47 protein-coding genes, 1 tRNA gene and 2 pseudogenes (2 of these 50 running past the window's edge) are annotated in these 57671 nt (G+C 54.2%); 14 read left to right on the plus strand and 36 right to left on the minus strand.

All coding sequences use genetic code 11. The annotated features are described in order from the left end of the window. The 15 genes from HV213_RS18035 to hpxU all read right to left on the minus strand — a co-directional run. Nucleotides 1–27: the 5' end (the start) of a hypothetical protein gene (locus tag HV213_RS18035; protein ID WP_181482752.1), read on the minus strand. It extends 297 nt beyond the left edge of the window; the window shows 27 of its 324 coding nt (coding positions 1–27); its start codon is at nt 25–27; its stop codon lies beyond the left edge, outside the window. Between the two features lie 180 nt (nt 28–207). Next, entirely contained in the window at nt 208–462 is a 255-nt protein-coding gene (locus HV213_RS18040; RefSeq protein ID WP_228288553.1) for a barstar family protein, read from the minus strand. Nucleotide 463: 1 nt separating this feature from the next. Continuing rightward, the gene (locus tag HV213_RS18045) at nt 464–757 is read right to left on the minus strand and encodes a hypothetical protein (protein WP_181482753.1); all 294 of its coding nucleotides are present in this window, start codon (nt 755–757) and stop codon (nt 464–466) included. Between the two features lie 132 nt (nt 758–889). Then, a complete protein-coding gene (locus tag HV213_RS18050; protein ID WP_181482754.1) occupies nt 890–1210 on the minus strand; it encodes a hypothetical protein in 321 nt (106 codons plus the stop codon). 1235 nt (nt 1211–2445) lie between these two features. After that, nucleotides 2446–2754: a hypothetical protein gene (locus HV213_RS18055; protein WP_181482755.1), complete on the minus strand. Its 309-nt coding sequence runs from the start codon at nt 2752–2754 to the stop codon at nt 2446–2448. A gap of 287 nt (nt 2755–3041) precedes the next feature. Then, complete coding sequence (locus tag HV213_RS18060) at nt 3042–3437, minus strand: hypothetical protein (RefSeq protein ID WP_181482756.1); 396 nt, start codon at nt 3435–3437, stop codon at nt 3042–3044. Further along, nucleotides 3434–8905, minus strand: coding sequence for a two-partner secretion domain-containing protein (locus tag HV213_RS18065; protein WP_181482757.1), 5472 nt, complete (start codon nt 8903–8905; stop codon nt 3434–3436). Before HV213_RS18065 ends, HV213_RS18060 begins: the two co-directional genes overlap by 4 nt. A 181-nt stretch (nt 8906–9086) precedes the next feature. Further along, the gene (locus HV213_RS18070) at nt 9087–10772 is read right to left on the minus strand and encodes a ShlB/FhaC/HecB family hemolysin secretion/activation protein (RefSeq protein WP_181482758.1); all 1686 of its coding nucleotides are present in this window, start codon (nt 10770–10772) and stop codon (nt 9087–9089) included. Between the two features lie 515 nt (nt 10773–11287). After that, a complete protein-coding gene (gene hpxK, locus HV213_RS18075; RefSeq protein WP_181482759.1) occupies nt 11288–12523 on the minus strand; it encodes an allantoate amidohydrolase in 1236 nt (411 codons plus the stop codon). After that, nucleotides 12520–13761 carry a pyridoxal-phosphate-dependent aminotransferase family protein gene (locus tag HV213_RS18080; protein WP_181482760.1) on the minus strand — a complete coding sequence of 414 codons (1242 nt, stop codon included), beginning with the start codon at nt 13759–13761 and terminating at the stop codon, nt 12520–12522. The genes hpxK and HV213_RS18080 overlap by 4 nt, the downstream gene beginning before the upstream one ends. Before the next feature lie 10 nt (nt 13762–13771). Further along, on the minus strand, nt 13772–14512 hold the full coding sequence (locus tag HV213_RS18085) for an amino acid ABC transporter ATP-binding protein (protein WP_004100907.1): 741 nt from the start codon (nt 14510–14512) through the stop codon (nt 13772–13774). After that, entirely contained in the window at nt 14493–15149 is a 657-nt protein-coding gene (locus HV213_RS18090; protein ID WP_167492880.1) for an amino acid ABC transporter permease, read from the minus strand. The genes HV213_RS18085 and HV213_RS18090 overlap by 20 nt, the downstream gene beginning before the upstream one ends. Beyond that, on the minus strand, nt 15149–15814 hold the full coding sequence (locus HV213_RS18095; RefSeq protein WP_181482761.1) for an amino acid ABC transporter permease: 666 nt from the start codon (nt 15812–15814) through the stop codon (nt 15149–15151). The genes HV213_RS18090 and HV213_RS18095 overlap by 1 nt, the downstream gene beginning before the upstream one ends. Nucleotides 15815–15823: 9 nt before the next feature. Continuing rightward, nucleotides 15824–16609, minus strand: a complete 786-nt coding sequence (locus HV213_RS18100) for a transporter substrate-binding domain-containing protein (RefSeq protein ID WP_181482762.1) — start codon at nt 16607–16609, stop codon at nt 15824–15826. A 214-nt stretch (nt 16610–16823) separates the two neighbouring features. Next, complete coding sequence (gene hpxU / locus HV213_RS18105) at nt 16824–17663, minus strand: MurR/RpiR family transcriptional regulator HpxU (protein ID WP_181482763.1); 840 nt, start codon at nt 17661–17663, stop codon at nt 16824–16826. 168 nt (nt 17664–17831) lie between these two features. Between hpxU and hpxW the strand changes: the two genes are divergently transcribed. From hpxW to hpxZ, 4 genes are read left to right on the plus strand one after another with little or no spacing between them, the layout of a single operon-like run. Next, a complete protein-coding gene (gene hpxW / locus HV213_RS18110; protein ID WP_181482764.1) occupies nt 17832–19415 on the plus strand; it encodes an oxamate amidohydrolase in 1584 nt (527 codons plus the stop codon). A 9-nt stretch (nt 19416–19424) separates the two neighbouring features. Further along, entirely contained in the window at nt 19425–19613 is a 189-nt protein-coding gene (hpxX, locus tag HV213_RS18115; protein ID WP_181486449.1) for an oxalurate catabolism protein HpxX, read from the plus strand. Further along, nucleotides 19610–21007 carry an AtzE family amidohydrolase gene (locus HV213_RS18120; protein WP_181482765.1) on the plus strand — a complete coding sequence of 466 codons (1398 nt, stop codon included), beginning with the start codon at nt 19610–19612 and terminating at the stop codon, nt 21005–21007. The genes hpxX and HV213_RS18120 overlap by 4 nt, the downstream gene beginning before the upstream one ends. After that, entirely contained in the window at nt 21004–21390 is a 387-nt protein-coding gene (hpxZ, locus tag HV213_RS18125) for an oxalurate catabolism protein HpxZ (protein ID WP_167492792.1), read from the plus strand. Before HV213_RS18120 ends, hpxZ begins: the two co-directional genes overlap by 4 nt. A gap of 165 nt (nt 21391–21555) precedes the next feature. Here hpxZ and puuE read toward each other — a convergent pair whose 3' ends face one another. From puuE to HV213_RS18140, 3 genes and pseudogenes are all read right to left on the minus strand, one after another. Next, nucleotides 21556–22455, minus strand: a complete 900-nt coding sequence (gene puuE / locus HV213_RS18130; RefSeq protein ID WP_228288632.1) for an allantoinase PuuE — start codon at nt 22453–22455, stop codon at nt 21556–21558. After that, nucleotides 22340–23248 (minus strand): annotated as a pseudogene (hpxA, locus tag HV213_RS18135) (allantoin racemase). The gene puuE and the pseudogene hpxA overlap by 116 nt, the downstream one beginning before the upstream one ends. Continuing rightward, complete coding sequence (locus HV213_RS18140; protein ID WP_181482768.1) at nt 23248–23964, minus strand: GntR family transcriptional regulator; 717 nt, start codon at nt 23962–23964, stop codon at nt 23248–23250. The pseudogene hpxA and the gene HV213_RS18140 overlap by 1 nt, the downstream one beginning before the upstream one ends. Nucleotides 23965–24108: 144 nt before the next feature. Between HV213_RS18140 and HV213_RS18145 the strand changes: the two genes are divergently transcribed. The 3 genes from HV213_RS18145 (at nt 24109) to HV213_RS18155 (ending at nt 28204) form a co-directional block, all read left to right on the plus strand. Then, nucleotides 24109–25596, plus strand: a complete 1488-nt coding sequence (locus HV213_RS18145) for an NCS1 family nucleobase:cation symporter-1 (RefSeq protein WP_181482769.1) — start codon at nt 24109–24111, stop codon at nt 25594–25596. Between the two features lie 110 nt (nt 25597–25706). Continuing rightward, nucleotides 25707–27026: a guanine deaminase gene (gene guaD, locus HV213_RS18150; protein WP_181482770.1), complete on the plus strand. Its 1320-nt coding sequence runs from the start codon at nt 25707–25709 to the stop codon at nt 27024–27026. Nucleotides 27027–27181: 155 nt separating this feature from the next. Beyond that, the gene (locus HV213_RS18155; protein WP_181482771.1) at nt 27182–28204 is read left to right on the plus strand and encodes an IS110 family RNA-guided transposase; all 1023 of its coding nucleotides are present in this window, start codon (nt 27182–27184) and stop codon (nt 28202–28204) included. A 309-nt stretch (nt 28205–28513) separates the two neighbouring features. Here the strand turns inward: HV213_RS18155 and uraH are convergent, their stop codons facing one another. Next, nucleotides 28514–28840 carry a hydroxyisourate hydrolase gene (gene uraH, locus HV213_RS18160; protein WP_181482772.1) on the minus strand — a complete coding sequence of 109 codons (327 nt, stop codon included), beginning with the start codon at nt 28838–28840 and terminating at the stop codon, nt 28514–28516. Beyond that, nucleotides 28837–29337 carry a 2-oxo-4-hydroxy-4-carboxy-5-ureidoimidazoline decarboxylase gene (gene uraD / locus HV213_RS18165; protein ID WP_181482773.1) on the minus strand — a complete coding sequence of 167 codons (501 nt, stop codon included), beginning with the start codon at nt 29335–29337 and terminating at the stop codon, nt 28837–28839. The genes uraH and uraD overlap by 4 nt, the downstream gene beginning before the upstream one ends. A gap of 242 nt (nt 29338–29579) precedes the next feature. Between uraD and hpxO the strand changes: the two genes are divergently transcribed. Next, nucleotides 29580–30734: an FAD-dependent urate hydroxylase HpxO gene (gene hpxO, locus HV213_RS18170; RefSeq protein ID WP_181482774.1), complete on the plus strand. Its 1155-nt coding sequence runs from the start codon at nt 29580–29582 to the stop codon at nt 30732–30734. A gap of 111 nt (nt 30735–30845) precedes the next feature. Here the strand turns inward: hpxO and hpxR are convergent, their stop codons facing one another. Further along, the gene (gene hpxR, locus HV213_RS18175; protein ID WP_181482775.1) at nt 30846–31769 is read right to left on the minus strand and encodes a LysR family hpxDE operon transcriptional regulator HpxR; all 924 of its coding nucleotides are present in this window, start codon (nt 31767–31769) and stop codon (nt 30846–30848) included. Between the two features lie 125 nt (nt 31770–31894). Between hpxR and hpxD the strand changes: the two genes are divergently transcribed. Then, on the plus strand, nt 31895–32932 hold the full coding sequence (gene hpxD, locus HV213_RS18180) for a molybdenum cofactor-independent xanthine hydroxylase subunit HpxD (protein WP_181482776.1): 1038 nt from the start codon (nt 31895–31897) through the stop codon (nt 32930–32932). A gap of 28 nt (nt 32933–32960) precedes the next feature. Here the strand turns inward: hpxD and HV213_RS18185 are convergent. The 3 genes from HV213_RS18185 to HV213_RS18195 all read right to left on the minus strand — a co-directional run bounded on the left by HV213_RS18185 (nt 32961) and on the right by HV213_RS18195 (nt 36202). After that, nucleotides 32961–34072, minus strand: a protein-coding gene (locus tag HV213_RS18185; protein WP_411195475.1) for an IS3 family transposase whose coding sequence is annotated in 2 segments (ribosomal slippage) — nt 32961–33811 and nt 33811–34072 — 1113 coding nt in all. Because the reading frame shifts where the segments join, the coding sequence is not laid out codon by codon here. Between the two features lie 272 nt (nt 34073–34344). Next, nucleotides 34345–34432, minus strand: a tRNA-Ser gene (locus HV213_RS18190). Between the two features lie 141 nt (nt 34433–34573). After that, a complete protein-coding gene (locus HV213_RS18195) occupies nt 34574–36202 on the minus strand; it encodes an ABC transporter substrate-binding protein (RefSeq protein ID WP_181482778.1) in 1629 nt (542 codons plus the stop codon). Nucleotides 36203–36469: 267 nt separating this feature from the next. On the opposite strand from HV213_RS18195, the gene yccA reads away from it, so the two are divergent. Continuing rightward, nucleotides 36470–37129, plus strand: a complete 660-nt coding sequence (gene yccA, locus HV213_RS18200; RefSeq protein WP_112215297.1) for an FtsH protease modulator YccA — start codon at nt 36470–36472, stop codon at nt 37127–37129. 88 nt (nt 37130–37217) lie between these two features. Further along, nucleotides 37218–37547 (plus strand): sulfurtransferase TusE, encoded by a 330-nt coding sequence (tusE, locus tag HV213_RS18205; protein ID WP_181482779.1) that lies wholly within the window; start codon nt 37218–37220, stop codon nt 37545–37547. On the opposite strand, the gene yccX is transcribed toward tusE, so the two are convergent. Next, on the minus strand, nt 37544–37825 hold the full coding sequence (gene yccX / locus HV213_RS18210) for an acylphosphatase (RefSeq protein WP_181482780.1): 282 nt from the start codon (nt 37823–37825) through the stop codon (nt 37544–37546). The two genes, tusE and yccX, sit on opposite strands and share 4 nt — an antisense overlap. Before the next feature lie 135 nt (nt 37826–37960). Continuing rightward, nucleotides 37961–38513: pseudogene (locus tag HV213_RS18215) on the minus strand (YbhB/YbcL family Raf kinase inhibitor-like protein). A 190-nt stretch (nt 38514–38703) separates the two neighbouring features. Here HV213_RS18215 and rlmI point away from each other — a divergent pair. After that, nucleotides 38704–39906 carry a 23S rRNA (cytosine(1962)-C(5))-methyltransferase RlmI gene (gene rlmI / locus HV213_RS18220; protein ID WP_181482781.1) on the plus strand — a complete coding sequence of 401 codons (1203 nt, stop codon included), beginning with the start codon at nt 38704–38706 and terminating at the stop codon, nt 39904–39906. Nucleotides 39907–39966: 60 nt separating this feature from the next. Then, on the plus strand, nt 39967–40284 hold the full coding sequence (gene hspQ / locus HV213_RS18225; protein WP_181482782.1) for a heat shock protein HspQ: 318 nt from the start codon (nt 39967–39969) through the stop codon (nt 40282–40284). Between the two features lie 73 nt (nt 40285–40357). Here the strand turns inward: hspQ and HV213_RS18230 are convergent, their stop codons facing one another. The 4 genes from HV213_RS18230 to HV213_RS18245 are packed head-to-tail and all read right to left on the minus strand — an operon-like array spanning nt 40358 to nt 44963. Then, complete coding sequence (locus tag HV213_RS18230) at nt 40358–41323, minus strand: fimbrial protein (protein ID WP_181482783.1); 966 nt, start codon at nt 41321–41323, stop codon at nt 40358–40360. Continuing rightward, the gene (locus HV213_RS18235; RefSeq protein WP_181482784.1) at nt 41323–43734 is read right to left on the minus strand and encodes a fimbria/pilus outer membrane usher protein; all 2412 of its coding nucleotides are present in this window, start codon (nt 43732–43734) and stop codon (nt 41323–41325) included. The genes HV213_RS18230 and HV213_RS18235 overlap by 1 nt, the downstream gene beginning before the upstream one ends. Nucleotides 43735–43744: 10 nt before the next feature. Then, nucleotides 43745–44410 carry a fimbrial biogenesis chaperone gene (locus HV213_RS18240; protein WP_181482785.1) on the minus strand — a complete coding sequence of 222 codons (666 nt, stop codon included), beginning with the start codon at nt 44408–44410 and terminating at the stop codon, nt 43745–43747. 28 nt (nt 44411–44438) lie between these two features. Continuing rightward, nucleotides 44439–44963 (minus strand): fimbrial protein, encoded by a 525-nt coding sequence (locus HV213_RS18245; protein WP_181482786.1) that lies wholly within the window; start codon nt 44961–44963, stop codon nt 44439–44441. Between the two features lie 298 nt (nt 44964–45261). Here HV213_RS18245 and HV213_RS18250 point away from each other — a divergent pair, with 298 nt between their 5' ends. Next, nucleotides 45262–45963, plus strand: a complete 702-nt coding sequence (locus HV213_RS18250; RefSeq protein ID WP_181482787.1) for a helix-turn-helix domain-containing protein — start codon at nt 45262–45264, stop codon at nt 45961–45963. A gap of 14 nt (nt 45964–45977) precedes the next feature. Here the strand turns inward: HV213_RS18250 and HV213_RS18255 are convergent, their stop codons facing one another. From HV213_RS18255 to HV213_RS18280, 6 genes are all read right to left on the minus strand, one after another. Further along, the gene (locus HV213_RS18255) at nt 45978–46916 is read right to left on the minus strand and encodes a peptidase (RefSeq protein WP_181482788.1); all 939 of its coding nucleotides are present in this window, start codon (nt 46914–46916) and stop codon (nt 45978–45980) included. Between the two features lie 30 nt (nt 46917–46946). Continuing rightward, on the minus strand, nt 46947–50078 hold the full coding sequence (locus HV213_RS18260) for a glycosyltransferase (protein ID WP_181482789.1): 3132 nt from the start codon (nt 50076–50078) through the stop codon (nt 46947–46949). Nucleotides 50079–50257: 179 nt separating this feature from the next. Continuing rightward, complete coding sequence (locus tag HV213_RS18265; protein ID WP_181482790.1) at nt 50258–51478, minus strand: HlyD family efflux transporter periplasmic adaptor subunit; 1221 nt, start codon at nt 51476–51478, stop codon at nt 50258–50260. Beyond that, nucleotides 51475–53595, minus strand: a complete 2121-nt coding sequence (locus tag HV213_RS18270; RefSeq protein ID WP_181482791.1) for a type I secretion system permease/ATPase — start codon at nt 53593–53595, stop codon at nt 51475–51477. Before HV213_RS18270 ends, HV213_RS18265 begins: the two co-directional genes overlap by 4 nt. A 23-nt stretch (nt 53596–53618) precedes the next feature. After that, nucleotides 53619–55055 (minus strand): TolC family outer membrane protein, encoded by a 1437-nt coding sequence (locus tag HV213_RS18275; protein WP_181482792.1) that lies wholly within the window; start codon nt 55053–55055, stop codon nt 53619–53621. Nucleotides 55056–55226: 171 nt separating this feature from the next. Then, nucleotides 55227–57671, minus strand: the 3' portion of a protein-coding gene (locus HV213_RS18280) for a BapA/Bap/LapF family large adhesin (RefSeq protein WP_228288554.1). The gene runs 459 nt beyond the window's last position; 2445 of the gene's 2904 nt are visible here — the last part of the coding sequence; its start codon lies off the right edge, out of view; its stop codon occupies nt 55227–55229.

Genomic DNA, 57671 nt, shown 5'->3' on the forward strand with positions numbered 1-57671 from the left:
ATTTTCTAATTTTAAGTTATGCCACATATGTCCTCCTATTGTTTACCAAATGAGTTAGTTCCACCATCACTAAAAATAACTATTGCATACAGAGTTTGACATACATTACCGGGTTTGAATCCAAGCAAAAACTTCTGACACGATAACGTAAAATTTTTACTTTAAAATATAGTCAAACATTTCGTTCCAGTCGAACTGGATATCTCATTATTTAATCTTCTCGAGAATCATTACAATTTTATCAAAAGAGCCTCTGAAAACTAACCTTGATAATTCAGAGTGTAACCAAATAATTTTTACTGGTCTTTTTACATCTGTACTTAGTCTGCCCCATAAAGCATCGAGATTACAGCCATAATAATCGCCAAAATTTAACAATGCAGAAAATTCGCGATAAAAGTCAGCTTCGGAATATATTTCCCAGCCATCTAAAACAAACTCATCAATATTTAATACCATCATTCTAATTGTTATTAATTTCTATATCATTTAGAATTTTCATCAGCCTTTCTATAGCTTCCGATGGTTCTTCCTCAGGGCTAATCAATATATTAAATATTTGTTCATCAAGTTGAATATCATAAATGTCAATACCAATATAACCTTTTGACCAAAATTCCACCGCGCCTATTTTCTGATGACCTTTAAACTCGGCACGATCCAGATCTCCAAAATCACCATCAGAAAAGAAACTGTACTCAAACAAATACTCAGGGAGAGCAGGTTCTATCTTATTTTTAAAATCATTAACATTCATAGTTCTATTACCCTCCTTTCACTTCATCTATAAAATAAACCACATAAATATTTATCAGCTCAGCTCAGCTCAGCTCAGCTCAGCTCAGCTCATCATAATTCACCCTTAATATTCCCTATCTTTTCTTAAGATCTATTTAATATTAAAATAGGTTTCCACTGAAGTCAATCGATTAACTTTTGAGGAAAAGATATATTTCCCCAATTGATATAATTCAATATTAAACCACCTAAAATTGAATATATTTTTTGGCTGTAAACGCATTAATGACATTAGAAATTCATCAAAATCAATTTCAAAAGCAATATGCTTTATCTCATTCCCACAAAAAGCTTTTGCCCGGAAAAGTCCATTAACACCATCACCACTCAACTGATATTTTATTAATCCCGTATGCATATCATAATCTATCGATGACAATTCCAGACTGCACCACTCAGATAATAATTCCATTTTACCCTCAGATAAGCATGTATATTTTCACAAACAATACTTTCATGTCAATCCTCGTTCAAGGCTGATATTTTTCACCGCACTAATTGAATGAAATCATGATACCCCTCAAAATAGATAGCATATCCGTGAAAAATAAACTATATTCTTAGTGTATTATTCAATTTCTTGAATATAAGAATTGTATAAGTCATCATTTTTTCTAGCCAGAACCTGCCACACTCCGGGCAGCGCAAAGCGTTCCTTCTACCCACATCAATTTTTCCATAAAATAATCTACATCCATATGGTTATTACCAGCCACCAGAATACCTATAATTTATTTAAATTACTTTCCATAAAAAATAACACTTACAATTATTTCAAATATCGGGTAAATACATTACATAATCACAACAGCATGCAAATTTTGACATGAAAACCTCTTACAGATTAATACCCTTCCTGTAACAGTGATGGATTTTTCTGTTACTCAACTTCTTTAACATATGAGTCGAATTTATTTGGATCTAATTCACTTTCTATCAAGAGTCGCCCACAGCAAGGGCATATATACGCATCTTTTGCCGACCGATCATATAGTTTAGTCAGTAAATCCGGGTATTTGTTTTCCCTGACATCCTCCCATAGCCCGACGATATCCATTATATTTTTTTGAGGAACGATATCATATAAAAACCCCTCATCCATTGTGTGCACTGCCATAACATGGCCACATTTACATCTCAACTTTGACATTACTTACCTCTAATAGAAGACTGGTCAAATCCATGAAAACTTATGTCGAATTTACACCCTATAAACATTCATTATGAATAGTATTCAGATTCATTTATTAATCATTTAAGTTGATATAAAATCATACTATAATTAGTCAATTTTGACGAGTTATTTTTCAATTACCTCTCGTTACTCAACGATGTAATTGAAGATATTTTTCGCAAGCAATACAAGTATACTTGAAGCAAACACCTTCATTCCAGAGGTAATAATTCACCGTAGTTATGCATATAATATGCAAATCACCTGTCCAAGCCCATGCATCATCAGTTTGGATGGTAAGAGTCCCTATACATTATTGAAAAACCCTTCCGTATGGTGATCGTTCTCTGGCAGGTCAATAAGTTCTGGATTTATAAGATTGTTGTCGCATTACTTGAACCAAGGATATAAACATCAATCCTTTATATTTATCTGATAACATCTGACCTCCTCAATAGTGACACAGTTACAATTCAAAGTTGACAATCATCCCGATTAGATAACTCTAGTAATTCTTTTAAATATTCTTGAAAATTCCTCTTCTTCGTTTCCTTCATATATTCCAAAACAGATTTAACATTATCAATGGTAATACCTCCATCAACTCTGGATATTTCTATCTTGATGATTTCTTCACCGTCAATAAGATAAGTATAAATATCTTCGTACTGTTCTATCATATGATATATAAGGCATGCTGAAGAGGCATACTCAAACCTTTGACGTATAAATGGAAAAACAACCGCTCTCTCCCACCGATCAAATTCCTCTGTTTTTTTCATATTATGTCACCTGATTTGAAGCAAATCCGCCAGCGAACTCTCTTCAAGAATTTTTTGAATGCTTAATCGTAAAGTTATATCAATTATGACTGATTAATTTTCAATCAGCGTAGTTAATGTGAATTCGTCGATTATCAGCATTCCTATAGGTCAGTCATAGGCACTCTATCACTGGTAATGGGCATAACAAACATCCGATTTGAAATTTTCATTGTAATGAGCCCCTTTAAAAATAAAAGGGGCATTTAACAATCGACCGTTCACCACTGTTCAGGCGATTAATGTATTCAATCTAGCTTAGATCCGGGAACGTAGTCAGGATCCTCGTCATCAGAATCCCAAAAATTAACTGGAGAGGCATATACGCCATTATGTATTACAGGACACCATCCAAAATCATTATAAAATAAAGACAGTTCAACAATCTCATATATATCATCACTTTCTTGGTTTAAAGTTATTAGTGCAGGTTCGTAATGGGTATACAAGCCTCCTGCTCCTGCCATGGCTCGTTCCTCAAAGAGTTCTCGGTCCCAATCATAGACAACACCTAGTGTATCTGGAATAACTGTAAAAAACATGATCTCAAATTTATCAGAAACCTGAACTCTACATGGTATATTTTTTTGCTTTGAGAGCATTCCGGTAATTAAGTTATCTGGAAATTTAATCTTCAACATCATTTTTGCCAACCTTTAGGAACAATAACGTCCCCAGTAAAATTTTTCGCAAATGTGCTCACTGGACTAAAATATTGTATACCCCAAGGGTCTCTTATAGCTACAACCGATACGCCATTTCGCGTAGTAACTCCATCGACAACAACAAAATGAGAAAAACTACTCCCTCCAATTTTATCTTCGATACGGGTGATAACTGGCGTACCATTTGCGGTGTAACGAGACAAGTCATTCACATTTCGATTCCCCCAGGCAATCGAGTCGACTCCTTCTAATTTTAGTATATTAGAAACTTGTGATGGTGTTATACCGCGAGATGTTGGCGGCGTATTAGATATTAATTTAACAATATCTACTGGTTTACCCATCGTATCCAAAACCATACCACACGAGTTGTGACCACATGTTGGCAACATCCCTTGATTAACAATTGCTCGATCTCCGTTGCGAGGGATAGCATTGTCTAATAAAGGGTGCCTTCTACCTGCCATCCCTGCAGTCTGGCCCTTATTACCAATACCAAAGTTACTGTTATTTAGATAGTCGACCGTCTTTTTCGGCAATCCACTACCTGCCGATATCTCCTTTTTAACAATATCAGCAACAGGCTGAACGTTAAACACCTTCCCCCTTAAGGTCTCATCTGCATTTTTAACTACCTCTGATGCCAGCTTTTTCACAGCTTCCGAAGATTTGGCTACAACCAGAGTACTACCCGCCCCCAGAGCTCCCGTAGTTATCACAGATTCAGGTGCAACAATATCAGCAGCGTATATTCCAGCCTGATTCAGGCATAACACCGGATTCGTTTTACAACCAGCAATAACCAGTCGAGCAGCCAACACCATTTCTGGTGCTACGCCTAAGAGCGTCATGCCACCAACGGTTAATACCTGTCCTCCAGCCCCAGCCAGCGCCGCCATAACAGCCGCTTCACGACGTGCTGTTACACGTTTTGCTGCATTTTTGTCTCCTTTTGACGCCGCAAGAATGTCCCGCTGATTATCCAGTGCATATTGCTGAAGCATATGCTCCGTCATGTTGTAACGGTAAACCGACTGGGCGCTGTCGGCACCGCTGTATGTTCCTTCCGGCGTATGAGTGACCAGCGCACCGGCTAATGCGCCAAAGAAACGGGCGGTTTGCTCTTTCCCTTCGCTCCCGTTTATCGCTTCCTTAAGCAGCGCAAACTGTCTTTCTTTCTCATTAAGATACGCAGGTTCAAATAGCGAACTCTGCATCACAATGCCCGCCAGTTCCGCCGCCAGCGCCCCTGCCGCAGCCCCCTTACCATCGCCGCCGGCAATTTCGGCGCTGATGCCCGACAGCACCGCGTGGCTGAGCATTTTACCTTGCGGGCCAAGCACCTGACCGTTGTCGCCAATCAGCCCCGCCCCTTCGGCATTAATCTGACCAGCGACGTTAGCCAGCAGGGCCGTGGTCAGATTGTCTTTATAGCTTCCGCCGTTGATGGCAGTGTTCAGGCTGGAGCTGATAACCGACTGCCCGGCAACCCGCTGGGCGATTTTGGTCCAGCCCTCATCTTTGATAAGCACAGGTAAACGGGCTTTATCTGCCGGAACGTCCAGCGCCATCATCTTGTCGAACCCGGCCAGCGCGCCGCCAATCGCCATCGACGTTGCCAGCGATTTCACCGAACTGCTGCTGCCCATCGTTTTCAGGGTTTTCGACAGGTTGCCCTTGTGTTCAACCAGCGCCACCGCCGCCTGAGACATCAGCGATGACATCCCGGCATAGGCAGAACCATAAACCATCGTCGCGGTCGCGCCTGCCGCACCAGTGGCCGATACCGCACTTGTCGCCGCCGCTGCGGCCAGTCCGGCACCTGCCGTCACAGCAGCAACGGCAACGGCAATCACCGCCGCCACCACCGGATTCAGGCTCTGGCTCTGGTGGTTCCAGCCATCGTAAGCGTTCTTAACCGCATTCCACTGCACATCGCTGCGGGTATTCAACCCCTTCAGCCACGCGGTACCTGGCAAAGCCCCCAGTGCCGTAACGGCCCCCTGCAGCGTCTGGGCGTTTTGGGTACGCACATCGGCGCTAATGCCTTTGGCTGCATCGATGGTCAGCTTGCCGCCCGCATGAATTGACGGCAGAACCCATTTACCTTCGTTATATCCCCGGTTGCTCTGCTTGATGTAAAAACCTTTCGAGTTAGTCACCGTCTGCTCGAAAGTGGTGTTTTTCACTGCCCGGAAGTTGACCTTCCCGTTGGTACTGGTGAGGCGCGCGTTTTTCCCTGCCGCGATTTTACTCGCCTCGTAGGTGCTGTCGTCGCGGCTCAGCAGGTTGATATCGCCACCAGCGGTAAACTCGGTGACCCTTTTGATCGTCTCGTGCTTCGTCTTTTTGATGGTGGTTTTCTTACCCCACCACTTGCGTTTGACAGTTTTCTTCTCGTAGTGGCTCGACTCCTCCATCGCCTGGGCATACAGCCAGCCGCCTTTTGCCGCCACGTCCATTGAGCCTTTTGCGATAAGCCGGGTCGCCTGGAACAGAATGCTGCCGCCGGAAATCACCGTCAGCGCCGCACCTGAATTCAGCGTGACGCCTGTCTGGGTGACCGCTTCGCTCCAACTGCTGCCCTTTTCCCTATATTGGGTCCCCTTCACCGCTTCAAAGCGCATATTGCCGCCGGAGGTCAGGAAGATATTGCCGTTGGAGGTCAGACTGCTTCCCGCCGCCTGGATAGTGCCGTTAGCGGCCAGCGTCAGCTGTTTTACCCCACGAATGCTGCTGAGTACGTTGAGTTCATCGCGGTTATTGTCATTCTTGCTGTCGGTGACGCTGTAGCCTTTAGCTGGCAGCAGGATATTCCTTCCGGCCTGCAGAGTGGCTTTATCTCCGGCGACCACGCTGGCGCCGGGCAGCGAGATATCCGCCGCTGCGTTGATCAGCAGGTTTTTGCCTGCCTTCAGTACGCTACGCAGTTCCGGCGTACGGCTGGTGGGGAAATACGGGCTGAAACGTTCGCTGAGGGTACGCATACTGAAATCAGCCTGCGCCCTTGAGGTCATGCTGATGTTCCCGCCAGCCTCCGCGCGAATGCCTTTTAAGGTCAGGTTTTTACCGCTGCTGAGGGTAATATCGCCCGATGCTCGCAGCGGGTCGCCCGGCAGCATGCGGTTAAACAGTTCCTGTTTCCGCTCTGTAGAAAGCTGAACGCCGGGGCGCTGATGGTCCAGCATCGCTTCATTTTTATCGACGGTGATATCACCGCCCGCCGTCATGGCGATGTTTTTGCTCTGCACCGGCAGGCGGGTGTTTTTGAGCAGAATATTGCCGCCCGCGTTAATGAACAGATCGCCAGTGGCTTCGAGGCTTCCCTGCCAGCGGGTGCCGTCGGCATGGAAGTAATGCGGCGCTTCGCTGGTGTGCGAGGTGACGTTGCCGCTGCGGCTGACGAGGGTAATATTGCGCCCTTTCAGTTCGCTCTGCCTGGCTTCAAGCCCGCCGCCGGAGAGTACGGAGATATCCTTCCCCGCCGTCAGTAGCGCCTGCATCATGCGGGTGGTTTTATCCGCCAGCAGCGTGATGTCGCCGGTCGCCTTCATCACATCGCTGGTAATAATCGTGCCGGAGCGCAGGAGGATATTATTGGCAGTGATGGTGTCGGGGCGTGCAATGACGCTGGCGTATTTAGCGCCGCCGGGATGTGGTTCGCTGCTTTCGATGCGGTCGGAGAAGTCAGCAACCAGGTTGCCGCCTGCTTTTAGACGGGAAACATGTAATTTACTCTGCACCCAGTCGGTTGTTTCGCTTGAATGGCGGAATTTATGCTCCTGTTGAAAACCATATATTCTAGAAACCCCTTTTTCTTTCTCCGGGGCAAGGGCTCGGGGAACAGGATTACTTCCGAAGAAGAAATACTTTTTCAAAACCCCTTCATAACGGTTCTCATTAATCAGTGAACGTCCGGTCAGTATTGCATCACGAGCAGCGCTAATATCTCCCAGCCGGTTAACCAGACTACTGGAATGGATATAGAGATTTTGCCCCGCGCTGATAACCGGTCTGGCCCCCTGAATTTGCACGGTATAGCGCGTTTTTTCAGTATTCAGCCAGGTCAGGTTTGCAAAATCTACCGATCCGAACCAACGCACAGGCTCACCGGTATCCATCACCCCAATTACCCCTGCTGGAACCATGACAGCAGTTCCGTGCGGCCCTAAATGTGTCCAGTACCAACCCAGCCGGTTATTCGACACCAGCGCACTTCCCGGCTTCTCCGTCCGCACCACCGCCTCGACTTTATTAATCACATTCTCAAGCCGGTCCGTGCGTATCACCAAATCGCCGCTGTTGGTCTGAATACGCGCCGAGCGGTTCTCCACCAGCCTGGCCTTATTCCCCTTCGCGTCCTTCTGGATCCACATATTCTTGTTGCTGTGCAGCGCTGCGCCGTTGGTATTGCGCACCGTGTCAGCGAAAATACGCATATCGCCGTGGGCGGTGGTGGAGCTACGGTTTTCCAGCGTGGTGGCAGCCAGGGTCATATCGCGGTCGGCCCTGACGCTAGCACCCGCCGTGGTGGAGAGGCTACGGGCGCTGACGTTCAGGTCGGTCTGCGCTTTCACGTTGCCGAGGGTGATTTTCCCCGCCGTAGTCAGCGAGATGTCCCGCTGGGTCGAGGTGATGTCATTAAGATTGACGCCAACGCCTGCTTCCGTTGCGACCAGACGTATTTTATTGGCATACATGCCGCCAAGGGCTTTGGTGTCTACCGCCAGTTGGGGCTTTGTTCCCTCTCCGGCAATGGGTTTAATGCTGCCGTCCTGAAAATTAACCCTGTTCGCCCCCTGGGTCAGGCTCACCGTGCGACCGCGAATTTTACCGTTCAGCTCCGTCGCCCGGCTGATCACATCAACATATTCCGCCGAACCGCCGTCAAGGCCCTTGCTGCCGATAATCACGCTGCCTTTTTTCACCTCCAGCGCGCTCAGCGCCCCCTGCTTATCCAGCTGCGGTTTACCGGTGGTCAGCGTCACGCCAGGGGTATTGATAAAGCTGCACCCGTCGCAGGTAATACCGTTCGGGTTGGCAATCATCACGTTAGCCTTCTTCCCGGCCACCTCCAGCTTGCCGTTCAGCGTCGAGCGGGTGCCGCTCGTCACTTCATTGATAATCAGCTCCGCCGCCTTGCCTTTGAGATTCGGGTTTGCTCCGAGCTGTCCGGCCAGCTGCGATTTCGCCGCAGCGGTGGCGTTATTCAGCACCGCGCCGGGCGCATTAATGCTGAAATCGGTGTAGCGGTTATGCGAGATCCCCGCAGAATTGGGCGTGGCGATATTGACCACCGGGACGTTGCCCGGCTTCATCACTACTTTGCTGTTGCCGTTCGCCGCCGTGATACCGGCGGCAATGGCGGGGTGCATGGGCTGCACGGCGGTCAGATAAATCAACAGCCAGCCTGCCGCCCGCGCTAACGGGTGGAGTGGTTTTTCCATTGTGATAAACATCCTTATTTGTTGTGCCAGCAGTTAAGAACCTATCCCATTAGGGCTATCTTATTTGCCAGTTTGGCCCTGGGCAGTGCTCAGAACCCTCACGTACTACGTGTACGCTCCGGTTCTTGCGCGCTGTCCGTGTCCAAACTGCCTGCAACGATTACGCCTACTGGGATAGGCTCTAAAGCGTGAGGGTGGCCTGCCAGTAAACCACCGGTTTATCCGGGCTCAGCGAATCGGGCCAGGCGAGCGGGAAGCCCACGGAGAGCGACTGCGTAAACCAGCGCCCGCTCAGCTCCAGTCCCAGAGAAGATCCGACTACGTTGCCGCCGGCAATTTTTCCGTTCTCGCTCATCACATGACCCGCATCCAGCGCGCCAGTCAGCGACAGCGTCCCCAATCGCGGCAGGGTCAGCCACTGCCAGGTCAGCTCATTACGCAAATAGCCGCCGCGGTTGCCGGTCAGATACTGCTCCTTAAATCCTCTGACCGAATACTGGCCGCCAACGGAAATGCGCTCGCTGGCATAGAGGGTGTCAGGGGTGGTCTGGCCGTATGCGGAGGTCAGCCAGTACAGAGAAGGTGTCACGGGATAAAACCAGCTGCCGTTGAGGCTGAAACGACGATATTCACTGCGCGGGAGCGACGGATGCGCCGGGTCATCTTCCGTTGAACCGGCAAGATCCAGACCATGAGCGAAAGCGGGACCAAGCGTCAGCCAGCCGCCTGCCAGCGAGCGACTGTAGTTAAGGCCGGTAGTCAGGCTAGTGAGCGTTGGACTGCTGACGTTCAGACGCACGCCGCCGAGGCTGTTTTCGGTTTTACGCCGGGTGAAATCGACATCCAGCGCCAGCCGCTGTTTGCCATCTCGCCACAGGGTACGGTTCACCGTCGCTCGCTGAGTCTGCACGCTGCCGTCATAACGCCAACTGGCGGATGATTGCCCTGTCGAAACAGGCTGATAAAAGTCTGACCAGCCGTACTGCACACTGAAAAGCCAGTAGCCATAAGGCAGGGTAACGCCCGCCTGCAGGCTGCGGCTGCGTCGATCGTGGTGAAACTCGCTGTCGCGGGCGGCGGAGAGCGACCACTGGTCCGCCAGCCGCAGCAGGTTGTCTGCCACCAGCCCGGCGTTCATCTGCCCGCGTCCGGTGCTTTTTTGCCCGCTATTGTCCGCCCCAAGCGTCAGGCTGACGGGAAAGCGGGTGCTGGTCGGGATCAGTTGAACCCGCGAGTATCCGGCAGTGTTTCCCGGCAGGATATCGATGGTTAACTGGCGGGAAGCAAGCCGGTTGAGGCGCTCAAGCCCCTGCTCCAGATCGCGCAGATTAAGCACTTGCCCTTCCACGCCGGGAAAAGCCATCCGCAGCGCCGCTTCTTTTTCGCCGTCGACGCGGACCGATTCCACTCGCCCTTCGGTCACGGCAATGTTCAGCCTTCCTGTGGAGATATCCTGTTCCGGCAGCCAGGCGCTGGAGGTGATATAGCCTTTTTCGAGATAGGCCTGGGTGATGTCCCGAACGCGCTGGCGAATATCCTGAAAGGTCATACAGCCACGAGCCGGAACAGCGGCAAAGCGCGTCTGCGCCTTACGGGAGAGCACCGTCACGCCGGAGACCTCCACGCGCTGAAGCGCATAACAACGGCTGTCTTCGGTCAGAGCTGGCGCATCGGGCAGACGCGGGGGCGGCGAAGTACCCTGCAGCGAGTCACGCTGCTGCTGGGCCTGTTCCAGCAGCGCTTTTTGCTGCTGCTCAATAGTATTGTGGTCAGCCGGGCTTAGCGGTGCAGCCGCCAGAGAAATGGGGAAAACCAGCAGAATAGCGGCGCTGAAAAGCGCGCAGGGGAAAGCAGATTGCACAGGCATCGAAACTCCATTTTCGTGACTTGGTGCAAATAATTATCATTAACAACGCCATTTAATCCATAATTCCTCCACAATTGCGGCTGAAAAATGACCATTTTAGGAATAGTGATCGGTCGAATGGCTGATGGTGTCTTAATTACAAGAGACACAGGATGGAGACGCAGCGCTGAAGCCATTCCCGGCTCGCGCTGCGCTTAGCCGAGCTACAGATTCGTGCGGTCTGAGGGTTGGGTAGCCCGGGTAAGGCGTCAGCCGCGACCCGGGGGATGTTGATGCTGATGCTGGTCTGCTTTTCCCGGGGGCGGCGCAGAGCGCCTTGCCCGGGCTACAGGTTCGTGCGGTCTGAAGGTTGGGTAGCCCGGGTAAGGCGTCAGCCGCAACCCGGGGGATGTTGATGCTGATGCTGGTCTGCCTTTCCCGGGGGCGGCGCAGAGCGCCTTGCCCGGGCTACAGGTTCACTGCGGCCTACGGACAAGTAGCCCGGACAGGCGCACCGCGCCGCCTCCGGGATCCGTTTACAGCTTCAACACCGCGCGCGAGTACGCGTCAATTGCCAGCGCCACATCATCGGCGGTGACCGACTCGGCGGGGTGATGGCTGATGCCGCCTTTGCAACGCACAAATAGCATCGCTGACGGCCAACGCTCGGCGATAGCGATGGCATCATGCCCGGCGCCGCTCGGCAGTCTAATTGAACACCCCTGCACCTCCTGCACCGCCTCGCTTAATACCTGCTGCAATTTGCTATCGCAGGCGGTGGCAGCAATGCGGTAAAACTCTTCGGCGCTGAATTGCAGATGGCGACGAGCGGCAATTTCCTGCGCCCGCGCCAGCAATCTGTTCAGCAACGCCTCGAGCGGCTGATCGTTTGGCCCGCGAATATCCAGGGTCAGCGTCACTTCGCCGGGGATAACGTTAACCGCGCCGGGGGCGCAGCGCAGCGTCCCTACCGTAGCAACCAGATTTCCACCCTGCTCGCGGGTCAGGTTCTCAACCAGCACCATCCACTCGGCGGCGGCGGCCAGCGCATCTTTGCGATGACTCATCGGCACCGTCCCGGCGTGCCCTGCCTCGCCGGTAAAGCAGCAGTTCAGGCGGCGTGCGCCGTTGATAGCCTCCACCACGCCCAGCACCAGCCCTTCTTGCTCCAGACACGGCCCCTGCTCGATATGCAATTCCAGATAAGCGGCAATCTCCTCCTGGCTGCGGGCAGCAAGGTGAATACGCGCCGGATCCAGCCCGACCAGCACCATCGCCTGCGCCACGCTAACGCCATCGGCATCGGTCTGCGCCAGCCAGCTCTCAGGCCAGGTACCGGTCAGCCCACGGCTGCCGAGCAGCGTAATGCCAAACCGCGTCCCCTCTTCATCACCAAAACCGACAATCTCGATAGCCTTTTTCAGCCGCCGCCCCTGTCGGTGCAAACTGTGCACTACCTCAATCGCTGTCAGTACGCCGAGCATGCCATCGTAGCGCCCGGCGTTGCGCACGGTATCGAGATGCGATCCCAGCAGAATAGCCGGTGCGCCTTCCTGTTCCCCTTCGTAGCGCCCGCAAATATTACCGACGCTGTCCTGCCAGACGGTCATTCCGGCCTGGGTCATCCACAGCGCCGCCTGCTGGTTGGCCTGCAGATGCTGGGGTGACAAATAGACCCGGGTCAATCCCTCGGGTGATTCACTGATCGTAGCCAACTCATCGGCGCGAGCCATAACTCGCGCTGCCGCCTGCTGGCGTGTTGTTTGACTCATTGCGCGCTCTCGCTGCGATAGTGATCCCACGCGGCCTGCATCGCTGCGCCCTGAGTGGTCGAGAATTTGAGATAGTTGAGCACCGACTCCAGCGCGCTGAGGGTGGTCATCACGCAATCTTTACGCGCGTTGTAGCCCATGGTGCCGATACGCCACACTTTGCCGTGCAGCGGGCCGAACGAGGTACCGATTTCAATGCCGAAATCTTCCAGCATCAGCTTGCGCGCCTGGTCGCCGTTGACGCCCTGCGGGATCACTACGCCCAGCACGTTGTTCATCTTATGTTTCAGATCGCCGAAGGTCTCCAGCCCCATCGCCTGGATGCCTTTTACCAGCGCGTCACCGTGCAGTTTATGGCGGGCGATACCGTTATCCAGACCTTCCTGCAGGATCAGACGCGCGCATTCGCGGGCAGCAAATAGCGCCGAAGTGGCTTCGGTATGGTGGTTCAGGCGCTCCGGCCCCCAGTAATCCATAACCATGCCGAGGTCGAAGTAGTTGGAGTAGATCATCTCTTCGTCGCCGTCGCGATGGGCATCGGTACGGATCCCCTCTTCCACGCATTTACGGCGGCGAATGGCCTCTTCCATGCGCGCGCTGAGGGTAATCGGCGAGGTGCCGGACGGGCCACCGAGGCATTTTTGCATCCCCGCCGACACCGCATCCAGCTGCCAGGCATCGGTTTCCAGCGGGTTACCGCCCAGCGAGGCGGTGGCGTCGGTATAGAACAGCACGTCATAGCGGCGGCAGATTTCCCCCAGCTCCGCCAGCGGTTGCAGCATAGTGGTGGAGGTATCGCCCTGTACCGTCAGTAGCAGGCGCGGGCGCACACGTTTGATGGCATCTTCAACCTGATCCGGGGTAAACACTTCGCCCCACGGCACTTCGATGGTGTGCACTTCCGCCCGGCAGCGGCGGGCGATTTCACACAGCAGATGACCAAAGCGGCCAAATACTGGCACCAGCACCTTATCGCCGGGACGAATAGCCGAAATCAGAATCGCTTCAATCCCCGCCCGCGAGGTCCCGTCCACCAGCATCGTCCAGCGGTTTTCGGTGCGAAATACCCCACGGTACAGCGCCATCACCTCATTCATATAGTGGGTCATCGCCGGGTCATACTGGCCGATAAGCTGGCTCGACATGGCGCGCAGCACGCGCGGGTCGGCGTTAATCGGACCAGGCCCCATCAGCAGGCGCGACGGCGGGTTGATTTGCGAAAACTGAGTGATATCCATCTTTAAGTCCTTATTGATTGAGGCCGCGCACGGATGAAATAAACTGCTTCAGCTCGCTGGTCTGCGGGTTGGCAAACAGCGTTTTGCTGTCGCCCTGCTCCCAGACGCGTCCCTGATGCATAAACACTACGCGGTCGCCCACTTCGCGGGCAAAATTCATTTCATGAGTCACGAGAATCAGCGTCATTCCCTCCGCCGCCAGCTGCTCCAGCACTTTGAGCACTTCGCCAACCAGCTCCGGGTCCAGCGCCGAGGTTATCTCGTCACAGAGTAAAACTTTTGGCGACATTGCCAGCGCCCGGGCAATCGCCACGCGCTGCTGCTGGCCGCCGGAAAGACTGGACGGGTAGTAATCAAGCCGGTCGCCAAGTCCCACCTTTTCCAGCATCCGCTGAGCCAGTTCGCGGCACTCGGCGGCGCTCTTTTTCAGTACCCGGCGCGGCGCCAGCATGACGTTTTCCAGCGCCGTCATATGCGGGAACAGGTTAAAGTTCTGGAACACCATGCCGATAGAACGGCTGATTTCCCGCGCCTGGGAATCGCGGTCGGTAATGGTCATCCCGCCGAGCTTAATGCTGCCATCCTGATAGCCTTCAAGACCATTAATGCAACGCAGCAGCGTGCTTTTGCCGGACCCGCTGCGGCCGATAATCGAGATAACTTCGCCCATATCGATATCCAGATCGACACCCTTGAGCACGTGGTTATCTCCGTAATACTTCTGCATCTGATTAATGGTGATGAGAGGCATTGAATTTGTTCTCCAGATAACGGCTGTAGCGGGACAGCGGGTAACACAGAATGAAGTAGCCCAGCGCCACCAGCGCAAAGACTTTAAACGGCTGATACGTCACGTTGGTCAGCATCGTTCCGGCTTTCGTCAGCTCGACGAAGCCGATAATCGACGCCAGCGCCGTGCCCTTAATCACCTGGACGGCAAAACCCACCGTCGGGGCGATAGCGATCCGCAGCGCCTGCGGGGCTACCACCCGACATAGAGTCTGACCAAAGCTCAACCCCAGACAGCGCGAAGCTTCCCACTGCCCTTTTGGTAGAGCGCGAATACTTCCAAACCAGATATCGAGCAAAAAGGCGCTGGTATAAAACGTTAGCGCCAGCGACGCCGCGGTCCATGCCGAGACGTCGATGCCGAACAGCGCCACGCCGAAAAAAGCCAGAAACAGCTGCATCAGCAGCGGCGTTCCCTGAAACAGTTCGATATAGCCGCGGATCAGGCGTTTTACCTGGCGTCCACCGGTCATACGCAGAAGCAATAACGGCAGAGTGACCAACGCACCGCCAATAAACGCCACCAGCGACAGCAGCACCGTCCAGCGCCCGGCGAGCAGCAGATTGCGGACAATGTCCCAATCGGTAAAGGTGGTCATCATGCCTGCACCCCCAGCCATTTGCGCCCTGCCGCCATCAGCAGCTGGCGCATCGTTATCGACAGCACTAAATAAATTCCCGTCGTCACCAGATAGACCTCAAAGCTGAGGAAGGTGCGCGACTGAATCAGGTTGGCGGCGAAGGTCAGCTCTTCATAAGAGACCTGCGATACCACCGATGAACCGAGCATCACAATAATGCACTGGCTTACCAGCGCCGGATAAATACGCTGTAGCGCGGGCGGCAAAATCACCTGAATAAAGGTCTGCGTTCGGGTCAATCCCAGCACGCGCCCTGCCTCCCACTGCCCTTTCGGCGTCACCTGAATTCCGGCGCGCACGATCTCGGTACTGTAGGCCCCGAGGTTCACCACCATCGCCAGCAGCGCGGCCTCGCCTGCCGTCATCTTTAGCCCCAGATTCGGTAAGCCGAAGACGATAAAAAATAGCTGGACCACAAACGGCGTGTTGCGAATCAGTTCGACATACCCGCCCCAAATTCGGCTGAACCACGTGGTGCGCCCGCTGCGGATAGCCGCGCCAAAAATGCCTATCGTCAGGCCGCCGATGGTCGCCAGCACCGTCAGCTGAATGGTCACCCACAGCCCCGCCAGCAGCTCCGGCCAGTGCGGCCAGAGCTCAGAAAAATGAAGTTGCTCCGTCATGCCCGGGCCTTACGCGCCAAGGCTGGCAGGCAGCGGCGCTTTCAGCCACTTTTCAGACAGAGCGTTCAGCGTGCCGTCTTTGACGCCTTGCTCAATCAGCGCATCCACTTTCGCTTTCAGCGCCGGTTCATTCTTTTTCAGCCCGATAAAGCACGGCGAATCCTTCAGCATAAAGCTCGGTACTGGGGCTTTGTCGGCGTTCTGCCGGGAGATAGCCGCCACCACCAGGTTGCCGGTGGCCACATACTGCACCTGGCCGGACAGATACGCCGACAGCGTGGTGTTGTTATCTTCGTAGCGCTTAATCTGCGCCTCTTTCGGTGCGACGCCAGTCAGCACCATGTCTTCCACCGCGCCACGGGTCACGCCAATGCTTTTACCACTCAGCGCCGCCGGATCTTTCAGCTCCGCGCCTTTCGGGCCAAACACGCCGAGGAAGAACGGCGCGTAGGCGCGGCTGAAATCAATCACTTTCTCGCGCTCGGCGTTTTTACCGAGGCTGGAAATCACCAGGTCCACCTTATCGGTTTGCAGATAAGGTACGCGGTTGGCGCTGGTGACCGGCACCAGTTGCAGCTTGAGCTTCATCTCTTTGGCGAGATAGCGCGCCATATCGATGTCGTAGCCCTGCGGCTGAAGGTCGGTGCCCACCGAGCCAAACGGCGGGAAATCCTGCGGCACCGCAATGCGGATAACGCCGCGTTTTTCAATATCCTGGAGCTGGTCAGCCTTCGCCGCCGACAGGTTGGTTAACAGACAAGCGGCCCCGGCCAGTGCGATCAACAGTTTCTTCATGATGTTTACCCGTTACGTTAGCATGAAACAAAAGATTCTTTAAAGTCACTTTTGCAACTAATGTGCCAAATAAAATTGACGCTAACGTAATCGGCAATAGCGCGGTTAAATGCGGGAAAAACAAGGAACAGAGAAAGGAAAAGAGGAAACGCAGCACCGTTTCCTCTTCATTTTATCGCACCGAAATAATGCAAAGCACCACGCTGACGCCCCATTATCGTTGTTCAAGTTCTTCCAGTTGTTGGTAAAGGGTCGCTATGTCGTGAATGCGCGGACGCCCTTTATCGAGGATTTCATGCAGGAAAGCGTTCGCCAGCAGATTGATCAGGCTATTGACCGAGGCGTAGCTGTCGTAGGCCGATACGCTATCCAGCGGCGCGCAGAGCTGCCAGCGCGCGAGCGGAAACAGGCCATGAGCCTGCGGCTCGCACATCAGCAGAACCGGGATCCCGCTGCTCTGTAGCTGCTGCAACAGCGGGCGAATAATTCGCGGGCGGCGGCGAAACGCCATCACCACCACCAGATCCTCGGCGGTTAAATCCACCAGCTCTTCGCTTAAGCTTTGCCCCGGCTGCGGCAATATTTGCACCTGCCCACGCGCCTGTAATAGCTGCTGGCGCAGGTGCAGCGCCGCAGGATAAGCATTGCGCATGCCGACAATAACAATACGCCGGGCGGCAACCAGCGCCTGAATCGCCTCGGCGAACTGCTGCACATCCAGCGCGTTGACCCACTGGGTCAGGTTCGCCATCTCCTGTTTATAGTGGCGCGCCAGCAGCGTATTGCCCTGCACCGCATCGCGGTTGTCGGTCAGCGGCATGCCGCTCTGGCGCAGAGTGCGCAGCTCATCGCGCATATCTTTATATTTCTCATAGCCCAGACGCTTGAACAGACGGCTGACCGTGGCCTTCGATACGCCGCTAAGCTGTGCCAGCTCTGCGCTGTTGTAACTAATCAGGTCATCAAAATGATCGAAAATAAAATCCGCCACCCGCTGCTCCTGGGGCGATAAAGACGCGTACTGCTCTTTTAGTCGTTCATCAAGCTGTTGCATAAGACCTCTGTAACTTTCGTTTCACCGCATCATAACCGTATCCGCTTTCATAATGCATGCCAGTTCCGCAAAAAATGCGCGGTGTCGGCAGCGGTTGAAACTTTACGTTCAGACATGGAACAGCTTTTGCAACCCTCAGCAAACGATTCTGTTAATTGAGGACACTCCATGCAAAGTCATGTTGCCGCCCACGGGATGGCGGTCGCCCCCCATCATCTGGCCAGCCAAAGCGCGCTGGCGGTTCTGCGCGAAGGAGGAAGCGCGATCGAAGCCATGGTCGCCGCCGCCGCGACGATTGCCGTGGTTTACCCGCATATGAACGGACTCGGTGGCGATGGTTTCTGGCTTATCGTCCCGCCCGAGGGCGACCCCATTGCCATCGACGCCAGCGGCGCGGCGGGTTCGCGGGCGACAATGCAGGCTTATGCCGGGCTGGCGCACATTCCCCATCGTGGCCCGCAGGCAGCGCTGACCGTGGCGGGTACCGTTAGCGGCTGGGATGAAGCGCTGAAGATTTCGCGCGATTTAACCGCAAGTGAGCTGCCGCTGACGCGCCTGCTGGAGGACGCCATCGGCTACGCAGCAAACGGCATCCCGGTCACCGCCTCGCAGGCCAGCGCAACCGCCGGTAAATTCAGCGAGCTGCGCGACCAGCCCGGCTTTGCCGAAACGTATCTGGTCGACGGCCAGCCGCCGAAAGCCGGCAGCCGCTTTTTACAGCCGGCGCTGGCGAACACCTTGCGTCGTTTAACAGAGGAAGGATTAGACAGCTTCTATCGCGGGCCGCTGGCGGAGCATCTGGCTCGCGGCATGGAAAAGTACGGGCTGCCGGTGACCCTCAGCGACCTGCAGCAGCATCGCGCCCGCCGTCCGCTGCCGCTCCGGCTCGATCATCAGCACGGCGAACTGTGGAACCTCGCGCCGCCGACTCAGGGGCTGGTTTCGCTGGCCATTCTCGGCATTACCGACCGGCTGGCGATGGCCGAGGCTGACGAAGCGATGACCGTCCACCGCATTGTTGAGGCCACCAAGCTGGCCTTCAGTCTGCGCGACGCGCATATCACCGACCCACGCCACCTGGATGTCGATATTCAAAGCCTGCTGGAACCCACCGCGCTACAGCCGCTGGCGGATAAAATCAACGACCAGCAGGCCGCTCCGTGGGGCACAGGCAAAGGTCCGGGCGATACGGTGTGGATGGGCGTGATCGATAAAAACGGCCTTGCGGTTTCCTTTATCCAGAGCCTCTACCACGAGTTCGGCAGCGGCGTGGTGCTGCCGGATAGCGGGATCGTCTGGCAGAACCGTGGAGCGTCGTTCAGCCTTGACCCGAGCCACCTGCTGGCGCTGGCCCCCGGTAAACAACCGTTCCATACCCTGAACCCCGCCGCCGCACGGCTAAACGATGGCCGGGTGATGGTTTACGGCTCGATGGGCGGCGACGGCCAGCCGCAAACCCAGGCCGCCATCTTCACCCGCTACGTAATGCAAAATGCGCCACTGCAGGAGAGCATCACCCGGCCGCGCTGGCTGCTGGGGCGCACCTGGGGGCAGACTTCGGACTCACTCAAGCTGGAGGGCCGCTTCAGCGCTGAAAGCATCGCCCAACTGCGCGAGCTGGGGCACGACGTTGAAGTTCTGGCCGATTTTAGCGAAGTCATGGGCCACGCCGGGGCGATTGTTCGCCACCCCAATGGCCTGTTTGAGGGGGCCAGCGATCCGCGCAGCAACGGCTCCGCCGCCGGATATTAGGAGCCGATGATGAACACACCACAACCCGAATGGGATGCTTATCTCACACAAATGGAACAGCTGCTGGCGCTGGAGCTGGACGATGAACGCCGCGCAGAGCTCAGGGTGCAGTTCAGCCGCATTGCCGCGATGGCCGGGCCGCTGCTGGTCTTCCCCCTCGACGAGCGGGTCGAAATTGCCGGAGTGTATAAAGCATGAAGCTCAATGAAATGACGATTCACGAAATACAGCGCGCGCTGACCAGCGGTGAACTCAGCGCCAAAGAGATTGCCCGCCATACGCTGGAGAACATCGCCCGCGTTAACCCGCAAATCAACGCCTGGACCCATGTCAGCGAAAAGCGAATGCTGGCTGAGGCGGAGAATATCGACACCCTGCGGCGGGAAAAAAAGCCTCTGCCCGCGCTGGCTGGCGTTCCCTATGCGGTGAAAAATCTGTTTGATGTCGCCGGGCACACGACCCTTGCCGGAGCACAGCTGCTGAGCGACCGTCCTGCGGCGACTGCCGATAGCTGGGCGGTACGCCAGCTGCATAGCGCGGGCGCGCTGCTATCCGGCATGCTGAATATGGATGCCTACGCCTACGGTTTTACCACCGAAAACAGCCACTACGGGGCGACGCATAACCCGCACGATCTTTCACGGATCGCCGGAGGTTCTTCAGGCGGTTCGGCGGCAGCGGTGGCCGCCGGGCTGGTGCATTTTTCGCTGGGGAGTGATACCAACGGCTCTATTCGCGTCCCGGCCTCGCTGTGCGGGATATTTGGCCTGAAGCCGACCTTTGGCCGCTTGTCGCGATCCGGTAGCCATCCGTTCGTCGCCAGTCTCGACCATATCGGCCCGTTTGCCCGCAGCGTTTGCGACCTTTCAGCTGTTTATGATGCGCTACAGGGCCGCGATCCCGCCGATGGTTTTCAGGCCGACAAGGCCAGCGAACGCACGGCTAATCTGCTGCTGCGGGGCCTGGAAGGCCTGCGCTGCGCCACCCTCGGCGGCTATTTTTCAACCTGGTGCGATAACGATGCGCGTACCGCTGTCGCCCGCGTAGCCCAGGCGCTTGGGGCGCATGAAGAGCTGATCTTCCCGGAGGCCGAACTGGCCCGGTCGGCAGCGTTTATTATCAGCGCTTCCGAGGGGGGAAATCAGTACCTGCCAGCCCTGCGCCGCGAACCTGAACGTTTTGAGCCAAATTCCCGCGAGCGCCTGCTGGCAGGGGCGATGATTCCAGCGTCCTGGTATCTTCAGGCCCAGCGCTTCCGCCGCCACGCGCAGCTGGCGTTCAAAGCCCTGTTCGCCCACGCCGATGTGCTGATCGCCCCAGCGACGCCTTGCAGCGCCACGCTCATCGGCGCGCAGACGATGGAGATCAACGGCCAGCCGCTGCCCATTCGCGCCAGTATGGGAATGCTGACCCAGCCTATCTCTTTCCTTGGGTTACCGGTGACCACGGTACCGCTGCGCACGGCGAGCGGGCAGCCGATTGGCCTGCAATTAATTGCCGCGCCGTTTAATGAACAAGCCTGCCTGCGCGTGGCGCGGGCGCTGGAAGAAATGGGCATGACCGATGCCCGACCTGCGGAGATAGCAGCATGATGACGCAAGAGCATATTAACCGCCCGCTCGTCCTCGCCGAGGTAACGGCGGCGTTTTACCGCTATGAGGAGGCGCTGGTGAGCAATGATATTGCGGTGCTGGATGAGCTGTTCTGGCACGATAAGCGCACGGTACGGCTGGGAGCCGGGGAAAACTTATACGGTATCGACGAAATACGCGCCTTCCGCGCCGCCCGTCCTGCGGCCGGTTTGCAGCGCGAACTGCGGCACACCACCATCACCACTTTCGGTGAAGATTACGCGGTGTGCAGCACGGAATTCACCCGAGCAGGCAGCGAGCGCATTGGCCGTCAGCAGCAAACCTGGGTGCGTTTCCCCTTTGGCTGGCGCATCGTCGCCGCCCAGGTCAGTTTGATGAGTTAAGTCCTTGTGCATTTCCCGGTGGCGCTTCGCCTCCGGGAAATCCTGCAACACTCTGCGGCCTTACCCCGGGGGCGGCGCGGTGCGCCTTGCCCGGGCTACGGTTCAGCGTCGCCTGCAGGCCGGTAGCCCGGGTAAGCCGCTTGCGGCGCGACCCGGGGAACAACGTTACCCACCAAACGGATGAAATTCGCGCCAGTGGTCGGCAATCTGCTGACGGGTACAGACCCAAACCTGGTCGTGCTGCTGAACATAATCAAGAAAACGCTGCAGGGCACGGAAGCGGCCCGGACGCCCAAGCAGGCGGCAGTGCATGCCGATAGACATCATCTTCGGCGCGCTGGCCCCCTCTTCATACAGCACATCGAAGCTGTCTTTCAGATAGGTGTAAAACTGCTCGGCGGTATTGAACCCTTGGGCAGTGGCGAAGCGCATATCGTTGGCATCGAGGGTATAAGGCACGATCAGATGCGGCTTACGCGTACCGTCGCTGCACGCCACTTCGCTCCAGAACGGCAAATCGTCGCCGTAATAATCGCTGTCATAATCAAAACCGCCGTGTTCAACCACCAATTGGCGGGTATTGGGGCTATCGCGCCCGGTGTACCAGCCGGTGGGTGGTTTGCCAAAAAGATCGGTTAATACCTGCACCGCTTTATTCAGATGCTCCCGCTCATGCTCAATGGGCATATTCTGGTAATGGATCCAGCGCCAGCCGTGGCTGACCACGTCATAGTTCGCCGCTTTAATCGCCTCGACCACCTCGGGATGACGCGCCAGCGCCATGGCGACGCCGAACACGGTCAGCGGCAGCCCACGCTTGCTGAACTCATTATGGATGCGCCAGAAACCCGCGCGGCTGCCGTACTCATATAATGAGTCCATCGACATATGACGGTCGGGATAGCTGGCGGCACCGATGATGTCGGACAGAAACTGTTCGGAACCGGCATCACCATGCAGCACATGGTTTTCCGAACCCTCCTCGTAGTTCAAAACAAACTGCACGGCAACCCGCGCGTTGTTCGGCCACTGCGCGTGCGGCGGCTGCCCGCCGTAGCCGCGCAGGTCGCGCGGATAATCGTCTGCCCAAAATGCCATCTACCACCTCTTCAATTTAAAATGGATTTAATGCCTGAAATTTGCCGCTCAACGCCTTAGCTTCGGGAAAGGCTAGATCGCCGTACTTGCTGGTCGACAGACCTAACGCCACCAGCGACTCAACCATTTTGACCGCCGCGCTGACGCCATCAATTACCGGCACGCGCAGCTCGCGAGTCAGCTCCTGAGCGATCGTCGCCATTCCGCCGCAGCCCAGCACGATAGCCCCGCAGCCATCCTCCTTTAGCGCCTGAATACAACGCGCGCGCACCTTCTCCTGCGCCAGACCGCTGCCGTCTTCCAGCGCCAGCACCGGTAAATCAATCGCGTGCAGCGCGGCGCAGTGGTCGTGAAAACCATACTGATGCAGGAGATGACGAGCGATAATTAAGGTGCGCGGTAGCGTGGTCACGATGGAGAAACGGGTGGCGACCAGCGTCGCCATATGCATCGCCGCTTCCGCAATCCCCACCACCGGCCCTTGCGCTAGTTCACGCGCTGCCAGCAGACCCGGGTCGCCGAAACAGGCAATCACGTGACCATCCACCCCCTGTTGACGAGCGGCGTTGATCTGCTCGAGCACGCCGACGGCGGCAATGGCTTCATCAAAATGGCCCTCTATTGACGGCACGCCCTCGCTGGGGCAGACCGCCAGAATTTCGGTTCCCGGCGCGGCAACCGCCCGCGCGGCGGCACCGATGGTTTCCGTCATCCCGGGGCTGGTATTGGGATTTATCACTTGTATACAAATAGCGGCCATTACGGCTCCTTATAACCGGCAAACAGCCGGGCAAAATCAGGTAAGGTCACGCCAGAACGCTCAAAGCAGAGGCTGGCGACAATATGTTCAAAATGGTGCGTTAGCGCATCGCTCAGAGGCTGCAGCGCTTTGTCGCGTAATAGCTGAATAAGCTGTTCATGATCGTCACAGCGGCAGCCCTGACGCCACGGCGATCCCCATGCCGCAATAACTAATGAAGAGCGCTGGCTCAGGCGGGTCACCATCTCGGTGAGCACTTGATTGCCGGAAATCGCCTGTAGCTGTATATGAAACTCGGCGGAGTAGCGGATCGCCGCCGGGCCGTTATAGCTTTCGTGCGCCAGCTGCTCCTGACGGGTAATGGTTTCCAGCGCCGCCAGATGCGGCGGCTGGCAGCGCGCCAGCACATCCGGCAAATTCGCCACCTCCAGCAACGCGCGGGTGCGAAAGATCTCCTGCGCTTCTTCTACCGTCGGGCTGGCGACCTGTGCACCACGTTTGGGCGTCAAAGTGACCATTTGCACAGTGGCGAGTCGCTGCAGCACTTTTCTGATCCCCGTACGGCTCACGCCAAACACCTCTGCCAGGGCCTCTTCCGGCAGTTTGCTTCCCGGCGGCAGCTGATGCTCAACGATAGCGGTCATCAGCGCCTGATAGATTGATTCGTCTTTGTCATGCAGCTCTGGCGCGGCCTGCAGGCGATGTTGGTTGTTCATTAACCACTCCAATTTTTACTTTTCGATGCCAAATCGTATACATAAAAATAAATTATTGCATACAAAATTAACTGTTTTGGCCTGAATCCTGCAACAACCCCTGCAATCCATTTAAACGGGTTTTCATTTACAGGAGCAGGTTTCATGCCAAATACACAAAATACGCACCAGGTTAAGGCCGCTGATCCCCACGCTGGATACAGCCCAAGACTTTGCAATGAGGATCTGGCGCCGACGCGCGACCAGAACTGGAGCTGGTACAACATCTTTTCTTTCTGGATGTCGGATGTGCACAGCATGGGGGGTTATGTGGTTGCCGCGAGCTTCTTTACTCTTGGCCTGGCAAGCTGGCAGGTGCTGCTGTGCCTGCTGGTGGGGATTTGTATCGTTCAGCTGTGCGCGAATCTGGTGGCGAAGCCCAGCCAGATGGCGGGCGTCCCCTACGCGGTGATTTGTCGTCAGGCGTTTGGCGTCTTCGGGGCCAATATTCCGGCGGTGATCCGCGGACTTATCGCCTTCGCGTGGTACGGAATTCAAACCTATCTGGCGGCCAACGCGCTGATGCTGGTGCTGCTGAAATTCTTTCCTTCGCTGTCGACGTTCACCGAAGCCAGCTTCCTTGGCTTGTCGCATCTGGGCTGGCTGTGCTTCGCCACCATGTGGCTACTGCAGGCAATGGTGTTCTGGCACGGGATGAGCGCCATTAAGCGCTTTATCGATATTGCCGGTCCGGCGGTCTACGTAGTGATGCTGGCGTTAGCGGGATGGATTGTATACAAAACCGGTTTTGACGGGATCTCCTTTACCCTCGCCAGCAAATCGCTGAGCGCCGGGGAGCAAACCTGGCAGATGATCACCGCCACCGCGCTGGTGGTCTCCTACTTCTCCGGTCCGCTGCTCAACTTTGGCGATTTCTCGCGCTACGGTAGAAGCATGGGCGAGATCCGCCGCGGCAACCGCTGGGGCCTGCCGTTCAACTTCCTGCTGTTCTCTATCGTGACCGTAGTGATTGTTTCCGGCACCCAGTCGCTGTTTGGCCGCATGATAACCGACCCGATTGAAACCGTCAGCCGCGTGGGCAACGACCTGGCGGTCGCCATTGGCCTGCTGACCATGATCACCGCCACCATCGGGATTAATATTGTGGCTAACTTTGTCTCTCCGGCGTTCGATTTCTCGAACTGCTCGCCGCAGAAAATCAGCTTCCGTACCGGAGGGATGATTGCCGCCGTCGGGTCAATCCTGCTGACGCCGTGGAACCTGTTTAACTCACCGGAGCTTATCCACTACACCCTCGACGTCCTGGGGGCGTTTATCGGCCCGCTGTTCGGTATCCTGATCGTCGATTTTTACATCATTAAGCGCGGGCAGGTTTCGGTCAACGACCTGTTCGATGACACGCCAAAAGGCCAGTACTGGTACCGCAACGGCTTTAATCCGAAAGCTATCGCCGCGCTGGTGCCCTCCGTCGCTATTGGTCTGATCATCAGCTTTATTCCAGCCCTGCACGAAGTGGCTAACTTTAGCTGGTTTATCGGCGTGTTCCTGAGCGGCGCGGCCTATCGCTGGATTGCCCGCGACGAACGGGTCGGCGCCACTGCCGGTTTTAGCGCTCTCGCCCAGAAAGAGTGATTCTGCTCCCCCCGCCGCGGCATCCTGTCGCGGCGGTTCTCCTCCTGCGCAAACTGGCATCAATCTTGCTCAATTAACCTATCCTTTCGCTAATCCACAAGGCAGCCAAGATGATGGACTACCATGCCGCAGTTCGCGGCGCATTTTTCGATATCGCCGCTGTTGCCGATAGCGCTGACGATATCGCCCGCCACGCGCGCTATCTGGAGGATGGTATTTTGTTTCTCCGGGACGGGTGCATTCAGGCGCTGCTGCCCTGGCAGGAGGGCGAACAATATTTGCATCCGCTGAAGGGCTATCGCGACCTGCGCGGTAAGCTGCTGCTCCCCGGCTTTGCCGATGCCCACGTGCATTATCCGCAGACCGAAATGATTGGCGCATTCGGCGAGCAGCTACTGGAGTGGCTCACTACCTATACGTTTCCGGTGGAGAGCCAGTTTGCCGACGCCGACTACGCCGCGGAGATCGCGCAATTTTTCGTTAACCAGTTGCTGAGCCACGGCACCACCACCGCGCTGGTATTTTGCACTTTGCATCCGCAATCGGTCGATGCGTTGTTTAGCGAAGCGCTACGGCTGAATATGCGCTTGCTCGCCGGGAAAGTGATGATGGACCGCCACGCGCCGGATTATCTGAGCGAAAGCGCAGAGCAAAGCTACCGACAAACCCGCGAGCTGATCCAGCGCTGGCACCAGCGCGGCCGCCTTGGCTACGCCATTACACCACGCTTCGCGCCAACCTCGACGCCGGAGCTGCTGGCAGCGGTGCAGCAGCTGCGGGAAGAGTTTCCCGATACCTGGCTGCATACCCACCTGAGCGAAAACCTCAACGAAGTCGCTTGGGTGAAAAGCCTGTGGCCGGAACATGAGCACTATCTTGATGTTTACCATCACTATCGGTTGACCGGCGAGCGCAGCGTATTCGCCCACGGTATTCATCTGGCGGATGCAGAGTGGCAGTGCCTGCACGAGACCGGTTCAGCGCTGGCCTTTTGCCCGACCTCAAACCTGTTTCTCGGCAGCGGACTGTTTCGTTTACCGACCTGCTGGCAAAAAAAGGTGCGGATGGGTATCGGTAGCGATGTTGGCGCAGGCACCACCTTCAGTATGCTGCGAACCCTCGGTGAGGCGTATAAAGTGAGCCAGCTGCAAAGCTACCGCCTGCGCGCCAGCGAAGCGTTCTACCATGCCACTCTCGGCGGCGCGCGCGCCCTGCGTCTCGATGAGAAGATTGGTAATTTCCAGCCTGGAAAAGAAGCCGATTTTGTGGTTATCGATCCGGCGGTCACGCCTCTTCAGCGCTTACGCAACGGGCGTTGCAAAGATATCTATGAGCAGCTGTTCGTCCTGATGACCCTGGGCGATGAGCGTAATATCAGCGAGACGTGGGTGAACGGCGAGCGCGTATGGGGTGATGCAATAGCGGAGTAGCTTTTTCCCGGGTCGCGGCGCAAGCGCCTTACCCGGGCTACCTGACCACAAGCGGCTGCGGACGCGTAGCCCGATGTGATGGACACCTCCTACCTTACGGCATCAAAGTGCCAGACTGAGGTGTTAACTTCAGAGTCCCGGAGGAGGTGCCCATCATGAATATTAAACGCATTGGTCTCGACCTGGCTAAAAATATCTTTCAGATACACGCGGTAGATCACCATGAACAGGTCGTCTTACGTCAGGCTTTACGTCGTGACGCCATGACGGCATTTTTTACCCGCCTTTCTCCCTGCCTTATCGGCATTGAAGCCTGTGGCTCTTCCCATTACTGGGCTCGCGAACTGACTCGCATGGGTCATTCCGTGCGTATCATTCCCCCTCAATTCGTTAAACCTTATCTCAAAGGCAACAAAAATGATGCCAATGATGCTGGAGCTATCTGCGAGGCTATCAGCCGCCCCGGCATGCGCTTTGTTGCCATGAAAAACGAAAGGCAACAGACACTGCAGGCTGAGCATCGGGTCCGGGCGCGTCTCATTCGTGAACGAACGGCGCTGAGTAACGAGATTCGGGGCTTCCTGGGTGAGTTCGGTCTGGTGCTGCCGGTGGGGATAAACCGGTTGCGCAAAGCGTTGCCTGAGATACTGTCGGAGCAGGATAAATGGGATGACCGCTTTATGCGGCTGCTGTGTGAACTGGCAGAAGAGTTAAAGGGGCTGGATGAACGGGTAGCGCACCATGACAGCTGGCTTCAGCAGACGGCCCGTGAAGATATCCGGGTAAAACGGCTGCTGGCGATAGAAGGCATGGGACCGGTGGTGGCCAGTGCGCTGGTGGCGGCAGTGGGTGATGCCCGGCAGTTCAGAAATGGCCGTGAAATGGCGGCGTATCTGGGTCTGGTTCCGCGTCAGCACTCAAGCGGAGGGAAAGAGCGACTGGGGCACATCAGCAAGCGGGGAGACAGCTATGTGCGGACGCTGCTGATACACGGAGCTCGTTCGGTGTTAAAAGCCTGTAAAGAGAAAACGGACAGACGAAGCGAGTGGCTGAAAGCGCTGGCAGAAAGGCGTAACCGAAACATTGCGACAGTGGCGCTGGCGAACAAGAATGCACGAATAGCGTGGTCCATCCTGAGTCGGGAAGAAGATTACCATGGGTTACAGGCAGCCGGTTAACCGGCAGTGTGTAACCCATGGAGTAAAAAAGCAGTAACCTGTCGTGAGATTGCGAAGACATTGAAGCAGATGAGTAACAGGTAAGACCGGCACCTTAAAATCCGCGCTGGCCGCAGGCTCCCTGAAAAACAAAGCCGCTAGCCCGACAGGAAGAAGGTGCGCAGATAACATCATGGCCGGATACGACGGTATCGAAAGAGAGGCCGGATATACGCACGCAACTTACCGCGTTAAACAGATGAAAAGATGTCTTGCATAACGGGAGGTGTCCATATACGGACAGGCGCGCAGCGCCACCTCCGGGGGAATTTAGCTGCCGCGATAGGTCGACCAGCCGCCGGGAGCAATTAAAAATGGTAGATGAAAATGGTCGTCCGCCGCCTCGCGGATGGCAAAATCAATCTGCGCGTTCAGATACAGCGTCTCGCGCCCGCTGGCGGCAAACCATTCGCCAATCTCCGCCGTCAGTTGGTAACGCCCTACAGTCATTGGCCCCGAGCCGAACGCGCCGATACGGCCATTATTATCGGTAACGCCGCTAGCAATACGCACGCCCTCCCGCGCCAGCACAACCCTGATGCCCTGTGCCGGTTGACCGGTAGAAATATCCAGAATATGGGTGCTTAAGGTGCTCATTCGCCAATAACTCCTTCCAGTCTTAATAAGGTGATTTCGCGCAGTTGCGCTAACGCGTCCTGTACTTCTTCGCTATCGCCGTTGTGCAACCGACGCGATAACGCCGCTAAGATCTCATCCCCGCTGCGCCCTTTGGCGCGAATCAAAAAGACCCGGCTAAACCGTGCTTCGTAGCGGGCATTGCCCTCTTTCAGCGCCTGGGTCAGCCGGACATCGCGATCGTTAACGTTCCCTTGTTCCTGACGTGAGAGCGCCGCATGCGCCTCTTGCCCTGCGGGCTTCTCGCCGATACGCGGATGGGCGCTCAGCGCCTCATTCAGCTCCGCTTCCCCCCACTCCTGCATCAGCTGCTGCGCGGTGCTGAGCAGCACGGCAAAATTAGCAAATGGTCGTGCCTGTATCAGCGACGCTGACCAGATTGGAAGCGCTACGCAAGGCTGAAGCACAGCGCGAGCATCGTCTTGACTGAGCTGATTAAAGCGTTCCAGAGAAATCATAGTGGCTCCTTTAGCCTTACTCACAACCTGAACCTTGCATAAACCACGCCAAACCGCCCCCACGTGAAACAATAGATTCCCCATAACTCAATTAGCAATTTTTGATTCATAAAAAGGCACTCGCGGTGGCAAAACGCACTACTTTGGCGCATTTACGCCGCCCTTTGCCGTAAATATCGCCGTTCAACAGGGTGGTACGCAAATTGCTCAAGCCAATAACGACCCAGGCAAAGGAGAAGTAAATGAAAGCATTAGTTATCGGCGGCGGAATTGGCGGCCTGAGCGCGGCGGTGGCGCTGAAAAATGCAGGCGTAGACTGCGAAGTGTTTGAAGCAGTTAAAGAAATTAAGCCGGTGGGCGCGGCTATCTCTATCTGGCCCAACGGCGTGAAGTGTATGCAGCATTTGGGCATGGGCGAGATTATCGAGAACTACGGCGGCCCGATGCATTTTCTGGCTTACAAGGATTACCTGCGGGGAGAGAACCTTACCCAGTTCAGCCTTGCTCCGCTGGTGGAGCGCACCGGAGGTCGTCCCTGCCCGGTGTCCCGCACCGAGTTGCAGCGAGAAATGCTCGACTTCTGGGGGCGCGATGACGTGCAGTTTGGTAAACGGGTCACCCGCTGCGAAGAACACGCTGACGGCGTTCGCGTCTGGTTTACCGACGGGTCGATGGCTGAGGGGGATTTTTTAATTGCCGCCGACGGTAGCCATTCAGCGCTGCGCCCTTACGTTCTCGGCTTTAGCCCGGAGCGGCGCTACGCGGGCTACGTTAACTGGAATGGTCTGGTAGAAATCGATGAGGCGATTGCGCCGGGTAATCAGTGGACGACCTTTGTCGGCGAGGGCAAACGCGTGTCGCTGATGCCGATTTCTGATGGGCGGTTTTACTTTTTCTTTGATGTTCCGCTTCCGGCAGGGCTTGCTGAGGATCGCAACACGTTGCGGGCGGATCTCAGCCGTTATTTCAGCGGTTGGGCGCCGCAGGTGCAGAAGCTGATTGCTGCTCTCGATCCGCAGACCACCAACCGGATTGAAATCCATGATATTGAGCCGTTTGATAAGCTGATCCGCGGTAGGGTCGCTCTGCTGGGCGACGCCGGGCACAGCACCACCCCGGATATCGGCCAGGGCGGCTGCGCGGCGATGGAAGATGCGGTGGTGCTGGGAGATCTGTTCCGCCAGAGCCACGATATTGCCGGGGGATTGCAGCAGTATGAAGCGCTGCGCCGCGACCGGGTTCGCGACCTGGTGCTGAAAGCGCGTAAACGTTGTGATGTGACCCATGGCAAAGATATGGCGCAGACGCAAGCCTGGTACCAGGAGCTGAAAACCGAGACCGGTGAGCGGATTATCAACGGTCTGTGCGAAACCATTCAGGGCGGCCCGTTGGGGTAAAGATGTTGGCATCTGCGCCCTTCCCGGCTCGCGGCGTAAACGCCTTGCCCGGGGGAAGACCGGAGGGTGTTGTAGAATCTTCCCGGAGGCGATGCTGCGCATCTGTCCGGGCTACTCGTCCGCAGGGGATGGCGTCTGCATCTCCTCCATCACCGCGGTGAGTTTCTGAATCGCCATTTGCGCCGGGCGGGAAAGCTGGCGCGAGGGAGCGGTACACAGGGCCAGGGTGAGAGGTCGTAGCAACTTGTTGCGCAGCGGGACAAACGCCAGCTGCCCGCTTTTTACCTCATCCAGCACGTCCAGGCGGCTGAGGATGGTCACACCGCTGCCTTTGAGCACCAGCGACTTAATCAGCCGGATATCGTTGCAGCTGATGCTGTTCGCCGGAGAAAAATCATAATGCCGATAGAGCATCGCAACCCGCTCATGGACGATCAGCGGCGCACCGGGAAGAATATGCCGCTCCTCGCTTAGTTCACCCAATGAGAGCATCGCAGCATGCGCCTGGGGATGAGCCGGGCGCATCACCACGCCCATCTCCAGCTCTGCAAAGGCCAGCACGCTCAGCCCGGCCTGGCCTTCGGGGTCCAGAATCAAGCCAAAATCGAGATCCGCTTGCCGCACCTTCTGGCTGACGGTATGGCTGTCCGCCACCTGCAGATTCAGCTCCAGCCACTGCCAGCTGGCGATGATCTCCGCCAGCGCGGCGGCAAAGCATCCTTCCGCCAGCGCCTGCACCATACCAACGCTAACGGTACCGCGCTTCAGCCCCTGCAGCTCATCAAACTTCTGCCGCGTCAGATGAAACTCCTTTTGCCAGCGCAGCAGGTCGTTGTACAGCAACTCTCCGGCGGTGGTCATGCGCAGCCCTTCCGGCAGGCGCTCAAACAGCGGCGTGCCGAAGGCTTCTTCCGCCTGCAAAATTTGCCGGTTAATGGCCGAGGCGGAAATATGCAGTTTTTCCGCCGCCCGCCGCAGGCTGCCGCTGCGGGCTACTTCGGCAAAATAGAGAGCAAAACGCGAAAATGGGCTCATGAGTACCTGTTCTCTTTTTTGCAACAGCTAACTGACTTAATGGCGATGGATGTCAACACCCTAATATGGCAACAATAAACTCACAACAATTAAACAAATGTTTTTTGTGAGCAGGAAGAGAAGCCATGAACAGACAACAACCCACCCCACCCGCCCATTGCACCTTTGAGCCTGAAGACTGGCTGCGCCTGGCGAAATGCTGGCACCCGGTCGCCCGCGCCTGCGATATTGGCCCCGCGCCGGTGAAAGCCGTCCTGCTTGATGAGCAATTGGTTATCTATCGAATTAAGGGACAGGTGGTGGTCGCTCGCGACGTCTGCCCCCATCGCGGCGTGCCGCTGACGCTCGGTTTTCATGATGAGGAAGGGATCGTCTGCCCCTACCATGGCCTGCGCTTCGGCGAAGATGGCCGCTGTAACCGCATCCCTTCCAGTCCTGACCAGCCGGTGCCGGCAAAGCTTAACCTCACCTCTTTTGCGATGGAGGAGCGCTATGGGCTGATCTGGACCTGCCTGGCCTTCGACCCGGAAAATCCCATGCCGCTACCGGTGATGCCGCACTGGCACGACGACGGCTTCCAGCAAATTAACTGCCCGGCATTTGAAGTCAACGGCTTTGCGGGCCGCCAGGTAGAGGGCTTTCTTGATGTCGCCCATTTTGCGTGGATCCATACCGATACCTTCGCCGACCCGGATAATCAGGTGGTGCCGAACTACAATCCGCAGGAAACGGCGTTTGGTTTTATCGCCGATTACTGGAGTTCGGTCGGCAACTATCCCGCCAGCTCCGAATTTCGCGCGCCGGAAGGCTTCCAGTGGCTGCGCCGTTTCGAGATGCATCTGCCGTTTACCGCCACCCTGACGATTCATTTCCCCGGTGACGCCAGGCTGGTGATTATGAACGCCGCCTCACCGGTTTCCTCGCGGATAACCCAGATGTTCGCACCCATCGCACGCAATTTCGACCTGCACGTGCCGGTGGAAGATGTCCACGCGTTTAACCTGCGCGTCTTTGAGGAAGATCGCCTGATGGTGGAGACCCAGCGCCCGGAAAGATTACCGCTGGATTTAACCCTCGAAGCGCATATCCCCGCCGATCGCAGCTCTATCGCCTATCGGCGCGGGCTGAAGAAAATGGGCTTCGGCGACTTTTTCCTCGTCTGAGTGGAGAATCATTGTAAGCACACCCGTTTTAGTTCCACGCACTTTTTGAGATTTCCGGGGTTTCAGCCATCAGCCGGTACTCTTCCGGTGTCAGGTTATTCAGGGATTCGTGGGGGCGCTCGCCGTTATATTCAGCCAGCCAGCGCTCTGTAATTTCCCGTGCTTCATTCAGTGTTCTGAACAGATAAAAATCCAGTATTTCTGTCCGGTATGTCCGGTTGAACCGTTCGATAAAGGCATTCTGCGTTGGCTTGCCGGGCCTGATAAATTCCAGCATTACACCATGTTCTTCTGCCCATTGTGCCAGTGTCAGCGAGACCAGCTCCGGGCCGTTATCCATCCGCATCTTCAGCGGATATCCGCGGTTTGCCACGATCCTGTCCAGCACTCTCACGACCCGCTGCGCCGGGATATTCAGGTCAATTTCGATCGCCAGTGCTTCGCGGTTAAAATCATCCACCACGTTAAAAGTCCGGAAGCGTCTGCCGCACACCAGCGCATCGTGCATAAAATCGATGGACCAGCTCTGGTTCATCGCCTCTGGCGTCGCCAGCGGAGCAGGATTGTGCACCGGCAGACGCTGTTTTCCCTTACGGCGAAAATTCAGTTTCAGCAGGCAGTAAATCCGGTGAACGCGTTTATGGTTCCAGGTGTTACCCTGCCTGCGCAGCACCTGAAAAAGCTTCTTAAATCCGTAGCGGGGATAGCGTTCAGCCGCCTCTGTCAGCTTCTGGATCACCGGTTCATCGCGCCGGGTATCGGGCTGATAAAAATATACCGTCCTGCTCAGCGATAATGTCCTGCACGCCTGGCGAATGCTCATGGCAAATTGTGCCGTCAGATAGCTGACGAGCTCCCGCTTTATCGCTGGTTTTAAAGCTTTTTTTCGATAACGTCTTTCAGTGCACGGCACTCGAGACTCAGGTCCGCAAACATCTGTTTAAGCCGGCGGTTCTCGTCCTCAAGATCTTTGATTTTTTTGATATCAGCGGCTTCCATCCCACCATATTTCGCCTTCCAGTTGTAGTAACTGGCTTCGGAAATAGCGGCTTCGCGACACACATCTTTGACGGTCCTGCCAGCTTCGACGGATTTCAGGACGGCGATGATCTGGTGCTCGGTGAATCGGATCTTACGCATAGCGATCTCCTCAGGGGACATAATCAGTATGTCGGAAGATCTCTAAAAGTGAATGGTTCGTTTTTCAGGGATACTTACATTGGTGTACGACAGGAAGGTAAAGATCACCCCTTCTCTCGATGCCCCACTTCTTGAAAAACAGGCATAAAAAAACCCGCTCAGGCGGGCTTTTTTTGGTCTTGAACCTCAAAATATTCCAACAGAATATTCCAACAGTATTCCAATACCCCAAAGCAACAAGGGGTTACCTTTCGGTAACCCCTTGTTTTATTTGGCGGAAGCGTAGAGATTCGAACTCTAGAACCCTTTCGGGTCGCCGGTTTTCAAGACCGGTGCCTTCAACCGCTCGGCCACGCTTCCAATGAGGCGCACTATAAACACCTCCGTTCGGGCTGTAAAGCACGATTTTATTCAACCGCCTTAAAAATAAACAAAATCGTGCTATTCGCCTGAAATTCAGGCGGTTTGCGCAGAATTTCAGCGAAAAGCACCGTCTCTGCGTTAGTGTTTTTTGATGTACATATCTTTGGTGTAGTAATACCCCAGCTTGTCAGGCATGAACCCACCCACCCACGGCTTCACCAGGTGTGTGCGCACATAGTGATAAACCGGAACGGCAGGTACATCCTGCCCCAACATATCCTCGGCCTGCTGGTAGAACTTACCTCGGGTCGCCGCATCAGCCGCTTTGGCCGCATTATGCAGCGCCTCATCGTAGGCAGGATTGCTGTATTGGGTAGTGTTTTCACTATCGCCAGTACGGAAGTTATTAAGGAAAGTCGCCGCGTCATCATAATCGGCAATCCACGAATAGCGCACAGCGTCAAAATTATGCGTATGCATGGTATCGAGCATGGTCTTCCACTCCTGGTTTTGCAGCTTGACCTCAACGCCAAGATTCTTTTTCCACATCGAACTGGCAGCAATGGCAATTCTCTGGTGCGATTCCGAAGTGTTGTAGAGCAGATAAAACACCAGTGGATGGGCCTCATTATAGCCCGCCTCATTCAGCAGCTTTTTCGCCTCGGCAATACGTTTATCGCGCGGCCAGCTGGCATACTCCGGGTTTTGCAGTTTGACTCCACCAACTTCCGGCTGACTGATAAGCCATGCCGGACGCTGTCCCTGCCCCAGCACCTTCTCGGCGATAATATCTTTGTCGAGCGCCATATTCAGCGCGCGACGTACACGGGGATCGTTAAACGGTGGACGGGTGGTATTGAACTCGTAATAGTAGGTTGCCAGCTGCGGCGAAACATCCAACTGATTACCAATGGTTTTCTTAAGCTGGGCAAACTGATTAATCGGCACGGTATAAACAATATCGATCTCACCAGCTTTATAGCGATTCACATCGGCGGCTTCGGAGCTTATCGGCAGACATGTCACCTTATTGATAACGGTATGCGCATTGTCCCAGTAGCGCGGATTGCGCTCGGCCACGATGCGTTCATTCACTACCCAGGTTGAGAGCTTATAGGGACCGCTGGTCACCATGTGCTCCGGCTTAGTCCACTTATCGCCATAACGCGCGATGAGCACTTTATCGAGTGGAACCATCGAAGGGTGTGCCAGCATTGCCAGGAACGCCGCATTCGGCTGATTCAAAGTTACCTCAAGAGTCGTGTCATCAATGGCTTTCACCCCCAGCGTCTCGGGCGTTTTTTGCCCTCGCGCGATCTCCGCAGCGTTGACGATATGCATGTTACCAGGATAACTCGCATAGGGGGAAGCGGTAAGCGGTGAGACCAGGCGCTGCCAGCTCCAGACAACATCCTGCGCGGTGATTGCCGAACCGTCGGACCAGGTCACTCCTGGGCGTAAATGAAATGTCCAGACGGTGTTATCCTTATTTTCCCATTTTTCCGCCAGTCGAGGCTGGATCTCCCCCGCCGGTGAAACGCTAACCAATCCTTCAAAGAGATCGCTGAGGATATTAAACTCAACGTCACTTTCGACTTTATGCGGATCCAGCGATGATGGCTCGCTACCGTTATTTCTGACTAACTCCTGCTTCTCTGCCAATACCGTTCCCGGCGGCACATGGGCGGCCAGCGCCGGGATTACCATTGAGAACAGGCCGACCGCCAGTAACACACGTGTGATGTGATTATATTTTTGTGATTTCATATCCCTTGCCTTTATTACGTTTGGTTTGTACCCTCTCCAGACTTAGTCGTAGAATGGCAATAACACAATATTTTTCAGTTACTTATCAGGTTTAGATCTAATTTTTCAAACTGAACATAAGAACATGCTATTCACGTGATATTTTACGGAATAATATGCTATACAAAGCCGTTCAGGGCTAAGTAAAGATGGGTAAAAGCACTATGGCTTCAGCTCTGCTTTTTTTATGCTTGGTTATTAATTACATCTGTCATAAGAGAGTGACTCATGGATCGTATAATTACATCGTCGCGTGACCGTTCATCGCTGCTCAGCACGCACAAAGTTCTGCGAAACACCTATTTCCTGCTTAGCCTGACGCTGGCATTCTCCGCCATTACGGCGACGGCCAGCACCGTGCTAATGCTACCTTCTCCTGGTCTGATTTTGACGCTGGTCGGTATGTATGGCCTGATGTTCCTGACCTATAAAACAGCGAATAAGCCGGTCGGTATTCTGTCGGCATTCGCCTTTACTGGCTTCCTGGGTTATATCCTGGGGCCAATGCTTAACGCTTACCTGTCTGCAGGCATGGGCGATTTGATTGGTCTGGCGCTGGGCGGTACCGCGCTGGTGTTCTTCTGCTGCTCGGCCTACGTGCTGACCACGCGCAAAGATATGTCTTTCCTTGGCGGGATGCTGATGGCGGGCGTGGTGGTCGTGCTTATCGGTATGGTCGCGAACATTTTCCTGCAGTTGCCAGCTCTGCACCTGGCGATCAGCGCGGTGTTTATCCTGATTTCTTCAGGCGCCATCCTGTTTGAGACCAGCAACATCATCCGCGGCGGTGAAACCAACTACATCCGTGCGACCGTTAGCCTGTACGTCTCGCTGTACAACATCTTCGTCAGCCTGCTGAGCATCCTTGGCTTCGCCAGCAGAGACTAACCTTCTCCCCGACAGTTCCGAGGCCCCGCTTATGCGGGGCCTTATTTTTTGCTACACTGCCGCCAGTTTCAGCGGTATGTGAAAAATTATGTTTATCTTTGAAGACAATGAAATTGAGACCGATAACGACGGTTATCTGAAAGATACCACCCAGTGGAATGAAGCGATGGCGATAGTTATCGCTGGGCAGGAAGGGATTACCCTGTCCGCTGAGCATTGGGAAGTGGTGCGCTTTGTGCGCGATTTTTACCTGGAGTTCAACACTTCACCAGCCATTCGTATGCTGGTGAAAGCGATGGCGAATAAGTTCGGCGAAGAGAAAGGCAACAGCCGCTACCTTTACCGTCTGTTCCCGAAAGGCCCGGCTAAGCAGGCGACAAAAATTGCCGGGCTGCCCAAACCGGTCAAATGCATCTAATACAGAATGGCGAATTTTAGCCACTCTCTGGTGGGTTGATGGGGTTCTGCCAGCACTCTGTCGACCCGCGCGCTGCGTGGCCCACCGGCCTTCAGCCAGTCAATTAACTTATCCACCTGCTGAGATTCGCCACAGGCGAGAACCTCCACGCCACCGTCATCAAGATTACGCGCATAACCCGTTAGCCCGAGCCGTAGCGCCTCACGCTGGGTTGAATAGCGAAAGCCGACGCCCTGAACGGAGCCGTATACCCACGCCATCGTGCAAACCGTTGCCATGTTCCCTCTCCTTTTCGGCTAATGAACTCATTACTGAGGATAGCAAATTCTTTCAATGTACATGCTTGGGCAATACGCCATAATGCTGGCGAAAACGGGCGGTAGATACTCCGCATCAGGCCACCCTTAATTTGTTTATCGCCCGGCTATAGCCGTTAATTCCGCACTGGCGATTACGTGGCTATGCAACATAAAACCGACATTGCCCACTTGCTTCACCATCAATGGGCAATGTCGGCGTGTCGAGCGCCCACACCGTAAAGCGATAGCGATGAGGTTTATCCCCGGCAGGTGGACACGCGCCGCCAAAACCCGCATAACCAAAGTCATTACGCCCTTGTACCGCCCCGACAGGCAGTTTTACGTTATTTTTATCGCCAGCGCCAGCGGGCAAACTCGCCACCTGTGCGGCGATATTGACGACCGTTCAGTGCCACCAGCCGCTGCCGGTTGGCGCATCCGGGTCGTAAGCGGTCACTGCAAAACTGCGGGTGCCCGCAGGCGCATTTTTCCAGGCGATTTGCGGCGAGATATTTCCGCCTGAGCAGCCAAAGCCGCCAAACCAGTGCGCCTGCGCCAGAGTCGCACCTTCGCGCATATCCGCACTGCTGACGCTAAAGGGGGCGGCAATCGCCACGCCGCTCATCATAGCCATTATCGCAGCCACTAATTTTAATTCTGTTTTCATTGTGTTTTCCTCCATGCGTGAGGAAAACACTGTAAGATCCCGGCGTGATTTTTATTGTGCCAAAGCGCCTGTGTTTTGTGCCGAAACGCTCACCTGTCAATACCGGTGGAATGGTGCTTGCATCGGCCACTTGTGCTAACCTACGCGCCATTTTTCGGTGCCGACATCCCTGTTGCTTAAAGGTAGCCCCATGACAGATTCCGTTTTTCCCCGCTTAGTGTTAACCAAAGGACGCGAGAAATCCCTGCTGCGTCGCCATCCATGGATTTTCTCCGGTGCTGTCGCCCGGATGGAAGGTAAAGCCCGTTCCGGTGAAACCATCGATATCGTTGATTCACAGGGAAAATGGCTGGCCCGCGGGGCGTTCTCTCCTTCTTCACAGATCCGCGCCCGCGTCTGGAGCTTTGATCGCGATGAAGCCATCGATAACGCCTTCTTCGAGCGTCGCCTGCAGCAGGCGCAAACCTGGCGCGAGTGTCTGGCGGCCCGCGACGGCCTTGATAGCTATCGTCTGATTGCCGGTGAATCCGACGGCCTGCCGGGCGTGACCATCGACCGTTTTGGCGACTTTTTTGTTCTGCAGCTGCTGAGCGCCGGTGCGGAATATCAGCGTGCGCCTATCGTTAGCGCGCTGCAAACGCTATTCCCGAACTGCTCTATCTACGATCGCAGCGACGTCGCGGTGCGCAAAAAAGAGGGTTTGGATCTGGCGCAAGGCCCGGTCGTCGGCGAACTGCCGCCTGCCCTGCTGCCGATTACCGAACATGGTATGCAGTTGTTGGTGGACATTCAGGGCGGTCACAAAACCGGTTATTACCTCGACCAGCGCGACAGCCGTCTGGCGACGCGTCGTTATGTTGCTGATAAGCGTGTGCTGAACTGCTTCTCCTATACCGGTGGTTTTGCCATTTCCGCATTGATGGGTGGCTGCAGTCAGGTGGTCAGCGTTGACACCTCACAGGAAGCACTGGACGTCGCAAAACAGAACGTTGAGCTGAATAAGCTGGATCTGTCGAAAGCGGAGTTTGTCCGTGATGACGTCTTCAAGCTGCTGCGTAAATATCGCGATCAGGGCGAGAAGTTCGATGTGATTGTGATGGACCCGCCGAAGTTCGTTGAAAACAAAAGCCAGCTGATGGGCGCCTGCCGCGGCTATAAAGACATCAACATGCTGGCGATCCAGTTGTTGAACCCCGGCGGCGTGCTGCTGACCTTCTCCTGCTCCGGCCTGATGACCACCGATTTATTTCAGAAAATCATCGCCGATGCCGCCCTGGATGCCGGGCGTGATGTACAATTTATAGAACAGTTCCGTCAGGCTGCCGATCACCCGGTGATTGCAACCTACCCGGAAGGGCTGTATCTGAAAGGGTTTGCCTGCCGCATCATGTAAGTTGAAAAGTGGATAATCTGCCCGCATATAGCAGGTAATCACGTTTCCCAGGAGGTGCTTATGATAGCCAGCAAATTCGGTATCGGCCAACAGGTTCGCCACACGCTCCTGGGTTACCTGGGCGTCATTGTGGATGTCGATCCTGAGTACTCGCTCGCAGAGCCGGAAGAGGACGAAATCGCCGCTAACGACGAACTGCGCATGGCCCCCTGGTATCACGTGGTTATGGAAGACGATGATGGGCAGCCGGTTCACACTTACCTTGCGGAAGCGCAGCTAAGCAGCGAATCCAGCGACGAACACCCTGAACAACCTTCAATGGATGAGCTGGCGAGAACGATTCGCCAGCAGCTTCAGGCGCCAAGGCTGCGGAATTAACCCCCTTAGTTTTATCCCAGCAGATAAAAGTCCTGCCCGAAAAGTCAGGACTTTTTAGCGCTTCCACACAGCTTCAGTTGTAGGTTATGGTAAATGTCGCAGTGCCATTAGCGATACCGGCGATCACCCGGGAGCCGGTCTGATAGTAACGCGCTTTCAGCTTGACCACTTCATTGCCACCGTAGATAGATGTGTAGTAGTAAGTTTCCCGGCCAAATACCACCGCGCTTCCGCCATTGGGCTGATACCAGAGCTGAATACCTACCCCCGTTGCCGCCATATCTCCCGGTTGAGAGTCCAACGTCATTACGCCAGGAGTACTGGAAACATCAGCATCGGCGTCTATTCGTACATTAATTTTGGCATCTTTATCACAGCTAAGAGGAATATTAAAAGGCTGCCATGGTGTCGCACTACCGGGGCCACTAAATTCAGATTTCAAATGTTTTCCCAAAGGTACATCAACCGTCGATGAAAGCAGCGTACAGGTTGGGATAACAATTCGCCCTCCCCCCATAACGCGTAATTCGCTGACATAATGATTCCCTACTCCATAAACCACATAGGTACCGGTTTGTAATGCGCCTGCGGAAATTGGGCCTGTTTTGATTAATTCCACCTGCCATTCTGGCCCTCCGTGCCAAATTAAATGAGTATCATTGCGTTGAACGACATCGTAAGGATCTTTAGGTACCAGCACCGAGCCTCCTGTCGGATACAGCCAGTGAATCCTGATACCAACACCGGGGACATTGGTCGGCGCAATCCCATTCCCATCAGTCGCCCAGCCATTAATGTATTTAACCCCTCTGTTCGAACCCGCTGGGCAGGTAGCATATTGCTCGCCATTATGATTTTCACTTACCTTTGTTTCATAAAAAACGCTACCCATCGGCAGGCTATTGGGTACCACAAATTGATTGGGGAAATTAAATATCAGTGGGCGGTTTTGCCAACCGTTAACCACCTGGCAATCAGCATTTGCGTCTATAGTGAGTGAAAAAAGCGCCAAAAGAATAAGATAACGAGCTATGTTCATCAGCGACACTCCTCCCTGAGATGAATAATCGCCTGCCCGCCTGCTGGGGGCAATTTAAGCAATACTCTGCAGTGTTGTGTTTTACTCCAGGAGACCGTCAAATGTTCTTCGCTCTGTATTCCTGAGAGATAAACTACGCCTTCATTACCGACGATACCGCTTCCTGTCGAAGTAGACACAATCGCCCCAAAAGGAACCGGGGCCCCCTTCGAGGTCAAAGAAACCAGCACGCGGTGACCAACACGTGTACTGTAACGTGCCACAACGACCGCTCCCTGTGTCGGGATAACCGTTTTAACCGGCGTGTCGATATCAACATCATCATCAAGATCTTCCACATCCAGCATGATGCTGTTTTTCCGATAAGCGCTAACGTAAGGAAGCACCGCATTCCCCCAGGGATCGGTCTTGATACCTGGATAATTTTGCACCTTAATCCCTTTGACGCCTGGCGTTCTGACGATCACCATCTGATCGGCAAGCGGCTGAGAAAACGTGACTCCGTAAGGGTGCAAGACCACTCCGCCTTTAAGGCCGTAATTAAGCTGTCGCGCATTGCCGCTGTTGCTGTAACCCGCGTTCATTTCCGCATACTGGCCTTTATAGTCAGCGCTGAGATTTCCCCCCGAGCGTTCACTTTGCGAATAACTCTGCTGCACGTTATAGCTAAGATTACGATCGGCAAGTGCATTACCGCCGATTCCTATTTGCGCTCGGGTATTACCTTTTTTTACGCTACTGGTGCTGAGATTTGCCCAGCTATCGCTAAGTAACCCTGAGAGCGGGATCTGGACGTTGACTGCGAGCTGCTTTTCTCCTTCAGATGTCCCATTTTGCGACTGCGTTTGACTATACAGTATGTTGTAACTAATATAACTTAATTGACCACTCCAGCCACCGCTAAACGTCAGCTCGCGGTCTTTTTTATGCCAGTAATTTTGCTGCCAGGCTGACAAAAACAGCGATCCAACGGCTCCCAAACGTTGAGAAAGTTCTAATTGCAGACGCTGGCGGCGACGATCATCTCGGCTGCCATCACCGCTGTTAAGCGCATCGGCAAAAGTGTAAAAACCGCTGGTGGAATAGCGATAGCCTGCCAGGCTAATGTTCGTCCCCGTTATCGCGATACTTTTCGAATACAACAAGCGATACGACGCACCGTTTCCTGCGTTCGCGCGCGCCGCGGTCACATCCGCAGACACCGCGCCAACAGTCCCTAGCCCGAAACCAATGCCCAACGCGTAAGCACGATAATCCTCGGCATACTGCACGCCGTTGTATACCGTCATCCCGTTTGCCAGCCCATACATCGAGGTCAGTTGCGCAAAAGCGGGTTCATCCTGACTGTCGCGATACTTACCCACCGTTGCGGCGTATTTCAATCGCCCCTCGCGCTGCATCCTTGGCACGGCGGAAAAGGGCTGGATAAACGAATGCTCGCTGCCGTCCGCTTCCCGAACCGTCACCGTCAAATCACCGCCCGACGACGTCGGATAAAGATCGCTGAGCGTGAATGCGCCCGGTGCAACATAGGTTCGCAGAATCGTGTAACCATTTTGCTTCACCGTCACTTCCGCACTCGAATGCGCTATCCCACGGATCACCGGAGCAAAGCCGCGCAGGCTATCCGGCAACATGTTGTCATCCGACGCCAGCTGTACGCCGCGAAAAGACAGGCTGTCAAAAATATCAGCGGGTGAATAGCTGTCACCCAGGATAAACTGGCTCTTCAATGCCGCAATATCGCGTTGCAAATAGCGACTAATAGACTGCCAGCGGCCTCCCGATTTACCGTCGTAATTCCAGATCGAATAATTGCGCAACCGAAAGGCCCCCATATTAATTCCGCTTTGCAGATTGGCGTAATAACGGTCACGATCGCTATGACTCCAGCCATGTCCACCGCTGAGGTTGTAATTCAGTAATGCCGCCGACACGCCCTGATCCCAATCGGCGCTGTCTATAGCATCCGGAGAGTCACTCACCATTGCCGCCTGCGGGATGCTAATATTCAATCTTAATTGGTTAAAAATAAACTCTGTCGAGGCCATCGGAATATAGCGTTCAATCGAGTCTATGGGCATATTATCAGCCAGGGTGCGAAAGGCATCTGTTTTGACACCCCAGCGGTGCAGCATGGCAGAAGTTAATTGCGGATGTAGTTGGCCCCGTTCGTCGCTCACGAAAGTAATATTTTGCACCTCCCTTTGTAATTCTCCATTAATATAAATACTCACCAAATAAATACCGGGAGGCTGGCCACCCGACTGAGTAAATAGAGAAAGGTCTGCCATCCCCTGCGCCGGGTTATCCAGTTCTAATGCGTGAACATTAAAGACTTCCTGCGCATACAGAGGGAAATGGATTAGCAACGCCATCACTATCACCAGGTGATATGACGCTCTAGTCATAAAAGTATCCCTACAGCTGGCGATGAACTGCCTGACTAATACCGCCATAGTCATTGATTGCCCGCCAACTCACCTGAGAGGCCGTCGCCACAGGTACGCTGACGCTCCCTTTTGGAGGAACAATATTGATATCTTTATATTCTTTGCCGTCTACATTCAAAGAATAGAGCGAGACAAAATAGACGCTGGGATTCGAAATAACCAGCTGACTTCCTTGGTGAGTGACTTTCAATTCCTGCCAGGATTCCTCGGGTAATCCGCGCAGCTCAGCCGGACGATAAAGTAGTTTTAGTCGCGACTTAACAACCATCCGCAGAGCATTCTCTGACACCTCGCGACTGTCCATCGCCGGAATAGACTTCACGTTGAGCCAGAATAGAGACTCACGATCCTGCGGCAGCGTTCCTCCCACAAAAACCACACGCAGCATGTTTTCTTCACCAGGAAGAATACGAAAAAGGGGCGGAGTCACAATAAACGGTGAGGTCTTCCCGGCAATATCTGACTCTATCCAGCTTTGCACCAAATAAACGCCGGAAGATTTTTCATTGCTCACCATTAGCGATACATTCTTTTTCTCCGCAGGATAAATCACCCGCGTGCCGCCAATAACAATCCCCGCCTGGACGCTGGTAGTGAAAAAGGCCAGAGCGAGTGTTGCCGCACACATTTTCATATTCAGACTCCTCCCTGTCAGTCGAATGCTATTTGTAGACGATAGTGAACTGCGTGGTCGCATTGGCGCTGCCCACCGTCACGGCTGCGGCGGTCGAAACATAGCGGGCGACAAAATTAAGGGAGTTCGTTCCTGAGGTCAGGGGATAATTGCGGGAAGCGACATGCAGCGGGATTGGCGTACCTGTTTTGTCAGCGATCTCAACGGCAACACCCGTAGCCACACCCGAACCGCTATCCAAAGTGAGTAAATCAGGATAATTATCATCCCCGATGCCATCAAATTTGAATGTCGCCCCGGTAGCCGTTTCCGGGCATGACTTGATGACCAAAGTGAATCGAGTCGGCGTGCTTTTCTGACCAATTGAACCGTTTAATGAGGCTTTGGTAACTTTACCTAATTCAACGGTCTGGTTCTGCGAAGAACTATCTACAATACAGGTTTGATCGGCAACGCTTCCGGTAAACCTGATCGTACCATCGGCTGCAATGGTGCTACTGGCAATAAAAAACAATAAACTTACTGTTTTTTTATTAATGAGAGATTTATACATTTAGAACTCCCTGGTGTTGAAATTTAAATAATTAAAACCACGATTCATGAATGATGCGCAAAGGATAAACTACTTGCGCAAAAATAGTGACAGTCTAGAAAATCAAATATTACACATTTACCAAAAAATCATATTGACTAAAATGATTTCATGAGGATAAATTACAAGCCGTAATTTATAGCAGCAAGGCAATCCTCACAAGCCCCAATTAGTCTCCATCTGGACTGAATGCTCGCTCTATTTTTTAATTCTGAAACTTAACACTAATTATTTATAACCATTTGTTTTGAAGGGAAAAATGAAAAGGAACAGTAAATATCAGCTTCAGGAAGACATATTAAAAAAAGTAGCCAAGCCCTTAGAAGATATAGAAAAAATCATTGAAGTAATCGCCAAAGGACGAAAAACGTGTACGGTTAGCAAAAAACGCAACATTAATTTGACACAAAATGGGGAACGACAATGCCTGATATTGCTGAGCGGAAGCGTAGCTCTGAATCGTATCAGTGATGGGATGATCCTTAACGCAGAATGTGGGCCATTTATTTTCGGTGCGAGTTCTCAGTTGGCCTACACCCGGCATCTTTACGTCAAAGCAAAAGAAACATCAACTTTACTTCTAATCCCGCAGCAGGTATTCCATGAGGAAATTGCAAAAAATAACCTATGGAAATCGCTCGCCATGCTCCAGGACTATAGCTCAGCGAAAGTATATGCTCATTGTTTGACCGTATCCCAGCTTTCCGCATACGAAATTATTCGTAGCCACCTTATTGAGCTACTTAACGAACCCGATGAAATTAAAAGAAAAATAACTGCAAGCAATTATATTATGGACCACTCTTTTCTATCCCGCAGCGGGATAATGCGAATTCTGTCGAAGCTGAAAAGTGATGGCTATATTCATTTATCCCGCGGAATTTTGACGGATATTATTGATCTACCAGAAAAACTTAATATGTTTTACTCTAAATCCGAGGCAAAACATCCTGAACAGTAACTGAGTTCTGCACCTCAATGCTTAGCTGATTCCGTCGCCGCCAGCGCCTGGCAAATCAGACTGTTGAACTGCCCGTCACGCTGCTGTTTCTCAGTCCAGCGGGTGTTCGCCAGTTTCATTTCACGAGAAATACCTGCGCTGCTTTGCGCTAACTGTTGAAAAAAAGGCCGCAGCATCTCTCCGCCTGGCAGCGACTGGAGTTTAAACACCGGGCTGCCATCAACATAGCGAAATGCCAGCACCTTATTCGGCAAGATTATCGCCGGGAAAGCGTGCTGTGCGTAACTCGCCCAGAAGGCCGCCGCATTATAGCCACGAGAAAAGTTACTCTCACAAGCAGGAAGTTCAGCTAACGGCGCGATTCTTTTTTCTGCGGGCCTGAACGCATTTTCCATCCAGCGCGCCATCCCTTCCAGATACCATTTTTGTTTAAACACCGCGTAGCCGTACTGGTACAAATGGAAAAGCTCATGGGCAGGAGTAACGTTACGTGCGGGCTGTAGCGCAGCGTTAAGCACAATTTTTAATCCGCAGGGAAGCACAGTGCCATCATTCATGGTTTCCGCCGCTACGCGATCGAAGGCCAGACCGTTGCCTTTTGGGAGAGTCAGCAGGTAGATATTAATCTGCCGGGCCTGGGCGTAGATCTTCTGCTGCAGCGGTGAATGTAACCCCAGCAGCGTAGTATAAAGATATTGCGCCGCCTGGAGCTGGCTTCCGATATCCGTTATCACATCCGGCACGCCTCCCCCGAGGCTATCCTGCGGATATTGCAGGGCATCCCTACCCTGCAGGCTGTAGTAAATATGAAAGTCATCCACTACGTGCACTTTTTCCAGTCGATGCTCGTGGAGCAAAGCGCCGGGCACGCAGCGGGAAACCTGCAGCACATCGCGGGCCGCAAGCGGCGAGCAGCAGCAGGATGCCAGCAACAGCGCGATGATTCGTCTCATCGCGCCTCTGAACGAAACCGAAGAGGACGGTTATCCAACGTTAGCCGCCCGACCAATACCGGCCAACGGTTCCTCATCATCAACGATCAACCGCTCGCTTGTCTGCTGCCATGCCGCCCAACGCCTGGCAATGGCGCTGGCGTAATAGCGCTGAGCGTTACTCAGCGCAGCTTGCTGCATACTTTGCTGCAACCCTTTGTCGGAGATGACTTTTATCAACGCCGCCGCCAAAGCGTCTTCATCACCGCAGGGCACCAGAATCCCGGCCTGCATATCCTGCAGGATATCGCGCGGACCGTATTTAATCGCAAAACTAATCAGCGGCGTGCCGTAGGCCATCGCTTCAACGGCAGAAATAGACTGCCCCTCCTGGGTCGAGCAAAGCACCGTGCAGCAGGCCGTTTTATGCGCCTGGGCGATATCCGACGTAAAGCCGTTAATATGGATCGCCTGCTCAAGCCCCCACTCCGCCACCTGCGCACTTAAGTTGCGCCGCAGCGGCCCAACGCCATAGGTATGCAGCTGCGCGCCAGGGATCGCCGCTACCACCTGACGAAATGCACTCAACAGCAAGGTATGCTGTTTCTCCGCTGAATAGCGCGCCAGGTAGATCACCGTTTGTGAAGGAATTTTCTGTGGGGCCGCAGGGATATTGCTGTTATCCAGGTGGTTTGGAATCACCGCCATTTGCTTGTGCGGGAATCCTTCTTGTTGCAAGTCTTGCCACTGTTCATCGGTCAGGATAATCAGCGTATCCACAAGGTCCGGTTGTTGCAAAATATGCCGGTACGAGCTTTTCAGCTCACCGTTGGACAACTGGTGATGAGAGTGAATGATAGCGCTCAGCGAGCACGTCATACGCTGGGCTGGGCGCGAGCAGACAAAGTTTTTCCACGTTTTATTCTTATCGACAATAAAGTGCCAGCCCCCTCTTCCCGCCAGCATGGTTTCCAGCATCCAGGAGAAAAATGCTTCCTCTTGCGCAAAGCGTTTTATTTCACCGTTCGCCAGGGCAATTTCAAGATAGCTTAACTGCACATTGGCTTTTTTCTCGTCATAGCATTTGCGCAAAAGAATATTCCCCGCGCAATCAAGATAATCCTCAATGATATTTCCCTGAGGGCGCTGCAGATAATTGTTTTTACCCACTGGCAGATCCGCACAGGGATCTACAGCGTGCCTGAGTTCAATATTGCCCGCTAACGGTGCCAGCGCGGTGAGTATCTTCATCTCCCGGCAGTCACTTAACCACTGATAAATATTATAAACCGGCACCTCTTCGGGTAGCGCGCCGCGAGCTTTCAGCGCTTTTACCGTTTTCGGTAACGCGGGATCCCACGTCGTGGTAATCAGCCACGGTACGGTGCGCAGATGTTCGGTAAACAGCTTAGCCCGGCGCATAGCCGCCACTTCGATACCATTACCAACATCGCGCAGCATCTCCAGCAGGAAAACAGGGGTCGCGTTATTCGACGGCAATGCGTCGTCCTGCTGGAGCGGCGGCTTTTTTGCCGCTAAATGATATTTCTGATAGGCAATAAAACCGGAAAGATAGTGCTCCACATCATCAATTCGCACGCGATAGCTGTGGTGGCGAATAAAGAAGCTGTTGACGATCCGCGCGGGATTTTTAAAGAACATCGCCAGTTCGGGCCAGAAAAATCCGTTCAACAGATAGCGGGCGCGGGTTTCCAGGGCCTGCCAGAACTTCTGCTGGTCAAAATCATTCAGCAAATGCCGATGCTCCGGCGACGCATCCAGCCGGGTCACCATTTCAGACGCCGCCATCATGAGTTCAAGCAGCGTAGGATAGGTCGTGACGCGATGGAGCACGAAATCAAGATGATCGCGCACGTTGCTCAGGCCAAAGCGAAAGTACTTCTCTTCCGGGCGAAAGCGGGTCAACTCGTTGACGCAGTAGCTCAGCCAGTGATCGTGATGCTGCCAGTGTTTATTTTTAATGAAGTACGCGAAAGCTTTTTCCACCATCTCCAGCCACTGTGCTTCTTTGGTCAGGCCGTACAGGCGCATTAAGGCAAAAGCGGCTTCGCCATCGTAATAGATGATGCGGAATTTGGCTTTCAGCGAGAGATCTTTGCTGTTTAGTACATGGACAAACTCGCCGCTGAGCGGATCCTGCATAAACGCAAGCCCGGTCGCCAGCTGTGCCATCAGCGGCAGATATTGCCTGTCTCCAGTGACTTCGGTGTACTTCACCAGCGCCAGAATGCTGACGGCGTTGCCGCCGAGTTTGATCTCGTCGCCAATGTCGCAGAGAAATGCGGCCTCGCGGCCATCGTCCAGCATGCGGACTTCGATCAGGTGACTCACCAGATACGCAATCGCCCGGTCTATCGCCTCACGTACCGCGGGCTGGCGCGTGGCCTCCCAGCCTTCAATCAGCGAATAGGTGGAACTGGCATGGCGCAGCGCGTTATAAGAGCGAACTGGCCGGTCGAAACAGGGAAACCAGCCGTAATGATAGAGGCCGTCTTTCTTCATCTGGCGGGCTAAATAATCGGTGCCTTTTTTAATCACCTCGCCCAGGCACTCGTCCTGCCAGTTTTCACCAATCGCGCGATAGCCGGAGCCCCGCCCGTCATGTTCAATCACTTTTGCGCCAAAGCGATCGCAGAAGACGCCCTGAGTTTTGAAACGCCAGAAAGGCTGCTGTGGGTCTTCTGGCCAGTTGAGCTCTTGCTTAAACCGCCGCTGGGCGTAGTTTTGCAGATTAACGCTATTCGGCGCGACCACGCCGTTATCACCATCATAAAGCAGCGCGTTTCCGGCAATCTCTTGTTCGAGCATTGCGCAGCTAAACTGCGGGTCAAACGCGAGGCCGAAGCGGAAATAGTTGCGCTTGGTAATGAGGAATTTTTCACTGAGCGATTGCCAGCTCAGCTTTTCAACGCTGTCCACCACGTCGACGCGCAGCCATTGCGGCTCGTTGTCTTGTTTGTTACGCCACGCTTGCAAGGCTCGGGCCCCTGCCAGCCAGGCGAGATCGAAGCTGGTTCCTGTCGCTATGTGCACATGCGCGCGCTCTTTGCCATCGCTGACGCTAAAGAAGATAACCCATGCCGGATAATCAGAGGGCAATGCGGCGGATGTTAATTTTTTGGCCTGAAAGCAGGCATGTTGTAGTAAATCGCTTAGCGCCATCTTTCCCTCTCCGTATATTCAAAACTGCATTGCATGTTTAAAAAATTATTATTAGTGACTGCCGACAAACCCGTTTTGGATATTGCGCCACATTATTGTCGGGTGGCGGCTTACCCGAGACGGCGGTATACCCGTAGCCCGGTCAGCGCAGCGCCACCGGGAAGAGGTTCGCACTTTAATTAGCGTTCCCTTAAAGCTTCTTTCGCCCGATTAAACGGTTTAACCAGGTAATCCATCACCGTTTTTTCACCGGTCTTAATATCGACGGTGGCAATCATCCCTGGACCAATTAAAAAGCGTTTGCCGTGTTTATTTTCCAGGTAATCGTGATCGGTGCGAATAAACACCCGATAGTAGTAAATATCCGGTTTGGCCTCATCCTGGGTCGTGTCCGGTGAGATTGTTTCCACCACACCTTCCAGCGCACCGTAGATGGCATAATCATAGGCGGTAATTTTTACCAGCGCCTGCTGATCGGGATGAATAAACGCGATATCGCGCGGTGAGATCCGTGCTTCAATTAATAAACGTCCGTCAATGGGGACAATTTCCATTAACTCACCGTTGGGCGAAATAACCCCACCAATAGTGTTGACCTTGATATTTTTAACAATCCCCTGCACCGGCGAACGCACCGTTAAGCGAGTGACCGAATCGGCGCGGCCTTTAATCACTTCCGCCAGGCTGGCGACGTCGGCATTGGCTTTTGATAGCTGTTCACGAGCGTCAACAAAATAGCGCGTATTGATATCGATTTTTTTAAAGCCAATATCCGCCACCTGCTGGCGCAGGCGCAGCACTTCAACATTGCTCGCCGCTCCGGTTTTTGCCAGCTTTTCGGTAATGGCCAGTTCGCTATTGACCAGCTTCAGCGATTCATCCAGTTGACGCGTGGATTTGATCAGTTGATCCTTACGGCTATGGTACAGGCGGGTCTCTTCCGCCAACAGCGCAGGCCAGGCCTTCAGCGTGTCGGGAAACACCAGTGACTGGTTGTTAACCTCAGCGGTTAAGCGAATGCTGGCAGCCAGCGAGGCGCGATATTTTGCCTGGCTTTCGCCCACGTTAGATTCACTACGGGTCGGGTCAAGACGAGCCACTACCTGCCCGGCTTTAACCTTGCTACCTTCCCGCACGTTCAGCTCGGTTAAAATGCCGCCATCGAGAGTCTGTATCACCTGCTCGCGGGAGCTGGGGATCACTTTGCCGGTGCCCGTGGAGACTTCGTCCAGCACCGCGAACCATGCCCAGACGCCACCGACGAGTAGCATCATTGCCAACACCAAAATTAACCGACGCGACTTCACGATCTTCGCTTCATCTTCTTCGCTATCCGGCAGCAGCGCTACCGGGTCGTTATCAGTCAGCGCTGGTAATACAACATTGCCCGGCTTATTCATATGTTCACCACCTGAGCGCGAGCTTTCTCTTGTTCAAAAACGGTTGCTTTCGGTTTATCCAGCGCCAGCTGTCCGTCCTGAATAACCAGAATCCGGTCAACAATATTAAGGACTGCGGCTTTATGGGTGGCGATAATCATCGTTCTCTCTCCGGCCCATTGCGCCAACTGTTCAACAAAGGCTTTTTCCGTGCGCTCATCGAAGAAAGAGGTCGGTTCATCTAGCAGGATGATATTTGGGTCACGCAGCAGGGTTCTTGCGAGCAGTAGTGACTGCCGCTGACCGCCGGAAAGCCCCAGCCCGCCCTCCATAATGACGTGTTCAAGACCAAGGGGCAGTTTGCGCACAAACTCCAGCGCACCGCACAAAGTCAACAGCGAGAAGATTTCATCATCGGTCGCCGCCGGGCGTCCGAGCATCAGGTTTTCACGCAGCGTGCCGTGGAACAGACGCGCTTCCTGAGTCAACAAGGTGGCGTTGCGGCGAATATCCGCAAGATCGATCTGCGGCAGGCTCAGGTCATCCAGGCGCAGCTCGCCGGAGGCCAGCTCGACGTTGCCCATCATCGCCTGTAACAAGGTTGATTTACCGGCACCGATACGCCCGAGAATGGCGATTTTCTCTCCGGCTTTAATTGATAATTGGTTAATGCGCAGGGGGACAGTGGCGTCGTTAAGGCCATAGCGAAATTCCGCCTGATGAAACTCATAGTTGCCATGCAGCACCGCACGATGAACGCGGGGTTCGTCCTGGCCGCCTTCCACCGGCAGCGCCATCAGATTGTCGAGACTGGCTTTCGCTGTTTTCACCTGCTGCCAGCGGGCAAGCACGCCGCACAGCGCGGTCATCGGCGCCACCATGCGGGTCGATAACATCGATGCCGCCACCATCGCCCCGGTGGTGATATCGCCGCTAATCACCAGCGGCGCACCGACCACCACCACCACGGCATAGAGCAGGTTTTGCACCGACATTCCCCAGCTCACCAGGCCATGGGTCAGCCTGCGCGTTTTGACACCGGACTCGGCGGTAATGGCGATATAGCTATTCCACTGATGCAAAAAGCGGCTTTCCGCCTGCATCATTTTGATGTCCTGCAGGCCCTGAATGCTTTCCACCAGAATAGCGTTGCGTAAGGTGTTTTCGTGTTGGTTTTTGTTCGCCAGCACCGCCAGCTTACGCTGCAATAGCAGGCCCGGCAGGATCATCATGAGCGTTGCCACCGGGGCAATCCAGCTTAACCATGGCGAGACAATAAACAACACCACCTGGAAGAGTAAAAAGAACGGCAGGTCCGCCACGATAGTCATCATCGTTGAGGTCATCATTTCGCGCACCTGCTCCAGTTCGCGGATCTGTGAAATAAAGCTCCCTGTCGAGCGCGGCACCGCGTTATTTTTCAGGCGTAGGGCGTGACCGAAAACCCGGTCCGATACGCGAATATCCCCACGTTTACCGAGCAGGTCCGTCACGTGCCCGCGCATGATCTTCAACGCAAAGGCAAATATCGCCGCCAGCACCACGCCGCTGAACAAGACATATAAGGTGGGATAAGATTGCGCCGGGATCACCCGGTCATAAACCTGCATCGAAAAAAGAATGCCGCTCAGCGCAAGAACGTTAATGGCGAACGAAGCCAGCATCACGTGCATATAGGGGCGAATATCTTTCAGAACGATCTTGCGCAACCAGTCCGGCTGGAAACGGGTCAAATAGCTTTCGCTGCGAATGTCCTTTTCCGGCGCCGACGGGCGAAAAGCAATAGTTTGTTCTATTTCCGGCAGCAGGGTTTCCAGCGGGCAATAGCTGAGCAGCGAAAGCTCTTTCACAAACCGCACTCCGACCGCATTGTTCACGTCGAAGCTTTCAATAACCGCAATCTGCCCATCGCGAAGCTGAATGACCAGCGGCAGACGCCAGGCCGACATTCGCTGGTCGGTGGTGGATAAAAACTGGCAGTTTAGCCCGGCATGGCGCGCCAGATGCCGGAGCGCCTCCGGCAGGGTCTTCTGCGTTGCCCACTCGGCGGCGGCATGCAGCGTTCCGGGTGAAAAGCTTTGCCGGTAGTGGTTAGCGATAAAAGCGATGGCATTGGCCCAATCGAGCAAATGCGGCACCCCTTCGCGTTAATTTTGAGTGGTCATGGGCGGATCTCCACGCCCTGGATATTTTGATTTTCCAGCGCGAACACCGTGCGCATCTTGCCGGTACTAAACAGGCAGTCCAGTTCAAGGGAGCGCAGTTGCGATTCCGTCAGGACCTGGCTAAACCTGGCCTGGTAAATTTCCTGATCGACGTTGAGCAGATCCAGCAGCGGGCGCGAACCCAACTGGAGATATTGATCCTGGTACAGCGCCCGGGTTTGCTCCCCTAGCTGCTGCTGGCGTTTCTGAATACCCAGCGATTGAGCAAGGTTAACGGCTTCATCGCGAGAGGCGTTCAGTTTCTGGCTGGCGTCCAGTTGCGCAGTTCTAATCGCCGCATTAGCCGCCGCCAGGCCTTGCTGGGCAGCGTCGCGGGAGGCGGTCATCGCCCCGCCCTGATAGATAGGCATCTGGACCTTAACCCAGGCGGAATATTGCGTTTTATTGAGCGCCGCGCTGTTAGCGTAATTGTCGTTGAGGTAGTGCGTGACCTCAGGTTCAAGGGAGATGGTCGGCAGCATTTGCGCGTTGGCGTTATCCAACTGCGCCTGAGCCTGGCCTGCCTGAGCCAGCGCGGCTAATACTGCGGGAACAGATCGATAATCAATTTTGGATACCGCACAAGCGGCATCCATCCCCGGAGGCACCTCATCCGTTACCGTGGCGATCCCGCCGATGCCGATATAGGTCGCTAGCGTGGCTTTCCAGCGTTCGAGTGCCGCCTTATATTGCAAGAGCGTGGATTGCGCCCCTTCCACGCGGGTATCAGTTTGCACAACATCCGATAACGATGACGCGCCCGCATCGTTGCGCTGACGAATAAGGTCGCCAATCTGTTTAAGCGAATCGACCTGCGCTTTGGCGATATCAACCAGCTTTTGGTAGCCCTGCACCTGCACCACCGCCCCGGCGGTATCATGAGCGACCTGATCGATATTCAGCATGACGGTGGCCTGCTGCTGGGCCACGCCGGAGTCCGCGGCTCTGACCGAACTGGAAACTTTGCCGAAGTCGTAGAGCATTTGCGATACCGAGACCACCAGTGATGGTGTATATCCGGCATCAGAATAAGAGTTTGTATAACCATTATTCATACCCGCACTAATTTGCGGGTAATATTTGGCTTTCGCCACATCTACTTTTTGCGCCATTTCCTGGAGCTTGCTCACTTCCTGAGTAATAGATGGATGCCAGTTGACCGCATTTTTCACTGCTTTTTTAATATCAAGCGGGCCGGACATTCGGGTTTGGTTATTAATAATCTCTTCATTGTACCCCGCTATCTGCTGGCTATCGGTTAAGCGCTGGCTACTAATATCATTTGGCATTAAATATGAGCTTTCTGCATTCACCACAAATGCAGGGTTGAGTGAAATAAATAAGGCGGTATAGCCGCAGGTTATGACAATCCCTTTTTGTTTAAATAGGCGCATCAAATTTACCCTTCAGAAAGCACGCACTGAAAAAACGGATATCATGATTTCCGCATCATTGTTTTTATTTAATAGTAGTCTGCTATTTCCCCGTTCACTGCCCGAATTCATTCCTCCGCAATAAAATAACCTCGACAGCACTTCCCTGTGCTGTCATCGGTGTAACACGCCTTAGTTGGAGTTATTGGTATCAAGCAGCTCGTTGAGCGTATTGATATGTACTCCTTCCAGCGTAATTAAGGTTGTTGATTGATGGTTGCCTGCCCCACCGTCGCGGTCGATTGATACCACCGTATTACTGCCGACGTAGCTCAGAGTGACATAGTTGCCCAGGCTACTGCTGTTTCCATCCCAGCCGACCAGCAGCGCCGATACATCTATGTGGTCCCCTTGCGCCACCGAGAAGTCCTTCCAGGTATCGCTGCCGTTGCCGCCGGTATGGTCATCAGCCAACAGGTTGTAAACCACCGTATCGGCCCCGACACCCATGGTGAAGGTATCGTTATAAGCGGTACTGTGGATATCATCACCGTTCACGCTGCCGCCAATCTGCGGATGCAGATCGATGGTCAGGTGTCCGGTAGACGCCGGGCTGCCATTATCGTTCAGGGTATAGTTGAAGATCTCCTTACTGGTCATGGTTGATACATCAACATTTGCTTTCAGTGCATAGGTATATGCGCCGGAGCCAGTTATCGTCAGTACGCCATACTGACCCGTCACTTGTACGTTACTAACTGTCGCTCCACTACCATTGGTGATAGTGCCGTCATTGTGGAAGGTCCAGGAATCGGCATTACCCAAACCGTTCTTGCCGGAAATAGTAAATCCACTATGGTAAGCACCGTAGGTATCATCGACTCCGCCGGATCCCGAACCGTTCAGGATATTCCCCGTCACCGACTGCGCGACGGTGTAGTGCGTTGCGGTATCGAGCAGGCTTCCGTTCACCGTGGCTGATGAGCTATAGGTCACATTCAGCGTCGATGTCAGATTGTGCGAAACCGTCAGCGTGTAGTTACCCTCAGCCAGATGCAGCCCGGAGAAGGTAACAGTGTCGTTATCACTCCCGCTGCTTGCCAGCGCACCTGTCAGCGACTGCGAGTAGTTCTGAGTCTGTACCACCACCGTAGTCGTTGAACCATCACTATTAGTCACAATCTGCGATATCGTTATCGTCCCTGTTAGTGATGCATTCAGTCCCAACCCAGTGATCGGAACCCGGCTGGTCCCCGCCAGACTCAGCGTCACTGCCGGGTTATCCAGTTCGTGATCCGCGGCAACGGTAAAGTTCATCGTTCTGGTGACGCCATTAACCGACTGCCCCCCATTCACCTGGGTCGCCGCCACGCTGAGACTTGTCGCGACATACGGTGTTATCACCGCTGCTGCCAGTGCCGTAGCCACGTTCATCGATACCTGGTCATCCACCGCCTGCGAAGGTGCGCCGTTGATATCAATCGTCAACGTAGTGCTCGCCGTATGGCCCAGGCTATCGGAAATCGTGTAGGTAAAGACATCCGATTTACCTGCACCGTTGAGGCCTCCATTCGGTTGGTAGGTATAGCTACCGTCGCTATGGATGGTCAACGACCCCCAGGCACCCGCTATCGTCGTTCCGCTGCTGCTGACCGACACCGGTTCGGATCCGTTAACCGAGGTAGCCGTTACGCTCGCCACCTTGATATTCACCCCGGTATCCGCAACATCACCACCAACGTCGCTTTGCAGTACGTTACCCGCAAGGCTATCCGTGTGATAACCCTGAGAGTCCGTGACCGATACGTCGACATAGGTCCCCAGGTTCAGATCCAGCAATGCCTTCAGAATCCCTGTCGCTGATGGTGAAGAGACAATTGCCGTGTAGGAGCCTGAAGGCAACATGGAAGACCAGCCACCTCCGCTATAGACCAGGCTAAGACCACTCACATTAATGCTGACCGCATTCGACAGCACTTCGACAACCTGCCCTGTTGCCTTATCGACGATGGAGAGATCCGCCGTAAAGGACGAGGCGCCACCCAGCAGGCTCAGGATCGTCGCCAGACTGAGACCGGTACCTCCCGAAACAGCAAGTTGCACTTTTTCGCTCGAACCAGCGGCTACATTAAAATCAAAAGTGTTACCGTTAAGCAGGCCAACATCGACAGAACCCAGCAGCGAAACCCCGACAAGCTGTCCGATAGCACCGTTTTCTCCATTAAGAGTGTCGTAAATCGAGGTCACATCCGTATCCTGCGTATCCGGGTTGGCCTGCGCCGGCTCGATGTTTCCTCCGATATTTATCGTCAGATTAGTCGTCGATGTATTACCTCCGGCATCGGTAATGGTGTAGCTAAAGACATCCGATTTACCGATAGCGGCCCCGCCTTTGGTCAACTGGTAGCTATAGCTGCCATCAGCGTGAATCGTCAGCACGCCGTAAGCGCCTGCCACATTCACACCACCGCTGGTGACCGTCACGGCAGTTGACCCCTGAACTGAATCAGAGACCGCACTTGTGACCGTGATTCCGCTGCCGCTGTCCGCCATATCCCCGCTGGCTGTGGTATCCAATACGTTTCCTGCAATAGCCCCAACGCTGTAGCCTACGGAGTCCGTCACATCAACATTGAC

Origin of the sequence: Klebsiella sp. RHBSTW-00484, assembly GCF_013705725.1 — a bacterium.
Classification (GTDB): Bacteria; Pseudomonadota; Gammaproteobacteria; order Enterobacterales; family Enterobacteriaceae; genus Klebsiella.

Coding starts and splice junctions, on each gene's coding strand:
- hpxR (WP_181482775.1), bottom strand. CDS start 31,769: ATGAGCCCATTTTCGCGTTTTGCTCTCTATTTTGCCGAAGTAGCCCGC.
- HV213_RS18195 (WP_181482778.1), bottom strand. CDS start 36,202: ATGAAATCACAAAAATATAATCACATCACACGTGTGTTACTGGCGGTC.
- HV213_RS18080 (WP_181482760.1), bottom strand. CDS start 13,761: ATGGATATCACTCAGTTTTCGCAAATCAACCCGCCGTCGCGCCTGCTG.
- HV213_RS18040 (WP_228288553.1), bottom strand. CDS start 462: ATGATGGTATTAAATATTGATGAGTTTGTTTTAGATGGCTGGGAAATA.
- guaD (WP_181482770.1), top strand. CDS start 25,707: ATGATGGACTACCATGCCGCAGTTCGCGGCGCATTTTTCGATATCGCC.
- HV213_RS18100 (WP_181482762.1), bottom strand. CDS start 16,609: ATGAAGAAACTGTTGATCGCACTGGCCGGGGCCGCTTGTCTGTTAACC.
- hpxW (WP_181482764.1), top strand. CDS start 17,832: ATGCAAAGTCATGTTGCCGCCCACGGGATGGCGGTCGCCCCCCATCAT.
- HV213_RS18045 (WP_181482753.1), bottom strand. CDS start 757: ATGAATGTTAATGATTTTAAAAATAAGATAGAACCTGCTCTCCCTGAG.
- HV213_RS18240 (WP_181482785.1), bottom strand. CDS start 44,410: ATGAAAATGTGTGCGGCAACACTCGCTCTGGCCTTTTTCACTACCAGC.
- hspQ (WP_181482782.1), top strand. CDS start 39,967: ATGATAGCCAGCAAATTCGGTATCGGCCAACAGGTTCGCCACACGCTC.
- HV213_RS18245 (WP_181482786.1), bottom strand. CDS start 44,963: ATGTATAAATCTCTCATTAATAAAAAAACAGTAAGTTTATTGTTTTTT.
- HV213_RS18140 (WP_181482768.1), bottom strand. CDS start 23,964: ATGAACAACCAACATCGCCTGCAGGCCGCGCCAGAGCTGCATGACAAA.
- hpxU (WP_181482763.1), bottom strand. CDS start 17,663: ATGCAACAGCTTGATGAACGACTAAAAGAGCAGTACGCGTCTTTATCG.
- HV213_RS18255 (WP_181482788.1), bottom strand. CDS start 46,916: ATGAGACGAATCATCGCGCTGTTGCTGGCATCCTGCTGCTGCTCGCCG.
- HV213_RS18265 (WP_181482790.1), bottom strand. CDS start 51,478: ATGAATAAGCCGGGCAATGTTGTATTACCAGCGCTGACTGATAACGAC.
- yccA (WP_112215297.1), top strand. CDS start 36,470: ATGGATCGTATAATTACATCGTCGCGTGACCGTTCATCGCTGCTCAGC.
- HV213_RS18275 (WP_181482792.1), bottom strand. CDS start 55,055: ATGCGCCTATTTAAACAAAAAGGGATTGTCATAACCTGCGGCTATACC.
- HV213_RS18070 (WP_181482758.1), bottom strand. CDS start 10,772: ATGCCTGTGCAATCTGCTTTCCCCTGCGCGCTTTTCAGCGCCGCTATT.
- HV213_RS18055 (WP_181482755.1), bottom strand. CDS start 2,754: ATGAAAAAAACAGAGGAATTTGATCGGTGGGAGAGAGCGGTTGTTTTT.
- HV213_RS18060 (WP_181482756.1), bottom strand. CDS start 3,437: ATGATGTTGAAGATTAAATTTCCAGATAACTTAATTACCGGAATGCTC.
- HV213_RS18235 (WP_181482784.1), bottom strand. CDS start 43,734: ATGACTAGAGCGTCATATCACCTGGTGATAGTGATGGCGTTGCTAATC.
- HV213_RS18120 (WP_181482765.1), top strand. CDS start 19,610: ATGAAGCTCAATGAAATGACGATTCACGAAATACAGCGCGCGCTGACC.
- tusE (WP_181482779.1), top strand. CDS start 37,218: ATGTTTATCTTTGAAGACAATGAAATTGAGACCGATAACGACGGTTAT.
- HV213_RS18260 (WP_181482789.1), bottom strand. CDS start 50,078: ATGGCGCTAAGCGATTTACTACAACATGCCTGCTTTCAGGCCAAAAAA.
- uraH (WP_181482772.1), bottom strand. CDS start 28,840: ATGAGCACCTTAAGCACCCATATTCTGGATATTTCTACCGGTCAACCG.
- HV213_RS18155 (WP_181482771.1), top strand. CDS start 27,182: ATGAATATTAAACGCATTGGTCTCGACCTGGCTAAAAATATCTTTCAG.
- hpxX (WP_181486449.1), top strand. CDS start 19,425: ATGAACACACCACAACCCGAATGGGATGCTTATCTCACACAAATGGAA.
- HV213_RS18230 (WP_181482783.1), bottom strand. CDS start 41,323: ATGAACATAGCTCGTTATCTTATTCTTTTGGCGCTTTTTTCACTCACT.
- hpxK (WP_181482759.1), bottom strand. CDS start 12,523: ATGAGTCAAACAACACGCCAGCAGGCGGCAGCGCGAGTTATGGCTCGC.
- HV213_RS18095 (WP_181482761.1), bottom strand. CDS start 15,814: ATGACGGAGCAACTTCATTTTTCTGAGCTCTGGCCGCACTGGCCGGAG.
- hpxD (WP_181482776.1), top strand. CDS start 31,895: ATGAACAGACAACAACCCACCCCACCCGCCCATTGCACCTTTGAGCCT.
- uraD (WP_181482773.1), bottom strand. CDS start 29,337: ATGATTTCTCTGGAACGCTTTAATCAGCTCAGTCAAGACGATGCTCGC.
- HV213_RS18145 (WP_181482769.1), top strand. CDS start 24,109: ATGCCAAATACACAAAATACGCACCAGGTTAAGGCCGCTGATCCCCAC.
- hpxO (WP_181482774.1), top strand. CDS start 29,580: ATGAAAGCATTAGTTATCGGCGGCGGAATTGGCGGCCTGAGCGCGGCG.
- HV213_RS18090 (WP_167492880.1), bottom strand. CDS start 15,149: ATGACCACCTTTACCGATTGGGACATTGTCCGCAATCTGCTGCTCGCC.
- HV213_RS18250 (WP_181482787.1), top strand. CDS start 45,262: ATGAAAAGGAACAGTAAATATCAGCTTCAGGAAGACATATTAAAAAAA.
- rlmI (WP_181482781.1), top strand. CDS start 38,704: ATGACAGATTCCGTTTTTCCCCGCTTAGTGTTAACCAAAGGACGCGAG.
- hpxZ (WP_167492792.1), top strand. CDS start 21,004: ATGATGACGCAAGAGCATATTAACCGCCCGCTCGTCCTCGCCGAGGTA.
- yccX (WP_181482780.1), bottom strand. CDS start 37,825: ATGGCAACGGTTTGCACGATGGCGTGGGTATACGGCTCCGTTCAGGGC.
- HV213_RS18065 (WP_181482757.1), bottom strand. CDS start 8,905: ATGGAAAAACCACTCCACCCGTTAGCGCGGGCGGCAGGCTGGCTGTTG.
- HV213_RS18050 (WP_181482754.1), bottom strand. CDS start 1,210: ATGGAATTATTATCTGAGTGGTGCAGTCTGGAATTGTCATCGATAGAT.
- HV213_RS18085 (WP_004100907.1), bottom strand. CDS start 14,512: ATGCCTCTCATCACCATTAATCAGATGCAGAAGTATTACGGAGATAAC.